This is a genomic window from Pseudomonas sp. Irchel s3a10, assembly GCF_900187525.1.
GTDB classification, from domain to species: Bacteria; Pseudomonadota; Gammaproteobacteria; order Pseudomonadales; family Pseudomonadaceae; genus Aquipseudomonas; species Aquipseudomonas koreensis_G.
Window position 1 is genome coordinate 927,507 of sequence record NZ_FYDR01000001.1, and the last position, 56,316, is coordinate 983,822.

General features: G+C 59.2%; 55 protein-coding genes (1 of these 55 cut by a window edge). 23 read left to right on the top strand and 32 right to left on the bottom strand.

Annotated features, from left to right (window positions below; all coding sequences use genetic code 11):
• Window positions 1-464 precede the first annotated feature (464 nt).
• On the top strand, window positions 465-1,718 hold the full coding sequence (gene drt3a, locus CKW11_RS04055; RefSeq protein WP_159974161.1) for an antiviral reverse transcriptase Drt3a: 1,254 nt from the start codon (window positions 465-467) through the stop codon (window positions 1,716-1,718).
• On the top strand, window positions 1,711-3,678 hold the full coding sequence (drt3b, locus tag CKW11_RS04060) for an antiviral reverse transcriptase Drt3b (RefSeq protein ID WP_095136502.1): 1,968 nt from the start codon (window positions 1,711-1,713) through the stop codon (window positions 3,676-3,678). Before drt3a ends, drt3b begins: the two co-directional genes overlap by 8 nt.
• A gap of 375 nt (window positions 3,679-4,053) precedes the next feature.
• On the opposite strand, the gene CKW11_RS04065 is transcribed toward drt3b, so the two are convergent.
• The 6 genes from CKW11_RS04065 to CKW11_RS04090 form a co-directional block, all read right to left on the bottom strand.
• A complete protein-coding gene (locus CKW11_RS04065; protein ID WP_095136503.1) occupies window positions 4,054-4,710 on the bottom strand; it encodes a DUF2931 family protein in 657 nt (218 codons plus the stop codon).
• Window positions 4,711-4,721: 11 nt separating this feature from the next.
• Entirely contained in the window at window positions 4,722-5,378 is a 657-nt protein-coding gene (locus CKW11_RS04070) for a DUF2931 family protein (protein ID WP_095136504.1), read from the bottom strand.
• A gap of 10 nt (window positions 5,379-5,388) precedes the next feature.
• Window positions 5,389-6,045: a DUF2931 family protein gene (locus CKW11_RS04075; RefSeq protein ID WP_095136505.1), complete on the bottom strand. Its 657-nt coding sequence runs from the start codon at window positions 6,043-6,045 to the stop codon at window positions 5,389-5,391.
• Between the two features lie 32 nt (window positions 6,046-6,077).
• The gene (locus tag CKW11_RS04080; protein ID WP_095136506.1) at window positions 6,078-6,734 is read right to left on the bottom strand and encodes a DUF2931 family protein; all 657 of its coding nucleotides are present in this window, start codon (window positions 6,732-6,734) and stop codon (window positions 6,078-6,080) included.
• Window positions 6,734-8,275 carry a DUF2235 domain-containing protein gene (locus CKW11_RS04085; protein ID WP_095136507.1) on the bottom strand — a complete coding sequence of 514 codons (1,542 nt, stop codon included), beginning with the start codon at window positions 8,273-8,275 and terminating at the stop codon, window positions 6,734-6,736. Before CKW11_RS04085 ends, CKW11_RS04080 begins: the two co-directional genes overlap by 1 nt.
• 140 nt (window positions 8,276-8,415) lie before the next feature.
• On the bottom strand, window positions 8,416-8,778 hold the full coding sequence (locus CKW11_RS04090) for a DUF6124 family protein (RefSeq protein ID WP_095136508.1): 363 nt from the start codon (window positions 8,776-8,778) through the stop codon (window positions 8,416-8,418).
• 503 nt (window positions 8,779-9,281) lie between these two features.
• Between CKW11_RS04090 and CKW11_RS04095 the strand changes: the two genes are divergently transcribed.
• Window positions 9,282-9,821 carry a thioesterase family protein gene (locus tag CKW11_RS04095; protein WP_095136509.1) on the top strand — a complete coding sequence of 180 codons (540 nt, stop codon included), beginning with the start codon at window positions 9,282-9,284 and terminating at the stop codon, window positions 9,819-9,821.
• 115 nt (window positions 9,822-9,936) lie between these two features.
• Here CKW11_RS04095 and CKW11_RS04100 read toward each other — a convergent pair whose 3' ends face one another.
• From CKW11_RS04100 to CKW11_RS04130, 6 genes are all read right to left on the bottom strand, one after another.
• On the bottom strand, window positions 9,937-10,458 hold the full coding sequence (locus CKW11_RS04100; RefSeq protein ID WP_095136769.1) for a GNAT family N-acetyltransferase: 522 nt from the start codon (window positions 10,456-10,458) through the stop codon (window positions 9,937-9,939).
• A gap of 51 nt (window positions 10,459-10,509) precedes the next feature.
• Window positions 10,510-11,109, bottom strand: a complete 600-nt coding sequence (locus CKW11_RS04105; protein ID WP_095136510.1) for a GIY-YIG nuclease family protein — start codon at window positions 11,107-11,109, stop codon at window positions 10,510-10,512.
• Window positions 11,110-11,285: 176 nt separating this feature from the next.
• Window positions 11,286-11,765, bottom strand: coding sequence for a GNAT family N-acetyltransferase (locus tag CKW11_RS04110; RefSeq protein ID WP_095136511.1), 480 nt, complete (start codon window positions 11,763-11,765; stop codon window positions 11,286-11,288).
• Between the two features lie 13 nt (window positions 11,766-11,778).
• Window positions 11,779-11,991 (bottom strand): DUF4287 domain-containing protein, encoded by a 213-nt coding sequence (locus CKW11_RS04115; RefSeq protein ID WP_095136512.1) that lies wholly within the window; start codon window positions 11,989-11,991, stop codon window positions 11,779-11,781.
• 127 nt (window positions 11,992-12,118) lie between these two features.
• Complete coding sequence (locus tag CKW11_RS04120) at window positions 12,119-13,012, bottom strand: tetratricopeptide repeat protein (RefSeq protein WP_095136513.1); 894 nt, start codon at window positions 13,010-13,012, stop codon at window positions 12,119-12,121.
• A gap of 203 nt (window positions 13,013-13,215) precedes the next feature.
• The gene (locus tag CKW11_RS04130) at window positions 13,216-13,764 is read right to left on the bottom strand and encodes a cytochrome b (protein ID WP_095136514.1); all 549 of its coding nucleotides are present in this window, start codon (window positions 13,762-13,764) and stop codon (window positions 13,216-13,218) included.
• A gap of 208 nt (window positions 13,765-13,972) precedes the next feature.
• Here CKW11_RS04130 and CKW11_RS04135 point away from each other — a divergent pair, with 208 nt between their 5' ends.
• Genes CKW11_RS04135 through CKW11_RS04165 form a run of 7 tightly spaced genes read left to right on the top strand, consistent with a single transcriptional unit; the run spans window position 13,973 to window position 20,294 of the window.
• On the top strand, window positions 13,973-14,650 hold the full coding sequence (locus tag CKW11_RS04135; RefSeq protein ID WP_095136515.1) for a thermostable hemolysin: 678 nt from the start codon (window positions 13,973-13,975) through the stop codon (window positions 14,648-14,650).
• Complete coding sequence (locus CKW11_RS04140) at window positions 14,640-16,121, top strand: AMP-binding protein (protein WP_095136516.1); 1,482 nt, start codon at window positions 14,640-14,642, stop codon at window positions 16,119-16,121. The genes CKW11_RS04135 and CKW11_RS04140 overlap by 11 nt, the downstream gene beginning before the upstream one ends.
• Complete coding sequence (locus tag CKW11_RS04145; protein WP_047597654.1) at window positions 16,118-16,792, top strand: TenA family transcriptional regulator; 675 nt, start codon at window positions 16,118-16,120, stop codon at window positions 16,790-16,792. Before CKW11_RS04140 ends, CKW11_RS04145 begins: the two co-directional genes overlap by 4 nt.
• Window positions 16,779-17,588, top strand: coding sequence for an SDR family oxidoreductase (locus CKW11_RS04150; protein ID WP_095136517.1), 810 nt, complete (start codon window positions 16,779-16,781; stop codon window positions 17,586-17,588). The genes CKW11_RS04145 and CKW11_RS04150 overlap by 14 nt, the downstream gene beginning before the upstream one ends.
• Window positions 17,585-18,229: a tetratricopeptide repeat protein gene (locus tag CKW11_RS04155; protein WP_095136518.1), complete on the top strand. Its 645-nt coding sequence runs from the start codon at window positions 17,585-17,587 to the stop codon at window positions 18,227-18,229. Before CKW11_RS04150 ends, CKW11_RS04155 begins: the two co-directional genes overlap by 4 nt.
• A gap of 11 nt (window positions 18,230-18,240) precedes the next feature.
• Window positions 18,241-18,903, top strand: a complete 663-nt coding sequence (locus tag CKW11_RS04160) for a response regulator (RefSeq protein ID WP_047295015.1) — start codon at window positions 18,241-18,243, stop codon at window positions 18,901-18,903.
• Window positions 18,900-20,294 (top strand): ATP-binding protein, encoded by a 1,395-nt coding sequence (locus CKW11_RS04165; protein WP_095136519.1) that lies wholly within the window; start codon window positions 18,900-18,902, stop codon window positions 20,292-20,294. Before CKW11_RS04160 ends, CKW11_RS04165 begins: the two co-directional genes overlap by 4 nt.
• Here the strand turns inward: CKW11_RS04165 and CKW11_RS04170 are convergent.
• The 6 genes from CKW11_RS04170 to CKW11_RS04195 all read right to left on the bottom strand — a co-directional run bounded on the left by CKW11_RS04170 (window position 20,265) and on the right by CKW11_RS04195 (window position 24,447).
• A complete protein-coding gene (locus tag CKW11_RS04170) occupies window positions 20,265-20,843 on the bottom strand; it encodes a LysE family translocator (protein WP_095136520.1) in 579 nt (192 codons plus the stop codon). The two genes, CKW11_RS04165 and CKW11_RS04170, sit on opposite strands and share 30 nt — an antisense overlap.
• 68 nt (window positions 20,844-20,911) lie before the next feature.
• A complete protein-coding gene (locus tag CKW11_RS04175; protein WP_095136521.1) occupies window positions 20,912-21,751 on the bottom strand; it encodes an AraC family transcriptional regulator in 840 nt (279 codons plus the stop codon).
• 72 nt (window positions 21,752-21,823) lie between these two features.
• A complete protein-coding gene (gene arsH, locus CKW11_RS04180; protein WP_095136522.1) occupies window positions 21,824-22,522 on the bottom strand; it encodes an arsenical resistance protein ArsH in 699 nt (232 codons plus the stop codon).
• 12 nt (window positions 22,523-22,534) lie between these two features.
• Window positions 22,535-23,005 carry an arsenate reductase ArsC gene (locus CKW11_RS04185; RefSeq protein WP_095136523.1) on the bottom strand — a complete coding sequence of 157 codons (471 nt, stop codon included), beginning with the start codon at window positions 23,003-23,005 and terminating at the stop codon, window positions 22,535-22,537.
• 25 nt (window positions 23,006-23,030) lie between these two features.
• A complete protein-coding gene (locus CKW11_RS04190; protein ID WP_095136524.1) occupies window positions 23,031-23,378 on the bottom strand; it encodes a metalloregulator ArsR/SmtB family transcription factor in 348 nt (115 codons plus the stop codon).
• A gap of 184 nt (window positions 23,379-23,562) precedes the next feature.
• Window positions 23,563-24,447, bottom strand: a complete 885-nt coding sequence (locus CKW11_RS04195) for a LysR family transcriptional regulator (protein WP_095136525.1) — start codon at window positions 24,445-24,447, stop codon at window positions 23,563-23,565.
• Window positions 24,448-24,580: 133 nt separating this feature from the next.
• Between CKW11_RS04195 and CKW11_RS04200 the strand changes: the two genes are divergently transcribed.
• Together CKW11_RS04200 and CKW11_RS04205 are read left to right on the top strand one after the other, a co-directional pair.
• On the top strand, window positions 24,581-26,227 hold the full coding sequence (locus CKW11_RS04200) for a GMC family oxidoreductase (RefSeq protein ID WP_095136526.1): 1,647 nt from the start codon (window positions 24,581-24,583) through the stop codon (window positions 26,225-26,227).
• Window positions 26,228-26,380: 153 nt separating this feature from the next.
• Window positions 26,381-28,003, top strand: coding sequence for an MFS transporter (locus CKW11_RS04205; protein ID WP_095136527.1), 1,623 nt, complete (start codon window positions 26,381-26,383; stop codon window positions 28,001-28,003).
• A gap of 157 nt (window positions 28,004-28,160) precedes the next feature.
• Here CKW11_RS04205 and CKW11_RS04210 read toward each other — a convergent pair whose 3' ends face one another.
• Window positions 28,161-28,529 carry a DUF427 domain-containing protein gene (locus tag CKW11_RS04210; protein ID WP_041073381.1) on the bottom strand — a complete coding sequence of 123 codons (369 nt, stop codon included), beginning with the start codon at window positions 28,527-28,529 and terminating at the stop codon, window positions 28,161-28,163.
• Between the two features lie 228 nt (window positions 28,530-28,757).
• Window positions 28,758-30,164, bottom strand: a complete 1,407-nt coding sequence (locus tag CKW11_RS04215) for a serralysin family metalloprotease (RefSeq protein ID WP_095136528.1) — start codon at window positions 30,162-30,164, stop codon at window positions 28,758-28,760.
• A 277-nt stretch (window positions 30,165-30,441) separates the two neighbouring features.
• Here CKW11_RS04215 and CKW11_RS04225 point away from each other — a divergent pair, with 277 nt between their 5' ends.
• The 3 genes from CKW11_RS04225 to CKW11_RS04235 all read left to right on the top strand — a co-directional run bounded on the left by CKW11_RS04225 (window position 30,442) and on the right by CKW11_RS04235 (window position 33,891).
• Window positions 30,442-32,373: a DNA topoisomerase III gene (locus CKW11_RS04225; protein ID WP_095136530.1), complete on the top strand. Its 1,932-nt coding sequence runs from the start codon at window positions 30,442-30,444 to the stop codon at window positions 32,371-32,373.
• A 173-nt stretch (window positions 32,374-32,546) separates the two neighbouring features.
• Window positions 32,547-33,050 (top strand): GNAT family N-acetyltransferase, encoded by a 504-nt coding sequence (locus tag CKW11_RS04230; protein ID WP_095136531.1) that lies wholly within the window; start codon window positions 32,547-32,549, stop codon window positions 33,048-33,050.
• 511 nt (window positions 33,051-33,561) lie between these two features.
• Complete coding sequence (locus tag CKW11_RS04235; protein ID WP_041073389.1) at window positions 33,562-33,891, top strand: hypothetical protein; 330 nt, start codon at window positions 33,562-33,564, stop codon at window positions 33,889-33,891.
• A 162-nt stretch (window positions 33,892-34,053) separates the two neighbouring features.
• Here CKW11_RS04235 and cynR read toward each other — a convergent pair whose 3' ends face one another.
• The gene (cynR, locus tag CKW11_RS04240; RefSeq protein WP_095136532.1) at window positions 34,054-34,953 is read right to left on the bottom strand and encodes a transcriptional regulator CynR; all 900 of its coding nucleotides are present in this window, start codon (window positions 34,951-34,953) and stop codon (window positions 34,054-34,056) included.
• A gap of 120 nt (window positions 34,954-35,073) precedes the next feature.
• Between cynR and cynS the strand changes: the two genes are divergently transcribed.
• The 3 genes from cynS to CKW11_RS04255 all read left to right on the top strand — a co-directional run bounded on the left by cynS (window position 35,074) and on the right by CKW11_RS04255 (window position 36,533).
• The gene (gene cynS, locus CKW11_RS04245; RefSeq protein ID WP_047597616.1) at window positions 35,074-35,541 is read left to right on the top strand and encodes a cyanase; all 468 of its coding nucleotides are present in this window, start codon (window positions 35,074-35,076) and stop codon (window positions 35,539-35,541) included.
• Between the two features lie 83 nt (window positions 35,542-35,624).
• Window positions 35,625-35,861, top strand: coding sequence for a DUF2790 domain-containing protein (locus CKW11_RS04250; protein WP_095136533.1), 237 nt, complete (start codon window positions 35,625-35,627; stop codon window positions 35,859-35,861).
• Between the two features lie 12 nt (window positions 35,862-35,873).
• Window positions 35,874-36,533, top strand: a complete 660-nt coding sequence (locus tag CKW11_RS04255) for a carbonic anhydrase (RefSeq protein ID WP_095136534.1) — start codon at window positions 35,874-35,876, stop codon at window positions 36,531-36,533.
• A 128-nt stretch (window positions 36,534-36,661) separates the two neighbouring features.
• On the opposite strand, the gene CKW11_RS04260 is transcribed toward CKW11_RS04255, so the two are convergent.
• From CKW11_RS04260 to CKW11_RS04275, 3 genes are all read right to left on the bottom strand, one after another.
• The gene (locus CKW11_RS04260; RefSeq protein WP_095136535.1) at window positions 36,662-38,164 is read right to left on the bottom strand and encodes an aldehyde dehydrogenase family protein; all 1,503 of its coding nucleotides are present in this window, start codon (window positions 38,162-38,164) and stop codon (window positions 36,662-36,664) included.
• 179 nt (window positions 38,165-38,343) lie between these two features.
• Window positions 38,344-39,252, bottom strand: coding sequence for a glutaminase B (gene glsB, locus CKW11_RS04265; RefSeq protein WP_003226050.1), 909 nt, complete (start codon window positions 39,250-39,252; stop codon window positions 38,344-38,346).
• Between the two features lie 920 nt (window positions 39,253-40,172).
• Window positions 40,173-41,789: a murein L,D-transpeptidase gene (locus tag CKW11_RS04275; protein WP_095136537.1), complete on the bottom strand. Its 1,617-nt coding sequence runs from the start codon at window positions 41,787-41,789 to the stop codon at window positions 40,173-40,175.
• 149 nt (window positions 41,790-41,938) lie between these two features.
• On the opposite strand from CKW11_RS04275, the gene CKW11_RS04280 reads away from it, so the two are divergent.
• Entirely contained in the window at window positions 41,939-42,652 is a 714-nt protein-coding gene (locus CKW11_RS04280) for a murein L,D-transpeptidase catalytic domain family protein (protein WP_095136538.1), read from the top strand.
• A 72-nt stretch (window positions 42,653-42,724) separates the two neighbouring features.
• On the opposite strand, the gene CKW11_RS04285 is transcribed toward CKW11_RS04280, so the two are convergent.
• Window positions 42,725-44,134: an MFS transporter gene (locus CKW11_RS04285; protein ID WP_095136539.1), complete on the bottom strand. Its 1,410-nt coding sequence runs from the start codon at window positions 44,132-44,134 to the stop codon at window positions 42,725-42,727.
• 103 nt (window positions 44,135-44,237) lie between these two features.
• On the opposite strand from CKW11_RS04285, the gene CKW11_RS04290 reads away from it, so the two are divergent.
• Window positions 44,238-45,125, top strand: coding sequence for a LysR family transcriptional regulator (locus CKW11_RS04290; protein WP_095136540.1), 888 nt, complete (start codon window positions 44,238-44,240; stop codon window positions 45,123-45,125).
• On the opposite strand, the gene CKW11_RS04295 is transcribed toward CKW11_RS04290, so the two are convergent.
• A complete protein-coding gene (locus CKW11_RS04295; protein WP_095136541.1) occupies window positions 45,122-45,742 on the bottom strand; it encodes a cell wall hydrolase in 621 nt (206 codons plus the stop codon). The genes CKW11_RS04290 and CKW11_RS04295 overlap by 4 nt on opposite strands.
• 199 nt (window positions 45,743-45,941) lie before the next feature.
• Here CKW11_RS04295 and CKW11_RS04300 point away from each other — a divergent pair, with 199 nt between their 5' ends.
• A complete protein-coding gene (locus CKW11_RS04300) occupies window positions 45,942-46,793 on the top strand; it encodes a CAP domain-containing protein (protein ID WP_095136542.1) in 852 nt (283 codons plus the stop codon).
• A 619-nt stretch (window positions 46,794-47,412) separates the two neighbouring features.
• Here the strand turns inward: CKW11_RS04300 and CKW11_RS04310 are convergent.
• The 5 genes from CKW11_RS04310 to CKW11_RS04330 all read right to left on the bottom strand — a co-directional run bounded on the left by CKW11_RS04310 (window position 47,413) and on the right by CKW11_RS04330 (window position 53,722).
• Window positions 47,413-47,871: a transposase gene (locus tag CKW11_RS04310; RefSeq protein WP_095136544.1), complete on the bottom strand. Its 459-nt coding sequence runs from the start codon at window positions 47,869-47,871 to the stop codon at window positions 47,413-47,415.
• Window positions 47,872-48,725: 854 nt separating this feature from the next.
• Complete coding sequence (locus tag CKW11_RS04315) at window positions 48,726-48,881, bottom strand: DUF2474 family protein (RefSeq protein WP_081730198.1); 156 nt, start codon at window positions 48,879-48,881, stop codon at window positions 48,726-48,728.
• Window positions 48,868-49,884, bottom strand: coding sequence for a cytochrome d ubiquinol oxidase subunit II (gene cydB, locus CKW11_RS04320; protein ID WP_095136545.1), 1,017 nt, complete (start codon window positions 49,882-49,884; stop codon window positions 48,868-48,870). The genes CKW11_RS04315 and cydB overlap by 14 nt, the downstream gene beginning before the upstream one ends.
• 3 nt (window positions 49,885-49,887) lie before the next feature.
• On the bottom strand, window positions 49,888-51,291 hold the full coding sequence (locus CKW11_RS04325) for a cytochrome ubiquinol oxidase subunit I (protein WP_095136770.1): 1,404 nt from the start codon (window positions 51,289-51,291) through the stop codon (window positions 49,888-49,890).
• 106 nt (window positions 51,292-51,397) lie between these two features.
• Window positions 51,398-53,722: an FdhF/YdeP family oxidoreductase gene (locus tag CKW11_RS04330; protein WP_095136546.1), complete on the bottom strand. Its 2,325-nt coding sequence runs from the start codon at window positions 53,720-53,722 to the stop codon at window positions 51,398-51,400.
• 357 nt (window positions 53,723-54,079) lie between these two features.
• Between CKW11_RS04330 and moaA the strand changes: the two genes are divergently transcribed.
• The gene (moaA, locus tag CKW11_RS04335) at window positions 54,080-55,078 is read left to right on the top strand and encodes a GTP 3',8-cyclase MoaA (RefSeq protein WP_095136547.1); all 999 of its coding nucleotides are present in this window, start codon (window positions 54,080-54,082) and stop codon (window positions 55,076-55,078) included.
• Window positions 55,079-55,113: 35 nt separating this feature from the next.
• Entirely contained in the window at window positions 55,114-56,013 is a 900-nt protein-coding gene (locus tag CKW11_RS04340) for a bestrophin family protein (protein WP_095136548.1), read from the top strand.
• A 168-nt stretch (window positions 56,014-56,181) separates the two neighbouring features.
• Here the strand turns inward: CKW11_RS04340 and glp are convergent, their stop codons facing one another.
• Window positions 56,182-56,316, bottom strand: the 3' portion of a protein-coding gene (glp, locus tag CKW11_RS04345; protein WP_095136549.1) for a gephyrin-like molybdotransferase Glp. It continues 1,071 nt past the right edge of the window; 135 of the gene's 1,206 nt are visible here — the last part of the coding sequence; the start codon falls outside the window, past its right edge; the stop codon is at window positions 56,182-56,184.

The following is a 56,316-nucleotide window of genomic DNA, read 5'->3' on the forward strand; positions in this document are numbered from 1 at the left end:
TGCTGGTCAATTTACCCATCGATTCAGGGAATGAGCCGCAATGTCGCTTTCAAACGAATACGAGACATACGATACCGATGCTTTTTTGTTGAGCATGGCTTTGGCCCAGGGGAGACGAACGCTCGCCATTTGCCTACCTAATCCACCAGTAGGCTGCACAATCGTGCAACGGCTTGCAGCCGTATCGAGTGGTTTCATTCGCCTCCTAGGAACGTACCACACCGAGACAATGGTCCTTCCGAAACTCGAACTGGGGCGGAGTGAATTGACAGCTTGTGTCATGCTGGAACCCTCCTAGGTCGTGGGAAACCTCCATTTGTGTGCCCACTCTTTTGTGAAGTCAGGTTTCCAGGAAGTGTTTGTAGAGATGGTCGACCTCAATTCAGGTTTTACTGGCTTACCGATTCGCTCCTTGGACTGCGATGCAGAACCTGCTAAAACATTTTTCTTGCAAAGGATGCCGTATGTACGACCAGTCATTTAATTTTATTTCAATCTCTAAAGTTCTTAGGAAAAATGATTTCTACCTTAAGCCGTGGCTGAGAAATCCATTATCAAAGGACGCTGAAATTGAAGCAGCGGTGGAGCGCTCAGACAGTGGGTTCGAATCTTATTCATTTCTAGATAGCTCGAGTGTTCGCGGAAAAAACGTTTATAGAGTCCTCGCATTCAGTCATGAGCTATTGTTACGAAAAATAGATAAAAATTTGAGGAAAGCGAAACCCATATTCACTCCTTCTCGAGATACAATAATTGCTAATCTCCGGGTTTTAATAGCGGAAAGCGCACAGTTTAAAATTTATCGACTAGATATAAAGAGTTTTTATGAGTCATTCACACCTTCTCTGGTTCTGAGCACTATCTACAATATCAAAGGGCTAAGTCCGCATACAAAGAACCACATAAAGGAAATTATTGAGCACTTCGCATCTGCCGGTGGGGTGGGAATTCCGAGAGGTATGGCGCTAAGTGCTACATTGTCGGAGATTGTAATGAGTTCCTTTGATTCCATTATAAAGTCAATGCAGGGGGTTTATTTTTACAGTCGATATGTCGATGACATTATCATTATAACTAGCGGCCAAGAACACTCAAAACAGTTCATTTCGAAAGTGAGCAAGCTTTTACCGTATGGGCTCCAGTTAAATCGGAAAAAGCAAGAGCTTTGTTCTGCTCCTGATTCTTCTGGGTACAAAAAAAGTCAGCAGCCTGAAATGCCACTACTATTCTCGTTTGAGTACTTGGGATATAGCTTCTCTGTTTACGAACCACCAGAAAAAAATGGCACTCGAGAAGTGATATTGGATATAGCTGACTCTAAAGTAAAAAAAATAAAAACGAGATTGACAAAAGCCTATCTCGATTACTGCAAGAATAGGGATTTTGGGCTTCTTGAAATACGCATGAAATTTCTCACTTCAAACTTTAGCGTTTTAGATATTAATAGGGGCGGTTATAGGCTTGCCGGAATCTATCACAACTATCATAGGATAGATAAAGATAGATCTGTAGCACTGGATGCTCTGGATGAGTACTTACGTCTGGCCACCATGAGTGGTTTTGGCAAAGTGTTCGATCGATTTTTTTGTAGCACTACTGTTGCGCAGCGGCGCAGGCTACTGACTTTCAGTTTTAAACGCGGCTTCCTGGAGCGTAGTTATTTTCACTTTAATCGTTCACAGCTCAAAGCTATCAGGGAGTGCTGGGAATATGCCTGACGATAAAAAAGCCGAGCGAATCGTAAAGAGCGATTTTTGCAGAGTTCTAGTAACCGAAACAGCTCCTTATGAAACCCCGCTTATATTTTCAAATGATGGATTTTACAATATTGCAAAAAACCTCACGGCCAATACAGGTTTCGCCCATGTAATTGCAAACTTGTTTATAGCAAGCAAAAATGGAAAGTGGAGCACTGTTCCTTACCAGTATAAAATAAGAAAAAGTACCACAGATTTTAGATGTCTTTCGATTCTGCATCCTCTATCACAGTGGCAAATTAAGTTATTTTACGAGCGTTATGAGCACCTTATCTGCCACTACTGCACTCTAGGCCACTACTCAATCCGCACTCCATTCAAAACTGCCAGCATCTTTTACTATAAGAGTTCTTGGGAAAATATCGGGCAATATAAGCGAGGTACGGTTGATGATGCGTCTTCAGAGACAAGACTTAAACACAGCTCATCCTTTTACTCGTATAAAGGTTACACAAGGCTTTACAAGATGTTTAATTCCAAAGCCTTTCTTGATCTTGAAAAAGACTTTACCATTCTAAAGACGCTGGATGTTTCTAAGTGCTTCGATAGTATTTATACCCATTCGATTGCTTGGGCAACTAAGGATAAAGGTTTTGTAAAAGATGGTAGATATTCCGCTTCGATTTTTGGGAATAATTTCGACGATGTTATTCGTATGGCGAATCACAACGAAACAAATGGCATTGTAATCGGTCCTGAAGTTAGTCGAATTTTTTCGGAGATTATATTTCAGGACGTGGATTGCAAAGTTGAAGCCAAGCTAGCCTCAGAGAAATTCAATTGGGTTTTGGGTGTTGACTACTCAATAAAGCGCTATGTTGATGATGTATTTATATTTGCAAGATCAACAGAGATGGCGAACAAGATTTATGAGATTTATGCCGACAGCCTATTGAGTTATAAGCTTCACGTGAACTCCTCTAAAAGCCAAATATATCAACGCCCGTTTTTTACGCCAAAATCAAAGGTTATAAGAGAGGTAAATCTTTACGTAAACGAATTTATCGAGAGATTTTTAGAGGAGGTCGATGAAGGAACGTCACTAAAGCCAAAAAAGATATTCAAAATAGATCGACTTGTCCGCAGCTTCATTGATGCTATCAAGTCAACTTGCTCTGCTGAACGTATGGAATACGACGAAGTATCCTCGTACATAATATCTGCCTTGTTCGAAAGAACAAAGTTGCTAATTAATGTCCCCAAGGGTTTCAGTCGGGAAACAGGAGTTAATGATTATAAAGACGCTTGTATCGTGTTTTTAGAGGTGATGCACTTCTTTTATTCAGTTGCTCCATCCGTTAGCTCATCATATAAATTTTGCGCATCGTTGATTCTGATTTGTCGTTTCGCTGACCAACATCTAGGGCATTATGGGCACACAATTAAGCAGCGTGCATTTGATCTATCTCTATCCTTGCTGGATAGCGATACTTTCCACAAACGAGCAGATGTAGATAATTTCATATCACTTGAGGTTTTAAATGTAATTCTTTCTTTAAGCGATTTTGGGGCCGCTTACCTACTTCCCCCACATGTCGTAGACAAGGTTTTTGGTGGGGATAGCTCATATTTTAATATTGTTTCATGTCTTTTTTACATCAAAGATCATAGTCTTTACTCCACAATAAAAGAGAAGACGCTAAAAAATCTAGATATCAAGCTTCAAGATATGTCAAAAATTCTTTCCAATACAGAGCAAGCATGCCTATTTTTAGATAGCCTAACTTGCCCTTATATCGACAGAAAAAGAAAAGTCAAATATATAAATAGACTATGCACAACGCTGCAAATTAGAAAGCCCAATCAACAAGACCTAAGTGATTTTATTTCTGGTTATGCTTCCGAGTATTGGTTCATTAACTGGAGAGAAGTCGATCTCTTGAATGCTCTAGAGCGCAAAGAACTGAGGCAGGTGTACTAGTTGGAGTTAGCAAGGACTTTTCTCTAATTTTCGTCTGTGCTAGCCTACAGATTGAAAGGTTAGTCAATATACCTCCACGTAGCCCCTCAAAGGCGCGTTCCATACCTACGTAGCGAATTTTTCATCACCTCATGGGTAGATGAGGCGCTAGCCGCGTAGGAGCGGTGCAAGCCGTACACACTAAGGTTGAGACTACCTTTCTCCCTTTTCTTGGTGCCTGTTAATTACTATCTCGTCCAAGGCATTGTTTTGTATCGAATATTCCCTTGATGTCATTGATAAAGATGACTAGCTGCTTTTGGCCGAAAGCGGTCCTTTGTAGGCTGCATTGACTCGACAAAAGAACAGGCAGAAGAGGTGCCTTCTTGCTGCCTCCTACCAACTTCCGTACGGAATGCCGTACTTGTCGATGTAGCGCTTGGCCTTCTCACTCACCGGATAGGCATAGCGCCCGCCATGCTTCCCCTGCTCCGGGCCTAGCGGTTCAAGTTCGCCCTGGGCATGAGCGACTCGGATCGGTCGGTGGCATGAATCTCTGACCCATGCTTGAAGTACTCCACCCGGGGCCAACCCCACGTAAAGCGAAGCCATGTATCGAGCGGTCCTTTCAGGAGTTTCCGGGCAACGCTGGTGCGTTGAATCCACCATCAATTGCCTCGCTGACTCTGGAATTTCAATGAAACCCTTGTAGGTTTTCTGCTCTGATATGGATTGCCAACGAACGAAGATGAGCTTTGGAAGATCGGCACCGGTTACCGGAATACCGGAACCACTGACCGTCCCCCAACCACGGGCTGACTCCGTGCCATCTTCTGGTTCACCTCCGGCGGCGGTGCTTCCGCCTGCCTTGAAAAAAGTCCTGTTATTGATGTCCAGGACTGAGCTGTCTTCTACCCAGACCTTCATGTAATCAGGTTCAGTGAAAGCCAGCCCCCACCAATCGGATCTCGGATCGTTCTCGGCTGAAAGTGGGTCCGTAGTCTGGCATCCAGCTACCAGTAGAACGCTCAAAATTAATATAAATTGCTTCATTCGTGGACGGGTTACCAACTCCCGTACGGTATGCCGAATTTCTCGATATACCGCTTGGACTTTTCGCTGACGGGATACGCATAGCGCCCTTGGTTCTTACCTTGACTAGGGCCTAGTGGCTCAACCTCTGCTTGTGCTCCGGCGACTTTGACAGGATGGTGGCATGAGTCTCGAACCCAGACTTGCACGACACCACCGGGCGCCAGGCCCAAGTAGAGAGACGCGTTATAGCGCCCCTTTTGTTCAGGTGTTTTAGCGCAGCGCTGATTGACGGACTCAAGCATGAGTTGTCTGGCTTCCTCTGGGATATCTACCCAGGCCTTGTACGTTTGCGGTTCAACAATGGACTGCCAACGGACATAGATCCTTTTGGGAAGATCAGCACCTACAACAGCTTTTCCGTTGCTTCCCACGCCGTGCCAACCTTGAGCAGATGCTGTTCCATCCTCTGGCTGCCCGCCTGAGGCCGATCCACCTCCGGTACGCAGGAATGCTTTGCCTTTAATGTCTTCGACCGAAGTGTCCTCAACCCAGACTTTCATGTAGTTGGGCTCGGTAAAGCCTAGTTCCCACCAAGGAGATTTGGGATCGTTTTTGGCTGATAGCGGATCACTTGAATCACAGCCGCTAATCAACAGGGCAAAAAGTATCGTTGAAAATCTTTTCATCGGACGACGGTTACCAACTCCCGTACGGAATGCCGTATTTATCGATATACCGCTTAGCCTTTTCACTCACAGGATAAGCATACTGCCCACCATTCTTGCCCAACTCTGGCCCCAGCGGCTCCAACTCAGCCTGAGCTCGGGCGACTTTAACGGGGCGCCGACAAAGGTCTCTTACCCACACCTGCACCACTCCACCCGGTGCGAGTCCCAAATAGACCGAGGCCATGAAACGTGCCGTTTTCTCGGGGGTCTCCGGGCAACGCTGGTGGGTAGACGTCACCATCACCTGTCTGGCCTTCTCAGGAATATCTACCCAAGCCCGGTAGGTTTTTTGTTCCGGTATCGATTGCCAGCGGACGAAGATGCGCTTGGGTAACCCTACCCCGATAACCGGTTTGCCTGTACCTCCGACACCAATCCAACCGCGTGCAGACTCCTTGTCATCATTCGGTTCTGCGCCGCTGGCGTTCCCTCCCCCGGCACGTAGAACGACTTTACCGTTGATGTCCTCCACGGAGCTGTCTTCAACCCAAACGTTCATGAAGTTGGGTTTGATAAATGCCAGCTCCCACCAGGGATACTTGGGATCGTTTTCACCAGAGTTGGTGCTTGTGACATGACAACCAGTGACGATCAAGCCGCCCAACAGGGTTACGAGCATTCTCATTGCCCAAGCACCCAACTATTCAATTGCCACCACTACCAACTCCCGTACGGAATGCCGTACTTCTCGATATACAGCTTCGCCTTTTCACTCACAGGATAGGCATAACGACCACCGTTTTTCCCTTGTTGTGCACCCAGCGGCTCAATCTCACCCTGGCCTCTAGCGACCTTGATGGGATTCCGGCATGAGTCTTTTACCCAAGCCTGTAGAACGCCATCTGGAGCAAGTCCTATGTAAAGAGACGCCATGAAACGAGCAGTTTTATCCGGTGTTTCCGGGCAACGTTGATGTGTGGATGTCACCATCAACCGCCGGGCTTCTTCAGGAATATCAATGAATCCGCGATAGGTTTTCTGCTCTGTGATTGACTGCCAGCGAACGGAAATGCGTTTTGGAAGGTCGGCCCCCGTGACAGGCATTCCCGAGCCAGTCACTGCTCCCCAGCCTCGAGCCGATTCGGTCGAGATGTCGGGTTCTCCTGAAGCGGCAGTGCGTTTGCCTGCTTTGAAAAATATTCTGTCATTGACGTCTTGAACGGAGCTGTCCTCCACCCAGACTTTCATGTAATTCGGTTCAACAAACACTAATTCCCACGACGAATACTTAGGGTCGTTTTCACCAGTTTCGGCACCTCCTGATTGGCATCCCGCCAACATTAGAGCCCCCAGCAGAGCAATCATCGCTTTCATTACCAAAAATTCCAGTCAGGTACATGAGGGTGTTGTACGCGGACCCCGTCATCCGTCGGGGCATTGATATATACCGCGTCTATGCCACTTCCATCTCTTCTTCCAAGAGGATGATTCCAGTTGGCAGAGGTATGAATGTACCTCAGCTTGAGAAGCTCCTCTTCCTCTGGAGTGGTTGTGTAATCGCCGGCAACGAATCGATTGCATAGCGATTGAAGTTCCTCCGGTACGGAATACTCACCATCGTCGGGCATGTCGATGAAGCGAACACCCTTTTCTTTTGCCAGTTGGTACATGACTCTCAGGTAAACCCTGGAAAGCTTGCCGCTAACTGGCCGCTTGAGCTGGAGGGCAGCAAACACGCGCTTCTGCTTGGGGGAGAGCCTGTCCTGATGATCACGCGGGAGTTCAAAAGAGGCGGGGGTGACAATTTCCAATAAATGCGCAGGCCATCCCTTGGCGACCCATTCACTTTTTGCACGTGCAGCATCATGGTAGATCGACGTACTTGTGACATCGGTAAAAGTAGATACCGTCAAGGACTGCATCGGGCTCACCAGCACACATTCCTCAACTTCGTCGAGATAGCTGCCACCGATATCAGAATGGACGCCAGGAAAACTGTACTCTGGGTGGGCGGGCTTCACCCGACTGAGCGCAAAGTTTGCGCGGCATTCATCACGAGCGACCAAGTGGACAACGTCCTTGAAGTACTTGCGATCCATATACAGCTTCACACCGGGAGCGATGGGACTTTTCACGCGCCCGAAATTCGTGAATCCGGCGATTGAAGGTACGGTGTCGAAGAGCCCGATGAACCCCATGTTGATACCGCTTCCGTACTGACTATCAAAGGTTCGACTGAAATCTCTGGCGTTACTGTTTAGTAAATTCCCTAACGGCCCTTGCTTCCCCCTGACAACCTCATTCGAAAAATGCCGTGCTGCAGCAGCTCCGCGACTAAAGCCAAACGTATCAAAAGTCAGAGAAGCAATTTCGCAGTTTGGGTTCTCCTTCAATGCTTCTTCAATAATGCTGTTGATTTGTTTGAAAGATGCCTGCACGCGGCCGGCCACACCTGTGTCGCCGCGCCCCATTCCGGAACCCACCACACTGTCTTTTTTATCGTTCTGTGTACCGATACCGTCGATGTATAGAGCACGCGAAACACGTCTCAAAGAACCTTCACCCTTGGCTTCTTTGATCTCTTCATACAGTGAAAATAATTTATTTACGTTGGTTGGCCCGGCGCCATAGCTGCTGTCCGGATCCCCCATATAGGGCTGACAGCTAGCAGGAATATCCTGCGGCGCAATGGGATGCTGCGCACCGCACAGCAACCCTGCTGCCGTGTTGTTCGCATTGTTACCAGTACCATCAAAGAAAACCCCAATCCTCAACGCAATGCCGATTTTCTCAGGCTCGCGCGCAGGCTCTTTCCCATGCTTCTCATACTCAGCCCAACGCTGGGCATGAATATCGACGGGTTTGGCTTCTTCGTAGCGGTAGTTTTTCGGGGGGTTGGGAACGTAGCCACTCAATCCTTGATTCCTTGTTCTGATCCTTGAAGAACGGGCCGAAGGGTGCCAGCCGAGGCTTGGGCGCGCAAGGCGTGGCCCTGTGCCAGCGCGGTTGAGACCGTGTGGTGCGACGAGGGTTCGGGCTCGTCGCACCGGGGTGGTTAGTGGGCGATTTCGACGTTGTCGAGGGCCTGGTTTACGGCGAGTTCGCCGAGCATGACGACCTGGGCGATGCCCAGTGCGGTTTTGCGGTGGGAGGTGTCGAGCATGGCGGCGAAGTTGTTGAGCATTTCGCTGGCGGAGCCGAGGGTTTCGCTGGCGTTGGCGAGCAGGGATTCGGTGTCGCACTTCGGGTTGGCGAGGTACATGGGTTCGGGTTTGTGCGGGCTGGCCATGATTTGGGTGGCCGGGGACAGGTAATGGTCGAGGGCGCGTTCGGCGGCTGCGTGGAGTTTTTTCGAATCGAGGGATTCGTAGGGCGATGCGAGGTCGGTTTCTGGCGGGTTGGGTGTTGGTTTGATCATGGTGAAACTCCTAGTTATTGAAGAGGAGCCTTCACCTTCGCTACCAAACGAAGGGTGGCGGCCACACGCGGGTTGGTAGACCGGTAACTAGGACCCGGCACACCCGAAGGTGTCCTGCGCATGGCCACCATTGAGCAACGACCTGATGAGGTCTGCGAACGGTGCGCGATGCGACTAGTTATGGCGGGCTACCAAACCCGATCACTGTTTTTCAGCGACCGACAGACGATAGAACCCGCGCCCTAGACGCACAAGCCGGCGGATTCTGGCGTACTCGTAGGCGATGGCGCAAGGCGTTGTAGGGCTTCGGTGGTAACGGCAGGCTTCATATAAACATCGCGATTATTTCCTGTTTATCCGCCGGTTGAACGGGCTACCGATCCAGCACCCAACCCGCAATGATCGGAATGCACTGTTCCGTCCAAAAAAGTCATTTACGCACCTACCTCGCCATCGCCCGGCTCGCTAGAGTGCAGCGCTCTTTTCAACTGGCTGACGTACTGATGAATCTGTGGTTTCGACTGCTCTGCATGCTTTTTCGCCGACCGTGGCGCAAACCGGTCAATGCGCTGGAATCCACCGTGATCCGCATGCGCGTGTGGCCGCTGGATCTCGATTTGAATCGGCACGTCACCAATGGTCGCTACTTCACCATGGCTGACGTCGGGCGCATGGATTTTGTGTTGCGCAGTGGCGCGTTTCGGGTGGCGCTGCGCGCTAAAGCGTTGCCGATCGTTGGCGACACCTGGGGCAAATTTCGGCGTGAACTGAAGCTGTTTGAAGCGTTTGAAATTCACAGCCGGATGCTTGGCTGGGACGACAAATGGAGCTTCATGGAGCATCGCTTCGTGAGCAAGGGCCGGGTGATCGGTGTTGTGGTCATGCGCGGGCTGTTTCGGTCGGCGAAAGGCACGATAGCGCCGGGTGAGTTCGTCAGGGAGTTGGGGTTGCCTGAACAGTCGCCCGAGATGCCGGAGTGGTTGACGTCGTGGTCGGCGAGTTGTGATCTGATGAGCCGTCAGCTTAGGGGTGAGGAGGTTTGAGTGATTGGGTGGTTGGTTGATGGCTTTTATGGATAGAGTGCGGTGTCGCTTGTGCGGGCGCCATCGCGAGCAGGCTCACTCCTACAGGGGACGCGTTTCGAATGACGTGCCTTGTTCAAATGTCGTCCCGCTGGATGCGGAATATCAGACTTGGTGCTTTGCCCGGTACGTCGTCTAACTCATCGATACGGCGCATGCCGATTTTCTCAAGAACGCGGATCGAGGCCACATGATCCGGCCTGACCAAGCCGAACACTTCAGGCAACCCGAGATGGTCGAAGGCGTGGGTTAGCGCGGTTTGTGCGGCCTCTGTTGCATAGCCGTGGCCCCATGCCTCGACAGCGAAACGATAGCCGAGATTGGTCACCGTTTTCCTCAGGTAGTCATGAGCGGCGACGCCGGCGAATCCGAGAATTTGCTCAGGCGCTTGTGCGCTGCTGATTGCCCACCATCCGTAGCCGTGGGTTTCCCAGTGTTGCAGCCAGCGATCGAGCAGTGCTTCGGCTTGAGCGATGTCGGTCATAGGGCCGGCGGGGTTGAACAGGTTGGTTTGTGGGTCGCTGAAAATAGCGAATACGGTGGGCAGGTCTGCCGGCTGTGGGGGTCGGTAGGTCAAGCGTGAGGTTGCTTCTGACATCATCAAACCCTTTGAAAAGTCCCAAAAGGGGCAAAAGCCCCTCATCGCAGATTACCGCTCCGAATCAATGTTGAACCAGGGCCGAAGATGCCCGACAAGTTTGTCTTCGGCAAAGAAACGCTCAGCGACCGCGTTATCCGGAAAGTCATCGCACCAGGAAAACCCGATGTTGTCATTTATCAATGTCAGGGGATCAGCTTCCTCGGGAAAAACATGTTCGATGCCAAACCGCAACTGGCAGGAGGTTGTTCGAGGCGTGGCCTTATTGTTTCGGGTTAACGGTGGGTGCGCGCGGCCAGGTGTACCAGGTAAACGGTGTTCCCTCAGCCGACGCTTTAAATCAGTCGCCTTACCGACATACAAACACGGGTACGGTGCGTCTTCCGGCCACCAGTCGTGGTAACGCACATCGACATCAGAGCCTCCCGGGCCCTTCAAAATAATATGCCGATTGGCGCTCATGAGCTGCTTTCGGCACCCCATCCACCAAAATGCATACACTCCTGCACTCGACGGTACGTTGACAGGGTGACTTCTGGAAACCAGATGCTCGATCCGGTGTACCGCTTGCGCGTTGAGCATCTGGTTGGTAAGCGACTGCCAGGCGGCCGCCACCTTAACTGCTCGCGGCTCTTCTTTCAGTGTGTCCATTCTTGTTCGCTTTGTTGTTGATTCATTTACGAGGCCCGGATTAGCACAGGCCTCAACAATTGATGCGTCGCCTGGAGTGCTAGCTCCCACAGGTTCGCGGTCAGGCTCGGGAGGGCGTTTGGCCGGGCGGACGCCATCGCGGGCAAGCCCGGCTCCCACAGGGATTGGGGGGATGGCTATTGTCGGTGGCGGGTCATATTGATCAGCGCCACACGCCTGCCGCCCGGTGCCGGGCGTTCTTCGATAGAGAACGGCACGAAGCCGAGTTTCGGGTAGAGCAGCAACCCTGCGGTGTTTTCGTTGAAGCAGGACAGCTGCACTTCCCTGGCCTGATACTTTTCGAAGCCGACCGCAGTCATGGTTTCGACGATGTAGCGAGCGACGCCCTGGCCACGGGCGTAAGGCGCGACGATGACGTTGCCGATGCAGCAGACGCCGTCGTGCTCGGCACGGTAGAAGTTGGCGAAGCCGACGAACTCGCCGTTGGCCAGAAATGCCGTGGAATCGAAGCGCTGGCTGATCGCGGTGTGCATTTGTTCTTCCGTCAGCGGGTACTGCGCTTTCGGGAACATGAAGTACAACTCTTGAACACCCTGGGGAAAGCTGCACAGGGTTTTGACGTCGTCGGCCGTCACTGGCCGGTGGGAGAAATTCATCGCTGCCCTGCCCTCACTTTTTAACCGTCAGATGATGCGCAACCAAGGCGTTGGCATGACCGTGGCCCATGCCGTGTTCCTCCTTGAGCCACGCCACCAGTTCCATGTGTTTCTTGTCGGTGATGCCGGCGAGCAGGTTCAGCCAGTGATCGATGGGCTGGCCGTATTTCTTTTCGATGGAGGGGAAGTACGACGCCGGGCCTTTTACCTTGTTGTCTTCGCTCATGCTGCCAGCTCCCTTGGGTCACGACGGAGGGTCGGCGGACGCTCCTTGTCGGCAGGTCATAGAGTGGACGCGGGACGCTGTTCCGGCAAGTGGCCCATATAGGCATGTTCGTGCTACGCCGCAGCACTTATTTTCTTGATAGCGCTCTGAGCCGTTCCCTCTCGGTCAGCCCGTCTGTTCTGACGCTGGCGATGGTCGCGTGATTCTTCTGCTCCGGCGGCAAGATCGGATCACCGGGGAATCGGTAATCGCTAAAGCCTTGCAAGACCATTTGGTCGATAGCGCTGTTGCCACAGCTTTGCTGCAGCGAGATCACTGGCACTAACGAACCGGGGGTGTACGTCAGCTCCAGCAGAACGGGTTTGCGCTCGGGGGTCGAAAGTTTTTCTTGCGCCAGACTTTCCTCGATCTCTCGCATCTTCTCTCTGACGCCGAACTGCACCTGACGGACGTAAATCTTGTTGTACTGCTGTTGTTGCTCGGTCGTCATTGCCACGCCTTTGGCGCGCAGGCGTTGGAGGTTGTCCCAGGCGTTGGCTTTGAAGTAGAGGTTCAGTGCACCTTGAAGATCCTGCGGGCCACCTCTGCCGTTTTCCAGGAAATCGGCCACTTTGAGTTCCATTTCGGTATTGCCGGGTTCGGCGATGGAACGCTGATAAAAATCCCTGGCTGCCACCATATCCACCGGCCCGCCGACCCCCGCTGCGGCCATATCGCCCAATCGGCTATAGACATTCGGCGCTCTTCGGGCCACTGACTCATAGATATCCTTGGCCTTGTCGATGTCCTGCGGCACACCACGGCCCTGTTCGTACATCTCGCCGAGAATCACTTTGCAGTTGGCGTTCTGAGTACTGAGATAGCGAATTTCAGCGACTTGCTGCTCGCTCATCGACGCTTTTTTGAAGTAGTTGGCACAACGGAAAGTGGGGAATTCCTGATCCGCAACCTGAAGACGGTTAAGCGATTTACAGCCTGCGACGAGCGCGGTAAGCGCCAGTAGAGCAACAACCTTGTTCATGAACGGCATCCGTTGAAATCGTGCAGATTTCATCGGCAGGCAGGTGCAAAACCTGAAGCCCGAGCACTCAAACACACCACAAAAACCTGTGGGAGCGAGCCTGCTCGCGAAGGGGCCGTGTCAGCCGACTTCATCAGTGGCTGACACTCCGCCTTCGCGAGCAGGCTCGCTCCCACAGGGTTTGTGGTTGAAGCAGATCAGCGTTATTCCGTGCGGCCCGGCAACATCCGCACCAGCGTGTTATCCCGCACCCAGTAGTGGTGAAACAACCCCGCTGCCGCGTGCAAGCCGATCAGCCAGTAGCCGGTGCTGCCCAGCGTTTCATGCCAGTACTTGAGCTGTTTGGCGAAGTCCGGGTCGATCGCCACCGGCGCCGGGACGTGGAAGCCGAAGTACGGGAACGGTTTGTCGGCGGCGGCGAGCATCAGCCAGGCGAGGATCGGCGTGGCGATCATCAGCACGTACAACGCCAGGTGCATCAGGTGCGAGATGCCGGTCTGCCAGGCTGGCGGCTTGGGGGTGATTGGCGGGCGTGGGCTCAGGCGGCCGAACAGGCGCACCCAGACCAGCACGAAAATGCTCGCGCCGAACAGGCCATGGAAGCCCATCAGCAGGCCGCGCGCTTCGCTGCCCTTGGGCATGAAGCCTTTGATTTCGACACAGGCATAGACGCCGACGAACAGCGCGAGCATCAGCCAGTGCAGCGTAATTGACAGTTTTCCATAACGGGTGACGGCGGTGTCGCGGGTCATAAGAAGCGCCTCGTGATTGTCGTGAGCGACGGTCGATTCGTTCGACAGTCTCGATCCGGTAGCAGCGCGAACCGACGGTGCCACCCTGCCCTTGCAGTCTTAAGACAATCTGAAGATTGCCCGTTTGATTAACCTTTTTTCACCTTCAGACTTCGTTAAGAAATGCCTCCGATACTGCGCTCAAACCATTGAGGGAGGCGTTCTGCCCATGCCCGAATTCGACTGGAACATCCCCCTTCCCCTGCGCTTCGGTCAAGCCGAAACGCAGCCGATGACCTTGACCGGTGCCCTGCCCGACGACGCGCAGCGCGAGACCTTCGAAGCCTTCATCCAGCAGCGTTTTCGCAAAGCCCATGGCGCCGATATTCGACACTTTATGCCCGAGCTGTTCGGCATGCACAACGGCGACGGTGAGCTGTGCGCGGTGGCCGGGGTGCGCCGAGCGCATCTTGAGCCGCTGTTTCTGGAGCGCTATCTGGATGACCCGATCGAACCGTTGATCAGCGCTGCGGCGGATCGTCCGGTGGATCGCACCGGCATCGTCGAAGTCGGCAATCTTGCCGCCAGCGACACCGGCAGCGCCCGCATGAGCATCATCGCCATCACTTACCTGCTGGCCATGGGCGGCCTGGAATGGGTGACGTTCACCGGCAACATCGGACTGGTCAACAGCTTCCACCGGCTCGGTCTGAAGCCAGTGACATTATGCGCCGCCGACCCGGAGCGCCTGGGTGACGAGCGTCAACACTGGGGCAGTTATTACGAAAGCAAGCCTTGGGTGCACGTCGGCAACATCCGCGCAGGCTTCATCCATTTGCGCAATATCGGCCTGTTCAATCGATTGGGACTGCCGACCTCGATTGAAGGAGCCTGCCATGTCGCTTGAACTGCAACGCTTCCAGGAAACCCTGCGCAACCATGCCCGGCGCAATGACAACAGCACCGCGCTGTGGGGCGATACGCTGAAACTCGATTACGCCACTGTTTACGCCGAGGTGCTGTATCGCCAGGAGCGCCTGCGCGATGAACAGGCGCAGGTGATCGCTCTGGCACTGGATAACGGCGTCGACGCGATGCTATGGGATCTGGCCGTGTTGTTCGAGGGCTTGACCTGCGTGACGCTGCCGCCGTTTTTCAGCCCCGCGCAACGGGCGCATTGTCTGGAACAGAGCCAGGCCGAACGGGTGATTGCCGAACCGGAGCTGGACGCCGAACTGCTCGCCGCCGGTTACGAGAAGCGCGGCGAGTTCTGGTGCCGCACGTTCGACGGCCCGAATCGCCTGCCAGCCGGCACCGCCAAACTAACCTTCACCTCCGGCACCACCGGCACACCGAAAGGTGTGTGCCTGAGCGCCGAGAGTCTGCTGCGTGTGGCGCGGGAGCTGGATCAAGCGAGTAAATCCACCGATCCGCAGCATCATCTGGCGTTGTTGCCGCTGGCGATTCTGCTGGAAAACCTCGGCTGCTACGCCGCGCTGTACGCCGGTGCGACGCTGAGTCTGCCGAGCCAGAAAACCCTGGGCATCCAGGGCGCCAGCGGCGTCGATGTACCACACCTGTTGGGCTATCTGGCTAGTCGTGCGCCGGAGAGTCTGATTCTGGTGCCGCAGCTGTTGCTGATGCTGGTCAGCGCCGCCGAACAGAAAGCCTTCGATCCACAAAGACTGCGTTTCGCCGCCGTCGGTGGTGCGCGGGTCTCGGAGGATTTGCTACACCGCGCGCAGCGTGTCGGTCTGCCGGTTTTCGAAGGTTATGGCTTGTCCGAATGCGCCTCGGTGGTGTGCCTCAATCGCCCCGGCGCACGGCGTCCGGGTAGCGTCGGCCAGCCGCTGCCGCACGTTGAAGTGCGCTTGGCCGAAGACGGCGAAGTACTGATCAAGGGCTCGGCGCTGCTCGGTTATCTGGGGGACGCGCCATACGCTGATGAGTGGTGGCCGAGCGGCGATCTGGGCGAGTTCGACCCCGAAGGTTTCCTGTACCTCAAGGGCCGCAAGAAGCACCAGTTCGTCACCAGTTTCGGGCGCAACGTAAACCCGGAATGGGTCGAATCCGAACTGACCCAGCGCCGCCATATTGCCCAGGCCTTCGTCTACGGCGAGGCCCTGCCGCACAACCACGTCTTGCTCTGGCCGCACCGCGCCGATTGCAGCGATGCGGAGCTGGCGGCAGCGGTCGCCGAGGCCAACAAAGCCTTGCCCGATTACGCCCAGGTGCACCGCTGGACGCGCCTGCCGCAACCCTTCACCGCCGCCAATGGCCTGCTGACCGCCAATGGTCGGCCACGCCGCGAGGCGATTGTCGCGCTGTACCACGCCCAATTGACTGAATCCGCTGTTTCCGAGGAGTCCGCATCATGAGTTTTTTCGACACCCTGCAAGAAGCCACGCAGCAGGAACGTCACGAGCTGTTCAACCTGCCGATCATCCTCGATGCCCTGCAAGGCAAGGTCAGCCTGCAAAGCTATCGGGCATTTCTCGCGCAAGCGTATTACCACGTGCGCCACACCGTGCCGTTGATGATGGCCTGCGGCGCGCGCCTGCCGACACGGCTGGAGTGGCTGCGCAAAGCCGTCTGCGAATACATCGAAGACGAATACGGCCATGAACAGTGGGTGCTCAATGATATTGCCGCGTGTGGCGGTGATCGCGATGCGGTGCGCGATGGTCAACCGTCGCTGCCGATCGAATTGATGGTCAGCTTCCTTTACGACCTGATCGCCCGAGGCAATCCGGTGGGCCTGTTCGGCATGGTCAACGTGCTCGAAGGCACCAGCATCGCCCTGGCCACTCATGCGGCGGGCAGCATTCGCGAGCGTCTGGCGCTGCCGGAAACCGCGTTCAGCTACCTGAGCTCCCACGGTTCGCTGGACATCGAGCACATGCAAACCTATCGCCGCTTGATGAATCAGCTGGAAGATCCAGAGGATCAGGCAGCGGTGATCCACGCCTCGAAGGTCGTCTATCGCTTGTACACCGACATGTTCCGTGGCCTGCCGCGTGACGCGGAGGCTCACCATGCAGCTGCGTGATGCGCGGGTGGTGTTGACCGGTGCCAGCGGCGGCATCGGCATGGCCATCACCGAGGCCTTGTGCGCCGCCGGCGCCCAGGTGTTGGCGGTGGCGCGGCATGAGCAGGCGCTGACGCCGTTGCTTGAGCGCTACCCGAATTCTCTGTGCTGGGTCGCCGCCGACCTGACCTTCCTCAGCGACCGGCGCAAGGTGCTGGCCGCTGCCGAAGCCATCGGCGGCATCAACCTGCTGATCAACGCGGCCGGGGTCAATCACTTCGCCATGCTTGAACAGCTGGATGACAGCGACATCAACGCGATGCTCGCGGTGAACATCAGCGCGCCGATGTGCCTGACCAAACTGCTGCTGCCCCTGCTCAAGCGGGCTGACAGTGCGATGGTGGTCAACGTCGGTTCGACCTACGGCTCGATCGGCTACCCCGGTTACGCCAGTTATTGCGCGACCAAGTTCGCCTTGCGCGGATTCTCCGAAGCGCTGCGCCGCGAGCTGGCCGACACTCGGGTCAACGTGCTGTACGTCGCGCCCCGGGCCACACGCACCTCGATGAACAGCGCCGCGGCGCAAGCCTTGAACGATGCGCTCAAGGCCAACGTCGATGACCCGCAAACTGTCGCCTCGGCGGTGATCCACGCGATCGCCGGCGACCGCCGCGACCTGTATCTGGGCTGGCCGGAGCGCTTCTTCGTACGCCTTAACAATCTGCTGCCACATCTGGTGGATCGAGGCCTGCGCAAGCAGTTGCCGCTGATTCGCCGCCTCAGTGAAAAACCTGACAACGAGCCGCCAAAATCATGAAAAGACTTTCCGTATGCCTGTTGCTCGCCGCCCTCAGCCAAAGCGTCTGGGCGCTGGAACCTGCCGATCAGCAACGCCTCAATGGCATCCAGCAGAGCTGGGCGCACATCCAATATGAAGTGGCAGAAAAACAGCGCGCCGCCGCGTTCGAGCAGCTGTCGTCCGAAACCACTGCCTTTACCACCCAGCGCCCGGTGGTGGCCGAAGCATGGATCTGGAAAGGCATCGTCACCAGCAGTTGGGCCGGCGCTCAGGGCGGACTCGGTGCCTTGGGCAAGGCCAAGGACGCCAAGGCCGATCTGGAAAAAGCCCTGACGCTCGACCCCAAAGCCCTGCAAGGCTCGGCCTACACCAGCCTCGCCGCGCTGTATGATCGCGTCCCGGGCTGGCCGATCGGTTTCGGCGACAGCGACAAGGCCGGGCAACTGCTCAAGCAAGCGCTGCAACTGAATCCGGAGGGCATCGACAGTCTGTACTTCTGGGGCGATCACCTCTACCGTCAGAAGCGCTACGCTGAAGCCAGGGTCGCGCTGCTCAAGGCCCAGCAGGCCGCGCCGCGTCCGGGCCGGGAAACCGCTGACGCCGGGCGCCGCAAAGAGATCGCCGCCCTGCTGGTGGACGTGAACAAGAAACTCGACTGACAGGAGTCCGCGTGCGTTTATTACTGATTGAGGATGACGTAGCCCTCGGTGAAGGCATTCATCAGGCATTGGGTCGCGAGGGCTACACCGTCGATTGGTTGAAGGATGGCAGCAGCGCGTTGCATGCGCTGCTCAGTGAAACCTTTGACGTTGCCGTACTCGATCTGGGCCTGCCGCGCATGGACGGCCTCGAAGTGCTGCGTCGTCTGCGCGACAGCGGTTCGAACCTGCCGGTGCTGATTCTCACCGCCCGCGATGCCACCGAAGACCGCATCGCCGGGCTGGATGCCGGTGCCGACGACTATCTGGTCAAACCGTTCGATCTCGCCGAACTCAAGGCACGCCTGCGCGCCTTGTTGCGTCGCAGTGCCGGCCGCGCCCAGGCGCTGATCGAACACGCCGGGATCAGCCTCAACCCCGGCACCCAGCAGGTCAGCTATCAGGGTCAACCCGTGGCGCTGACGCCCAAGGAATATCAGTTGCTGCATGAATTGCTTTCGCCGCCGGGCCGGGTAATGACCCGCGATCAACTGATCCAGTTGCTTTATGGCTGGAACGAAGAAGCCGAGAGCAACACCCTGGAAGTCCACATCCATCACCTGCGCAAAAAATTCTCCACCGACCTGATCCGCACCATTCGCGGTGTGGGTTATCTGGTGGAGGAGCGTCGATGACCTCGATTCGTCGCCGCACGCTGACGCTGATCATTGGGCTGTTGCTCGCTGGTCTTGCGGTGCTCAGCGTGTTCAACGTGCATGACAGCAACCACGAAATCGCTGAAGTCTACGACGCGCAACTGGCGCAAAACGCTCGACTGCTGCAAGGCGTGATGCGCATGCCGATGGCAAGCAAGGATCACTCGCAGTTGTACCAGGCGTTCAATCAGGCCCTCAGCGAAGCCAAGCCACGCGTCGACGGCCATCCTTACGAAAGCAAGATTGCCTTCCAGGTGTGGAACCCGAAAAACGAGGTGCTGGTGCACACCGCCAGTGCCCCGTCGTTCACCGCGCCGCCAACGAAGCCGGGCTTCAGCGATGTGGTCGACTTGAACAACCGTCACTGGCGCGCCTTCATGCTCGAAGACCCGCAGAACGGTCTGCGCATCTGGGTTGGCGAGCGCGACGACGTGCGCGCCGATCTGGTCGATCGCATCGTGCGTCACACGCTGTGGCCGAACGTGCTCGGCAGCCTGATACTCGCGGCGATGGTCTGGCTGGCCATCGGTTGGGGACTCCGGCCGCTGGCGAACATGGCAGAAACCCTGCGCGCCCGGCACAGCGGCTCGCTGGAGCCGTTGCAACTGACGCCGCTGCCCAGCGAACTGGAGCCGATGCAGGCGGCGCTCAACCGCATGCTCACGCAGATTCAGGAGGTACTCGGGCGCGAACGACGCTTTATCGCCGACGCCGCCCACGAGATGCGTACGCCGCTGGCGGTACTGCGGGTGCATGCACAAAACCTGCTGGAGGCCGGTACTGAACAGGAGCGCCGCGAGTCTTTGCAGTTTCTGATTTCCGGCGTCGATCGCACCAGCCGCCTGGTCAACCAGTTGCTGACCATGGCCCGCCTCGAACCCAAATCCAACCCGCCGCCGTTGCAGCGCATCGACCTCAGCGAAACCGTGCGCAACAGCCTCGTGCAACTGACGCCATGGCTGCTGAGCAAACGCCTGGAACTGACCTTCGATGACAGCGATAAAGCGCTGCACGTCATGGCCACCACCGCCGCCATCGACATCGCCCTGAGCAATCTGATCACCAACGCCGCCAACTTCTCCCCGGAGCACGGCGTGATCACCGTCAAGCTGAGTCAGGCCGACGGCTGGTGCCTGCTGAGCGTCGAGGATCAGGGCCCGGGGATTGACGAGGCGGATCGGGCGCGCCTGTTCGAACGCTTTTACAGCCGCGGCAACACGCAAGGTGCGGGCCTGGGGCTGACCATCGTCAACACCATCGCGTTGCGTCTGGGCGGACGGATTACCCTGGTCAACCGGCCGGAGGGTGGCTTGCGCGCCACCTTGTCGATGCCGCTCAGCTCAGGTGTGCAGCAACGCAGCGGCGGATGACACCACCAGCAGCACCGCCAGAATCCGGTTCAGCCACTGCAACTGCGCCGGATTACTCAGCCAGCGCGCAGCACCGCGACCGAGCAATGCCCACAGCGCCAGACACGGCAACGACACCAGAAAGAACGCCAGGCACAACGCGTTCAAGCCCTGCCCTTGCGCGGTAAATACGCTGATCACGGCGATCGCCATCATCCACGACTTGGGATTGACCCACTGCAACAGCGCGGCGCCAAGCAGGCCCAGCTCAGGTTTTTCCTCGCCGCAAGCGGGATCGATGGCAGTGGCCGGCGCGGTGAAAATCTGCCACGCCAGCCACAGCATCCAGCCCATCCCCAGCGCACTGATCACCGGGCGCACGCCGGGCAGCATCAGCGTACTGGCGCCAGCGCCGGCCACCCAGACCAACGAAGCGGCGCCCGCCCCCGCACCGAGAATGATCGGCAGGCACGGCCGCCAACCGCGTCGGGCGCTGGTGCTGAGCACGATGAGGTTGGTCGGCCCCGGAGTGATCGAGGCAACAAAGGCAAAGAGGATGAACGCAAGCATGGCACGGCCCTGTAGAAAGTCAGGGCCTACTCTGGCGGTTGCGAAGTGTGGCGGTCTTGAACGTTTGTTCAGCGTCGAAACGTACCAATGGCGCGTTGCTGATAGGCGCCCGGGGTGATGCCGTAAGCGCGCACGAACCAGCGCCCCAGATGGCTTTGGTCGGCGAAGCCGAGGCGGCTGGCGACTTCCACTGGCTGCATGCCGGCGGCGAGCATTTGCCGGCCACGGCTGAGGCGCAGCTGGATCAGCCACGCGTGCGGCGCGAGTCCATAAGCAGCCTTGAACGCGCGGGTCAGGCGAAAGCGGTCGGTGCCGCAGACGTCGGCCAGGGTTTGCAGGCTGATGTCTTGCTCGTGGTAGGCCACCAGGTAATCGCGTGCCTGCCGGGCGATCAATGGCGCACGGTTGGCAGCGGTCGGTTGCGGTCGCCGGTACAGGTGAATCGCCAGTCGCTCCAGCAACGCATCCAGTGCCACATCGCGCACCATGCGCACGTCCTGTTTATGCAGCGCATTGAAGGCAAACAAAGTGGCCCGGGCCAGTTCGGGATCATCATTGAGCACACTGCCGATTCCCGGCAAGCCGCTGCCGTAACTGCCCAGATGCAAACCGTCCAGCGCTTGCTCCAGCCATGCCGGTTGCAGATAGAGCATGCGATAGGTGAAACCGTCCGGGCTCGGCGCATCGCCGTCATGGATGTCGCCGGGCTCAAGCATGAAGACCTTGCCCGGCGTGCTGTCATGCCGCGCGCGACGGCTGTTGAAGCGCTGCACGCCTTGCTCGGTGAAGCCGATCAGGTAGGTTTCGTGCCAGTGCGGATCGTAGGCGTGCGCGTGCCCGGCGAAATGCGCGTGCAGGGTTTCGATGCCGGTTTCCCGGTCGCGGGCAAGGTCGATCCAGTTGCTCATGGCGTGCGTACAGTGGTGGGCTGGAGCCAGTAATCCACAATTGGCGCATTGAGGCTAGAACGTTTGTGCATTTCAGATCGAGCGCTGATTGACCCGCGCCCTCAACTGCTCGGCGCTTTCCTTGCGCTCGGAATAGCGATCCACCAGAAAATCCTGACGCTCGCGCAGCAGCACGGTGAACTTCACCAGCTCTTCCATCACATCGACCACGCGATCATAGAACGGCGAAGGTTTCATCCGCCCCGCCTCGTCAAATTCCGTGAACGCCTTGGGCACCGAAGACTGATTGGGGATAGTGAACATGCGCATCCAGCGCCCCAGCACGCGCAGTTGATTGACCACGTTGAACGACTGCGAACCGCCGCAGACCTGCATCACCGCGAGGGTTTTGCCCTGGGTCGGACGCACCGCGCCGAGCTCCAGCGGAATCCAGTCGATCTGCGCCTTGAACACCGCCGACATCGCGCCGTGACGTTCCGGCGAACACCAGACCTGACCTTCCGACCACAGCACCAGCTCGCGCAGTTCCTGGACTTTGGGATGGTCGACCGGGGCGTCATCCGGCAACGGCAAACCGGACGGATTGAAGATGCGCGTCTCGGCACCGAAGTGCTCCAGCAAGCGTGCGGCCTCCTCCACCAGCAGACGGCTGAAGGAGCGTTCGCGGGTCGAGCCGTAGAGCAGCAGGATGCGTGGTTTGTGTTCGTGCGAAGGTGATGTGTTTCGGCCTTCGAACAGCGTGTGATCAAGATTGGGCAAGTGCTCTGACATATGTCCTCCGGCTCAGAGGGAGCCGATGCGATCCAGTTCGCGCTGAAGCTCAACGCGGCTGAGTGATTTGAAAGGAAGACCGAGGAAGGTTGCGCAGCGGCGCTCGATGATCGCCAGCGTGGCACGGAACGCGGCATCCACTGCGGCCTCGTCGCCGCTCACATCAGAGGGATCTTCCAGCCCCCAATGACATTTGATCGCCGGGCCGAAGTACACCGGGCAGGTTTCGCCCGCTGCCTTGTCGCAGACAGTGATGACGATGTCCGGCGGGTTGCTTTCGAAAGCGTCGTTGCCTTTGCTGTACAAACCGTCGATCGCGATACCGGCCTGTTGCAGCGTCGTCAGGCTGCGCGGCAACACCTGGCCCTTGGGGAAACTGCCGGCGCTCACCGCCTCGAAACCCTCGCGCGCCAGATGATTGAACATGGCTTCGGAAAGAATGCTGCGGCAACTGTTGGCCGTGCACATGAACAGGACACGCATGGATAGCTCCGGGGGTATTTGAAATTCAGCAGCACGCGGTTTCGCGGGCAGGACGGCCGTCCATGTTGTGCAGGCGACAGGCATTGTCCTTGAGCCAATCGGCGTTGGCTGTCGCGGTGACCTTGAGGATCTGGTGAACCCAATCCGGCAGATCCGGGTTGAGCCGGTAATAGACCCACTGGCCCTGACGGCGATCGAGCAACAACCCATTGCTGCGCAGTTGCGCGAGGTGGCGGCTGATTTTCGGCTGGCTGTCGTCGAGGGCGCACATCAGCTCGCAAACACACAGCTCACCCTGCTCGGCAATCAGCAAAGTGGCGCGGACACGTGTTTCGTCGGCCAGGCTTTTGAACAGTTCGGTGGGGGTAAGCATGGGGGGCGGGCTCGAACATACGGAAAACCGAATATACGGATATCCATATATTATTCAACCCCAGATGCGATCCCTTGTAGGAGTGAGCCTGCTCGCGATAGCGGTATGCCTGTGAAGCAGAAGTCGCCTGATACACCGCTATCGCGAGCAGGCTCACTCCTACAAGGGATTTTTGTCGGCAGGACTATCCGCGTAACAGGTCTTGCTCCGCCTCGCAAAGGCCGACGACATAATCCCAGACCACCCGCAGCCGTACCGACTTGTGCAGCTCGCGCCGGGTGCTGATCCAGTAACTGCGCTCGCTGCTGTCATCCGGCAATAACGCCACCAGATCCGGATCCGACGCGGCCATGTAGCAAGGCAGCACGGCAATGCCCAATCCCGAGCGCGCCGCTTCCTGCTGGGCGATGACGCTGGTGCTATGGAACACCACGCGCGGGCTGCGGCAGAAGCTGTTGAGGAACATCAGTTCCTGACTGAACAGCAAATCATCGACATAACCGATCCACGCATGCCGCGCGAGGTCTTCGCGGCTGCGCAACGGCGGCGCGTTGTCGAGATAGCGTTGGCTGGCATAGAGCGCCAACCGATAGTCGGTGAGCTTGCGCGTGACCAGCATGTCGGCCGCCGGGCGCTCCAGATGAATGCTGATTTCCGCCTCGCGGTTGAGGATGCTGACGAAGCGCGGCACGGCGACCAGTTCCACTTCCAGCCCCGGATAGCGTTCGAACAGGCCGATCATCCGACTGGCGAGAAACTTGATGCCCAGCCCTTCGGTGACGCCGACGCGGATCTTGCCCAGCGGTGCGGTGGACTGGGTGATTTCTTCCTGGGCCAGCAGCGCGACGTTCTCCATCGCTTCGGCGTGCTTGAGCAGCGCCTCCCCCGCCGGGGTCATTTCATAGCCTTGGGCGTGCTGGACGAACAGCGCGGTGCCGAGGCTTTTTTCGATGGCCTCGATGTGCCGGGCGACCGTGGCGTGAGTAGTGTTCAAGCGCCGGGCAGCGGTGAGCAGGCGGCCGCTGCGTTGCAACTCCAGAAAGAACCGCAGGTCATTCCAGTCGAACATGGGGTGTCCTTGTCAGCTATGGTCAATCCGGGCTGTTTGAAAACGCACAGCGGCTGCGCAAAAACTAACATTCTTTTAACGAAAGCTAACAACTAGAGTGTCCGACAATAAAAACAAAAAGCGAGGTCAGGGAATGCAGACTTCCCTTGAAGAATACGACTACATCGTGGTCGGTGCGGGCCCTGCCGGGTGCCTGCTGGCCAATCGACTGTCGGCTGATAAACAGCAGCGGGTGTTGCTGCTCGAAGCCGGTGGACGCGACAACTACGCATGGATTCACATCCCCGTGGGTTACCTGTTCTGCATCGGCAACCCGCGCACCGACTGGTGCTTCAAGACCGAAGCGCAGCCCGGCCTGCAAGGCCGCAGCCTGAGCTACCCACGCGGCAAAGTGCTCGGTGGCTGCTCCTCGATCAACGGCATGATCTACATGCGCGGTCAGGCCGGCGACTATGACGGCTGGGCGGCCGAGGGCAATCCGGGCTGGGCCTGGAACGACGTGCTGCCGCTGTTCAAACAAAGCGAAAACCATTTTGCCGGCGCCGCTGAATTTCACGGTGCCCAGGGTGAATGGCGGGTCGAGCAACAGCGGCTGTCATGGCCGATTCTCGACGCGTTTCGCAGTGCCGCCGAACAGAGCGGCATCGCCAGCATCGACGACTTCAATGAGGGCGACAACGAGGGTTGCGGCTACTTCCAGGTCAACCAGAAGGCCGGGGTGCGCTGGAACGCGGCCAAGGCCTTTCTCAAACCGATTCGCGAGCGGACCAATCTGACGGTGCTGACCGGGGTTGAAGTGGATCGCGTGCTGCTGGAAAACGGCCGTGCTTCAAAAGTCAGCGCGCGTCACGAAGGCCAAGTGAAAAGCTTCAAGGCGCGCAAGGAAATCATCCTCTGCGCCGGTGCCGTCGGCTCGCCGAGCATTCTGCAACGCTCCGGGATCGGCCCGCGTCCGTTGCTGGAACGTCTTGGCATCGGCGTGATTCATGAGCTGCCGGGGGTCGGCGGCAATCTGCAGGATCACCTGCAACTGCGCCTGATCTACAAACTGCAGAACGCCCGCACCCTGAATCAGATCGCCGGCAGCGTGTGGGGCAAGATGGGCATGGGCCTGCGCTATCTGTATGACCGCAGCGGGCCGTTGTCGATGGCGCCGAGTCAGCTCGGAGCGTTTGCCCGATCCGGGCCGGAGCAGACCTCGGCGAACCTTGAATACCACGTGCAACCGCTGTCGCTGGAGCGCTTTGGCGAGCCGTTGCACAGCTTTCCGGCGTTCACCGCGTCGGTGTGTGATCTGCGTCCGCAGAGCCGTGGCCGCATCGACATCCGTTCGGCAGACCCGCAAGAAGCGCCGCTGATTCAACCGAATTACCTCAGCCATCCCGAAGATTTACGCGTCGCCGCCGACGCCATTCGCCTGACCCGCCGTATCGTCAGCGCCCCGGCCCTACAAGCGTTCAAACCGGTGGAGTATCTGCCCGGCGACAGCCTGCAAAGCGAAGAACAACTGCACGAAGCCGCGGCGCGGATCGGCACGACGATTTTCCACCCGGTCGGCACCTGCCGCATGGGCAATGACGCTGACGCGGTGGTCGATGCGCAACTGCGCGTGCATGGCGTAACCGGCCTGCGCATCGCCGACGCCTCGATCATGCCGCGCATCACCTCGGGCAACACCTGTTCGCCTACGCTGATGATTGCCGAGAAGGCGGCGCAGCTGATCCTCAACCCACCGATCAGGACCTGCACAGCAACCCCTGAACTGGCCCAAACCCTGTAGGAGCTGCCGCAGGCTGCGATCTTTTGCCTTTGGCTTTTACAAGATCAAAAGATCGCAGCCTTCGGCAGCTCCTACAGGGCATCGTGTAATTCGTTCAAGGCAGCGCGCAACACCAGTGGAACAACAAAAACAATCACTGTGAGGGATACCGATATGTCAGAACACGTTCAGCCGCTGGACGCCGTGCGCAGCGCGGAGACCAGCCCGGATACACGCAAAGTCATCTTCGCCTCGTCCCTGGGGACGGTGTTCGAGTGGTATGACTTCTTCCTCTACGGCGCACTCGCGGCGGTGATCAGTAAGCAGTTTTTCGCCGGGGTCAACGACACCACGGCGTTCATCTTCGCGCTGATGGCCTTCGCCGCCGGGTTTATCGTGCGGCCGTTCGGGGCGCTGGTGTTCGGTCGGTTGGGGGACATGATCGGACGCAAATACACCTTCCTCGCCACTATCATCCTGATGGGCGTCGCCACGTTCTGTGTCGGCCTGTTACCGACCTACGCCAGCATCGGCATCGCCGCGCCGATCATTCTGGTGGTGCTGCGCATGCTTCAGGGCCTGGCGCTGGGCGGCGAATACGGCGGCGCCGCGACCTATGTGGCGGAACACGCGCCAATCGGCAAACGCGGTTTCCACACCAGCTGGATTCAGTCCACCGCCACCCTCGGTTTGCTGCTGTCGTTGCTGGTGGTGCTCGGTTGCCGCTACTTCACTGGCGATCAGTTTGAAGTCTGGGGCTGGCGCATTCCGTTCCTGCTGTCGATCGTGCTGCTGGGCATTTCCACCTGGATCCGCCTGAGCCTGCACGAGTCGCCGGCGTACCTGAAAATGAAAGAGGAAGGCAAAACCTCGAAAGCGCCGATCCGCGAATCCTTCGGCAAATGGGAGAACCTCAAGGTCGTGCTGATCGCGCTGTTCAGCATCAACGCCGGGCAAGCGGTGACCTTCTACGCCGCGCAATTTTACGTGCTGTTCTTCCTCACCCAGTTCCTGAAAATGGACCCGGCGGTGGCCAACAGCCTGCTGATCATCAGCGTGGTGATCGGCGCGCCGTTTTTCATCATTTTCGGCTGGCTGTCGGACAAGGTCGGACGCAAACCGGTGCTGATGCTCGGGCTGCTGCTGGCGACCGCGCTGTACTTCCCGATCTTCAAATCCCTGGCGCATTACGCCAACCCGGCAATCGATCAGGCCAGCCGCCAGGCGCCGATCACCGTATTGGCCGATCCGGCGACCTGCACCTTCCAGTTCGACCCGGTGGGCAAGGCCAAATTCGACAGCCCGTGCGACAAGGTCAAGACCTTCCTGGTCAAGCAAGGCCTGCCCTACTCCAGTGTTGCCGCCCCGGCCGGCAGCGGCGTGCAGGTGAGCATCGGCGACGTGAAAATCGACGGCTATGACGAATCGGCCCTGCGCGGCGCGGTGACCCTCGCCGGCTACCCGCAACAGGCCGACCTGCAGCAGATCAACAAGCCGATGATCGTGGCGCTGATCGTCGCACTGATCATCATCTCGGCCATGTGCTACGGCCCGCTGGCGGCGCTGATGGTCGAACTGTTCCCGACGCGCATCCGCTACACCTCGATGTCCCTGCCGTATCACATCGGCAACGGCTGGTTCGGCGGTTTCCTGCCAACGGTGTCGTTCGCGCTGGTGGTGTACACCGGGGATATTTTTTATGGGCTGTGGTACCCGGTGCTGATTACCGGGGTCAGCCTGGTGGTGGGGATGATCTGTCTGCGAGAGACGAAGAATATCGATCTGGACAAGAACTGAACCTGAACCTGCACACATGACACTTTGGTGAAAAAAACCTGTGGCGAGGGGATTTATCCCCGATGGGGTGCGTAGCGCCCCCCGTGAAAAAGGGGACTACTACGTAGTCCATCGGGGATGAATCCCCTCGCCACAATTGAATCTCCTCAGCCAAGAATCAGGCATCCGCCTTGATCACCTCAAACTTCACCTGATCCGGATAAAACGCCACGTAGTCACGAATCGGCGCGACCGAGACTTTCGGATTTTCGTAAGTCCACACCGCATTCGCCGCCTCATGCCCCGGTATTTGCAGGCTGAAGTAATTCGCATCGCCCTTGTACGGGCAATAACTGGTGTGGTCGGTGCGGGCGAAGTATTTCTCGTCGATGTCCTCGCGGGGCACGTAGTACACCGGCGGGTAGTTGGCCTCATGGAGCACCAGCACATGCGAGGACGCCGCGACCTGGATGCCGTGGAATTTCACCAGCAGGCAACCGGGGAGTTCTTCGAGGGTGATGACGGGGTTGAGGCCGGTGGTGCTCATGGGGGTTTCTCCAGGGACAAATGAACTGTGGCGAGGGAGCTTGTCGAATCGTCGCACCGTCCCGCTGGGCTGCGTAGCAGCCCTAAATCCAGGAATCGCGTGTGTCAGGTATAACGCGATTTCCGAGTTTGCGACGGCTTCGCCGCCGAGCGGGACGGTGCGACGATTCGACAAGCTCCCTCGCCACAGGACGATAGTTGCCCTGAATCGGTGTCAGTCAGGATCAGCTCAAACCACGATATCAGTCGCCAGCGCCTGCCCCACCACACCGACGGCAAAGTCCACCTCACCCTGCCCCGTCAGATCAATCAGCAGCCCGGTCTGACCACTCTGCGCGTAATACGTCAGGATTGCATCGCCCGCATGGCCGGTGAAACTGCTGACGAAGTTCAGCGTGGCCGCACCCGTGGCGAAACCGGCGATGCCCGAGAGGTCGATCTTGTCCAGGCCGCTTTTGAAATCCATGATCCAGTCCGGCTGGTTGTCGGTCGAATCGCTGGCTGCGCCGAACACGAAGGTGTCTGCGCCCTCGCCGCCCCACAGCACATCCGCGCCGCCACCGCCGTAGAGGATGTCGTTGCCGGCACCGCCGAACAGATGGTTAACCGCCGAGTTGCCGATCAGCAGGTCATTGCCCGAACCGCCAACCGCATTCTCCACGGTCACGCCATAGGCAATCGATACGTTGCCGACCAGCCCGCCGACGTCAGAGAACGAACCCTCATTGAGGTTGATCTTCTGGTTCTGGGTGAAACCGGAGAAGTTCAGCGTATCGTTACCGCCACCGTCCCACACTGAGAACACCACTTTCGACGCCGCCGATGTAGCGCTGTAGAAATCGCGGCCGGCGTTGGAGCCGAAACCGTAGGTGGTGTCATCGGCGCGGGTTGCATAGTTGGCACCGTAGAGTTTCTGCACCGCGACGATATCGTCGAGCAACGGTGCCGAGGCGTAAGCGCCGCTGCCGTCCTTGCTGAAGTTCTGGTCGGTGTTGGCTTCGCTCCAGTAGCTCATCAGGCTGTAACCACGGGTGTCTTCGGCGTACTTGGCGTCGTTGTAGGTCGGACTGCCGTTGCCGGCGTTGTAGGCGCCCGGGTGAGACAGGCCGAGGGTGTGGCCGATTTCGTGAGTCAGGGTCTGACGCCCGTAGTTGTTGGTGTCCGGAGTCTTGTTGACCTGATATTGATTGTTGATCAGGTACCACGACTGACCGTCATAGCTGCCGCCGCTCGGCAGGTAGGCGAACGCCGCGCCGCCGGTGCTGACGTCGTAGTTGCCGAAGGTCATGTGGCCGTCGCCGCCATTGCCCTCGGTGAAGGTCACCTTGGCCACGTCGGCCCAGGATTGCATGGCCAGCACGGCTTGAGCCTTTTGCTGAGCGCTGAACTGGCTGAAGTTGCCGAGGTTGGGGTTGTAGTTCGCCGGTTTCTCGGTGAGGAAGGTGTAGGTCAGGGAGATTTTGCCGTCACCGTTCTTGTCGTGCCACGACAGGTTTTTGCGCAGGATTTCGTCGGCTGCCTGATCGGCGGTGAACGACGGTTTGCCGTTCACCAGGCCGACGCCGCGGTCGTACAGATGGCTGAAGGCGTTCACTTCATCAAAGGCGCTGCTGGTTTTCGTTTTGGCTTGAGCCATGGTGGGACTTCCTTGTTTCAGAGTTGGCAGTACGCGTCGAGCACGGCAATCCACGGCGAGATCGTCCGCTCACTCGCGTTTCTAAGAAGCCCGGTGAACCTGACACGGGCGTCAACTGCCCTGCCAATCGATTTCTCGATAGCCGCTCGCGACGTCCCGGTAATACCGGTCATTCCCGGCAACGTTTTGATCTGTATATCCATACAGATAAAAGTTGCTCCGGGCGCCAACTGCGGCCATTCTGTGCACCTCCAGGAACTGAACGACGACGGTGGTTATGCGGCTGTACCTCTGTGAAAAACCTTCCCAGGCCAAAGACATCGCGGCCGTGCTGGGCGCCAGGCGTCGGGGCGACGGCTGCTGGCTGGGAACGGACGTCACAGTGACCTGGTGCATCGGCCATCTGCTGGAAACCGCGCCGCCGGATGCCTACGATGCGCGCTACAAGCGCTGGGTGCTGGCGGATCTGCCGATCATTCCCGACAAGTGGAAAATGACCGTCAAGCCGCGCACCGCCAGCCAGTACAAGGCGGTCAAGCGCCTGCTGGGCGAGGCCAGCGAACTGATCATCGCCACCGACGCCGACCGTGAGGGCGAAATGATCGCCCGGGAACTGGTCGAGCACTGCCGCTATCGCGGGCCGATCCGTCGCTTGTGGCTGTCGGCGCTGGACGAAGCGTCGATTCGCAAAGCTCTGGCCGCGCTGAAGCCGGGGGCGGAAACCTTCAGCCTGTATCACTCGGCCCTGGGGCGCTCGCGGGCTGACTGGCTGATCGGCATGAACATGAGTCGCCTGTTTACGCTATTGGGCCGGCAGTCCGGTTATCAGGGCGTCCTGCCGGTTGGCCGAGTGCAGACGCCGACACTGCGGCTGGTGGTGGATCGCGACCGCAGCATCGCCGATTTCGTGCCGGTGCCGTACTGGGCGATCGATGTGCAACTGCTGCACGACGGCACGCCGTTCACCGCGCAATGGCGTGCACCCTCCGACGTTTGCGACGATCAGGATCGCTGCCTGAATCAGGCGCTGGCCCAGCACGCAGCCGCCGCTCTGAACAGCGCTGCCAGTGCACGGGTGGTGAAGCTGCGCACCGAACGCATGCGCGAAGTGGCGCCGCTGCCATTCGATCTGGGCACCCTGCAGGAGGTCTGCTCGAAGAAACTCGGTCTCGGCGCCCAGGAAACCCTCGACATCGCCCAGGCCCTCTACGAAACCTACAAGGTCATCACCTACCCGCGCAGCGATTGCGGTTTCCTGCCGCTGAGCCAGCACAGCGAAGCCCCGGGAATACTCGCGGCACTGCGTCAGGCCGACCCCAGCCTCGACGCGCTGAACGGTCACCTCGACCCGCAGCGCCGCTCACGGGCGTGGAACGACGCCAAGGTCGGCGCCCACCACGGCATCATCCCCACGGCGGCAGCAAAAAATCTCGAGCGTCTGAGCGGCAAGCACCGGGCGGTCTACACCCTGATTCGCGCGCGTTATCTGGCGCAGTTTCTGCCCAACCACGAATACGATCGCACCCAGGCCGATTTCGATTGCGCCGGCGAAGCGTTGCGCGCGGTCGGCAAACAGATCATCGAACCGGGCTGGAAACGCGCCTTGCCCGAAGCTCTGGCCCCGGCCAAGGGCCGCGAAGCGCCAGCTCCGCAAACCTTGCCGGCACTGAGTCAGGGTATCGATTGCGCCGTGGCCGGCGTGAACCTCAAGGATCTGTGGACCCAGCCGCCGAAGCCCTACACCGAGGGCGATCTGATCAAGGCGATGAAGAACGTCGCCAAACTGGTGGAAGATCCGCTGCTCAAACAGAAGCTCAAGGACACCACCGGCATCGGCACCGAAGCGACGCGCGCCTCGATCATTCAGGGCCTGCTGGATCGTGGTTATCTGGTGAAGAACGGCAAGGCGCTGGCCGCGACTCCGGCGGCCTTCAGCCTGATCGACGCCGTACCCCGGGCGATTGCCGACCCCGGCACCACCGCCATCTGGGAACAGGCGCTGGACATGGTGCAGAGCGGCGAGATGAGCCTGGAGGAGTTCGTCACCAAACAGGCAGCCTGGATGAGCAAGCAGGTCACCCGCTGTTCTGCGCTGAGCCTGACCATCAGCGGCCCCCCACCTGCCGGCAAGGCTGCTGCGCCGTGGAAGAAGAAACGCAAATCGACCCGAAGCAAAACTTCTGGCACCACACAACGCAAAACAAAATAGGCTTTTGTGGCGAGGGAGCTTGCTCCCGCTCGGCTGCGCAGCAGTCGCAAAACCTGCAACTATGGTCTATCTGAAACATCGCGATTGCAGGTTTTAGGGCCGCTTCGCGCCCCAGCGGGAGCAAGCTCCCTCGCCACAGGGTTCTTAAGTCTCCCTTTTGGAGTTCATTGACCATGCCCACCATCGAACTGCACCCCGCCCACCGCGACGAACTGCAAACCATCGAAAACCTCATGCAGTTCTACATGTACGACTTCAGCCAATGGCTACCACTGAAACTCGGCGAACATGGCTTCTTCAGCATTCAGCAGAAAGACGATTACTGGCACAATCCCGCTACCCAACCGTTCCTGATCCGCGTCGACGGTGAACTGGCCGGCTTCGTGACCGTGGATGACGACACCCACACTGAAGGCGCGCAACACAACATCGGCTACTTCTTCCTCACTCGGCGCTTTCGTGGCCAAGGCGTCGCGCAGTTTGTCGTCTCTGCCCTCTTGAGCCGTCTGCCCGGTCAATGGCAGATTTTCCACATCGACGCCAACCTGCCTGCGCAGCGCTTCTGGGCCAGGTTGATCCCCGAATTGGCTGGCGGCGCCTTCACCCGCCAGCAGCGCGCCGTGGACGGTTATCCCTGCACCATCTATGTCCTGCACGCCCCCACATCCGTTGCCTGAACTGAACTTTTCTCATTCCAAAACAGCTTTGTCCGACAATATGTAGTGAACAAAAATAATCACTACAAAACCGTTGACGGCACCGTTTTGCTTTTGCATGATGAAGACGTTCCCCGATCGGGAACATCGGTAACACGCTTGAGCAAACTCGTCTGACCGCCGAGTTGTTTTTTCCGGATACACGCTGCCCACAAGGCAGATTGAAGAAGCTGACCTGGCCTGAACGTCCAGTACAAGGACGAGAAGCGCTGGCGAAAATTCTCAAGACGCTTGTGGTCGACACTGAAAATGTCGTCAAGGAGCCTCCCGGTTTTCGCTGCTTCTCCTCGTTGTGACGCTATTGCGTAGCAGTTATTCAACACGACTACATGCAACAGACGCATGACCCCGTACTTCACACGGGCGACCGCTGACGTCCTGGTTTCGGTGCCAGGGATCAACTAACCGATGGGCTACCTGTATTAGCGAATCAACTTTGAAAGATCACCAGACTGGTCAAGGGGCAAACATCATGAATCTGAACAATCAACCTACTATCGAAGAACTGGCTCGTATGTTCGCTGCGCAAAAAGACAGCCACGACAGCCACATTCTCTGGATCAGCAAGTCGGGTCAGGTGCATATCGACTGCCTGTCGCCCCACGCTGGTGAAGAAGAATTCGACCGCAGCAATCAGAACCTGCTGGCCCGCCTGAAGATGTACCGCCGCGGCCACGGTTATGTCGGCAAGAAAGCTGCGGCCGATAAAGACTTCATCGGCAATGTGCTGCAGACGCTGAAACAGGCGTGGGATTCGATGCAGAACAAGAATGAAGTTCGGGTGATTGACCGGTTCTGCTGATTTACAACTTCAACAAATAAAAGGGCCTGCTTCCAACAGAAGCAGGCCCTTTTTATTTATCAGACATACAACAACCTCTGTAGGAGTGAGCCTGCTCGCGATAGCGGTAGATCAGACACTTCAGTATTGAATGGACTACCGTTATCGCGAGCAGGCTCACTCCTACAGGGGACTGTGTCGTTGGTTAGATTTTGATTGCAAAACCAACGCCACAAATGCCACCGCCGCCGCACTGTGGTAATTATTCTGCCGCCGCAACAACGCCGCCCCACGCTGCGGGGCTTCGTTCTCGACCCGCAGTCGGCGCAACGCCCGGTCTTCGCTGGCAATCGCCTCGGGCAACATCGTCGCCATCGGCGAATGGCGCACCACTTCCAGCAGCGTACTCACCGAGTTCACCTCGATCCGCACCTGCGGCGTGATCCCCTGCTGACGGAAATACTCATCGATCGATAACCGCGTGATGAAGTCCGGCGCCAGCAAGGCGAAATCCAGTTGCGCAAGGTCACTCGACGTCAGCACCGCGCTGCTGTCGTACAGCGGATGCTCGCGCCCGACCATGATCCCCAGGGTTTCGGTAAACGCCGGGATGCACTCGATGTCCGGGTGGCGCACCGGAGTAAAGGCAATCGCGATATCCAGCGAATCGTCCGCCAGCCCCGCCTCGATGTCGTCCATCGACAGCTCGAAAATCTGCAGATGGATACCCGGGTAGCGCGCCGCGAAATCACGCACCAACGGCCCGACCAGATAGGCCATGAAGGTCGGCGTCATGGCCAGCCGCAGGCTGCCACGGGACAGATCCTTCACGTCGTGCAACGCCCGCTTGCCCGCCTCCAGTTCAACCAGCACGCGCCGTGCGCATTCGATGTAGGCCTCGCCGGCATCGGTGGGTTTAACAGTGCGCGAGGTGCGGTCGAACAGGTTCACCCCAAGGGATTCTTCCAGTTGGCGGATCTGTTGCGACAGGGTCGGCTGTGACACGTGCAACGCCTCCGCCGCCCGGGTGAAGCCGCCGTGATCGGCCACGGCCAGCAGATATCGCAAATGTCGCAGCAGCATGGGGATCACCATCTATAGGCAGGACTTATGCGAAGCATTGTATATCGGTCTTGGACGCTATGGATCAATCGGCAGAAGATGACTTCCACACAGCAAGCCAACCTTGAAAGGAGTGACACCATGCAACAGTCCCACGCCTACAACGATGCCAGTCTGGCCCTGACCACGCGCATTCTCGACATCAAGGCCCGCAAGAATCTGTCATGGCAGGATCTTGCCGATGGCACCGGCCTGAGCCTGGCCTACGTCACCGCTGCCCTCCTCGGCCAGCACCCACTGCCACAAAACGCCGCGCAAGTGGTTGGCGACAAACTCGAACTGGACGCCGACGCCGTTGCCGCCCTGCAGATCATCCCGCTGCGCGGCAGTCTCAGCGGCGTGCCGACCGACCCGACCATCTACCGCTTCCACGAGATGATCCAGATCTACGGCACCACCCTCAAAGCCCTGGTTCACGAGCAGTTCGGCGACGGCATCATCAGCGCCATCAACTTCAAGCTCGACATCAAGAAAGTCGAAGACCCGGAAGGCGGCTCCCGCGCCGTGGTCACCCTCGACGGCAAGTTCCTGCCGCTGCGTCCGTTCTGATCCACCCCGGCCCGCACCCCGCGTGCGGGCCCATCCAAACCTGAATTGCCAAGTCGTCACCACATCTGCCTGGAGGCTGCCCCATGCACAAAATTCTGTTGACCCTGGCCCTGCTCGCCGGCCTTGCCGCCCAGGCCCAGGCCGATGAAGAGGCCATTGCCTACCGCTACGGCATGACTCTGGATATTGCTGAAGTCGTGAGCATCACCCCGGTCGCCGACGTCTGCGGCGTTGTACCGGTCGAGATGACCTACCTCGACAGCCACGGCGCAAAACACATTCTTCAATACAGCGAATTCGGCACCGGCTGTTCGAACTGAGAGGACAACACCATGAAAAACCTGATCGAAGGCTTCCTGAAGTTCCAGAACGAGGCGTTTCCGCAACGCACCGAGCTGTTCAAGCACTTGGCGACCACTCAAACCCCGGGCACCTTGTTCATCACCTGTTCCGACAGCCGCGTCGTCCCGGAACTGCTGACCCAGCAAGAACCCGGTGAGCTGTTCGTGATCCGCAACGCAGGCAATATCGTGCCGTCCTACAGCCCGCATCCGGGCGGGGTGTCGGCGACGGTGGAATACGCGGTGGCGGTACTGGGTGTGACTGACATCGTGATCTGCGGCCACTCGGATTGCGGCGCGATGACCGCGATTGCCCAGTGCAAATGCATGGATCACCTGCCCGCCGTCAGCGGCTGGCTGCAACATGCCGAGTCGGCAAAAGTGGTTAACGAAGCGCGGCCGCATGCCAATGACGCGGCGAAGCTGAGTTCGATGGTGCGGGAAAATGTGATCGCGCAATTGGCGAATATTCAGACCCACCCGAGCGTGCGCCTGGCCCAGGAGAAAGGTCTGCTGAACCTGCATGGCTGGGTGTATGACATCGAGACCGGCTCGATCGATGCGCTGGCGGTGGATCGGCGCACGTTTGTGCCGTTGGCTGAGCAGCCGGCGACGTGCGCCATTCAGGCAAACGCCAGTGCAGCCGCCTGAAGGAGAACAGTGCAACCCTGTGGCGAGGGAGCTTGCTCCCGCTGGGGCGCGCAGCGGCCCTCGCTTATTTGGGTCTGCTGCGCAGACCAGCGGGAGCAAGCTCCCTCGCCACAGGTTTAGTGTTCAGATCAGCGCTTTACGCTGAGGTCGATCTGGGTCATGCGACTACGAACCGTGAACACGCCATCCCCCGAAAGAATCGCACTGCGCGCAAACAAGCGCCCGCTTTCCCAGTTCGAAAGCCCCAGTTCCGGCTTGTTCAGCGCGTACTGACCATCGACCCAACGGGTAATCCCGTTACCCACAAACGGCGCGTTCACCGCGTTGTAAAAACGCTCTTGCGCAGCAGCATCCTCGCTGATCAGCGACACCGTGAACTGCGGGCTGTAGCGGTTGAACAGCGCGATCGCCTGATCCAGACCATCGACGATCATCAGGCTGACTTCCGGGGTTTCTTCCCATTCCCACTCGCGGCCCAGCTCGGATTCCGCCAGCGTTTCGGCCAGGGCTTCGGTCTGATAACCCTCGGCGCGATAGACCTCGACCGTCGCGTTCTGCCACTCGGCCGGCAGGTAACGTTCGCTGCCTGCGACGATGTGCAATTTGCAGCCCTGACCGCGTACGGTACCGGCCTGCTGCAGCGCATCGAGGAACAGCGGGATCAGCTCGGCGGCACGCTCGCGTTGAATCAGGCAGACGTTCAGCGTGTTGCAGACTTTGCGATCCAGCGAGTTGCGCACCACGGCGGCGAAGCGCGTGGCGTCGGCGTCACGATCCGCAATCAGCCACGCGCCGCCAGTGCCATGCAGGCTGACCGCCGTGCCCGCCTGCTGGGCGATGCTGCCCAACTGGCTGACCGCACGCCCCGAACCCCGGGCCACCGCCAGCGACAAACGCCGGTCGGCGAACATTGCCCACCCGGCGGCGTGATTGACGCTTTCCACCAGCGACACCGCACCCGCCGGCAGACCGGCCTCGGCCAGCGCCGGGTTAAGGGCGTGAGTGACGATTGCTTGCGCGGTGCCCAACGCGTCGCTGCCGATACGCAGCACTGCGGTGTTACCGGTGCGCAGTACGCCGGCGGCATCGGCGAACACGTTCGGCCGTCCTTCAAACACGAACGCCACAATGCCCAGCGGCGATACCACTTGCTCGACCTTCCAGCCATCGTGTTCGACGCTGCTGATGACCTTGCCACGCGTGGCTGGCGCATCCCGCCAGGCGCGCAGACCGGCGATCATGTCGCGGCGCATGCGTTCGTCGGCGAGCAGTCGAGTGGTCGAGCGACCACGGGCCTTGGCGCGTTCGATGTCGGCCAGGTTCGCGGCTTCGATCAGAGTCCAGCATTCCGCGGTTTCGAGACGTTGCGCGAACAGATCGAAGAAGCGGCTGATGGCCTCGTCGCTCACCGCAGACAATGCGCTGAACGCGGTTTCTGCCCGTTCGATCGCCACCGCAGCCGCTTGTTGATCGGCCACCGGAATCAGCAACAGCTCGCCACTCACCTGCTCGACCAGCAGGTGGTCACCGGGCTGAAACCGCGCCGCCAGTTCGGGGCTGACCACGGTCACGCGGTTACCAGCGAAAGGGATCGGCGTGCCAGCGACTAGACGTTCGAGCGCAAGAGACATGAAGCGGATTCACCATATGAGGGGCGGCCGGAAAATGTATAGGAACAGCGCTCTCCCAGGCAACACAAAACCCTTGTAGGAGTGAGCCTGCTCGCGATAGCGGAGTGTCAGACGCAGTCATATTGAATGACACACCGCTATCGCGAGCAGGCTCACTCCTACAGTTACTGCGGTGCTTTTTAGAACACCGACCAGCCAATCCGCGAACTGAGCATCTCCAGCGCCGCCATCCCCGCCAGCGAGTTGCCGGCAGCGTTGAGTTCCGGCGACCACACGCACACCGTGAACTGCCCCGGCACCACCGCGACAATCCCGCCGCCAACCCCGCTCTTGCCCGGCAGACCGACACGATAGGCGAAGTTGCCGGCCTCGTCGTACAGACCGCTGGTGGCCATGATCGAGTTGACCTGCTGGGTCTGGCGCCGGGTCAGGATCTGTTCGCCGCTGTGTTTGCAGAAACCATCGTTAGCAAGAAAGCAGAACGCGCGGGCCAGATCGATGCAGTTCATGCGCAACGCGCAGTGGCTGAAGTAGCTGCGCAGCACCGCTTCGACGTCGTTGTGGAAGTTGCCGAACGATTGCATCAGGTACGCCATAGCCGCGTTGCGGGCGCGATGCTGGTATTCGGACTCGGCGACCTTGCCGTCGACGATCACCTGTGGATTGCCCGACAGGCGCCGCACGAAGTCGCGCATCGAAAGGGCCGGCGCGGCGAAACGCGACTGGTTGATGTCGCAGATCACCAGCGCCCCGGCATTGATGAACGGATTGCGCGGACGCCCGCGTTCGAACTCCAGTTGCACCAGCGAGTTGAACGGCTGGCCGGACGGCTCGTGACCCAGGCGCTCCCAGATCGCCTCGCCGGAATGCTCGATGGCCTGCACCAGGCTGAACACCTTGGAAATACTCTGCACCGAGAACGGCGTCTCGGCGTCGCCGGCGCAATACATTTCGCCGTCGTTGCCATACACCGCGATGCCCAACTGATTGGCCGGCACAGTGCCGAGGGCGGGAATGTAATCAGCCACTTTGCCCTGCCCGATCAGGGGCCGGACAGCATCAAGAATCTCGTTCAACAGCGCTTGCATGCCGGGTTCCGAAGTCTCGCCCCATGGGATTGCGGGGACACTGGGGCTAGACGCCGCGCAACTGCCACGAATCACACTGGCTATCACAGGGGACTGTGGTAGATGAAAGACTCAGGGCTGGCCACGATCAAGGGTGGGAGTGAGCTTGCTCACGAAGGGGTCGGCACAGTCAGCATTGATGTTGGCTGACCTGACGCTTTCGCGAGCAAGCTCGCTCCCACAGGGGGGACTGTGGTGGATGAAGGATTGGGGGCCTGCCGCGATCAGGGGTGGGAGTGGGCTTGCTCACGAAGGGGTCGGCACAGTCAGCATTGATGTTGGCTGACCTGACGCTTTCGCGAGCAAGCCCGCTCCCACTGGGGGCTGTGGTGGATGAAGGATTCAGGGCTGGCCACGATCAAGGGTGGGAGTGGGCTTGCTCACGAAGGGGTCGGCACAGTCAGCATTGATGTTGGCTGACCTGACGCTTTCGCGAGCAAGCTCGCTCCCACTGGGGCTGTGGTGGATGAAGGATTCAGGGCTGGCCACGATCAAGGGTGGGAGTGGGCTTGCTCACGAAGGGGTCGGCACAGTCAGCATTGATGTTGGCTGACCTGACGCTTTCGCGAGCAAGCCCGCTCCCACTGGGGGGACTGTGGTGCATGAAGGATTGGGGGCCTGCCGCGATCAGGGGTGGGAGTGGGCTTGCTCACGAAGGGGCCGGTACAGTCAGCATTGATGTTGGCTGACCTGACGCTTTCGCGAGCAAGCCCGCTCCCACAGGGGGGGGCTGTGGTGGATGAAGGATTGGGGGCCTGCCGCGATCAGGGGTGGGAGTGGGCTTGCTCACGAAGGGGGCGGCACAGTCAGCATTGATGTTGGCTGACCTGACGCTTTCGCGAGCAGGCTCACTCCTACAGGGTTGTATGTATGACTGGGATTCAGTGTGCCCCGTCGAGGCCGGCGAGCAGCGCGCTGTCGCGGCTGTAGATATCCGGCGCATAGCGCACCTGCCCATCCTTGCCGACCTGCGCTGTCCAGTAGGTCATCAGGATCGGCACCGGTGCCGACAGGCGGAATTCGTGGGTGCTGCCGGTGGCGAGCAAGGTGTCGGTGCGGGTGCGTTCCGCCGGGGTCAGCAACAGGTCGCGCAGTTGCATCGGGTGTTCGACCCGCACACAACCGGAGCTGAAGGCGCGCGGGCCTTTGTCGAACAGGGCCTTGCTCGGCGTATCGTGCAGGTACACGGCGAACGGGTTGGGGAAGCGGATCACCAGTTGCCCCAGCGGGTTACGCGGCCCCGCTTCCTGGCGCAGCATGATGTTGCCGGGGTTGTCCCAGTCGATGTCCGCCGCGGCCAATGGCTGGCCATGGGCGTCGAGCACTTGCAGGTTCTGCCGGCTGAGGAAGGTCTGATCCTTGCGGATCGCCGGCAGCTTGTCTTCTTTCCAGATGGTCGGCGGCACGGTCCAGGTCGGGTTCAGGGTCAGACGCGTAACCCGGGATTTCAGCAGCGGAGTCTGCCGCTCGGCGCGACCAACCTGAGTGCGGGTCTGCCAGACCGGCACACCGCCCTGGTACAGGGTCAGTTCGGCGGCGGCGACGTTGACCAGCAAACCGTCGGGTTCCATGTCCTGGGCCAGCCAGCGGAAGCGCTCAAGGTTGACCCGCAACTGCTCGCGGCGGGTCAGCGGGCTGATGTTGAGCTCGGCAATCGTCCCCGGCCCGACCACCCCGTCGGCCTGCAACGAATGGTTGGTCTGAAAGCTTTTCACCGCGTCCACCAGCACCCCCTCATAGGCATTGCCGGGCGTGCCGATGGCGTCAGTCAGATAGCCTTCGTTGTACAGGCGCTGGGCCAGTTCCGGCACGCGCTTGTCTTCCATCGCCGGGCGCAGCAACGGGCCGTTGCCCACCGATTGCCAGTGCGGCAAGGCTTGCAGCCGCTGGCTGGCGTAGAGGTGGCGCAGGCTTTGGTATTGCGCCAGACGCGGCCGCGCCAGATCGAACGCGGTTTTGATGTCGTGCAGCCCAGGCACAGCGATCGCCAGCAATTCCGCCTGACGATCACGCGGGGTGACATCGGAATGCCACAGCGGCTCGAAATGCGACTGCAACAGGCGCCCGTAATGCAAGTCCTGCAGGGCTTGCAGGTAGTAGCGACTGATATCGATATCGGCGCACAGTTCGCCGTCCTGCGGCGGATTGACCGCTACCGGGTAGCGCTTGGGATTGAGGCCATCGTCGGCCAACAGCTGCAATTGCCCTTGCAATGCTGGCAATCGCCCGGACTCACTGGCCCACACTGGCAGCCAGTCCTGCTGCTGATAAAACGCTTGCAGTTGCGCCAGCGCCGGGCCACTCAAGTGCCCAGCAATCGCCGGACACGCCTGAGGCAAACCGATCAATACCGCCTGCAGCGGACTTTGCGGCTCGACCGGCATTTGCGCCGGAGGCGTCGGCAGGGTCTGCAACGGCGGCAATGGTTCATCGGCGCAAGCGACAAACGGCGCAGCGAGCAAACAAATGCTCAAGTAGCATGCGTACTTTTTGAACAACTGCTTTACTCCAATCCATGGCCGTCTGAATGACGGTCAACCTTACAACAGGTGCGCTGAACAGTCAGGCCCGAATCTGGGGTCTGAGGGTATGACTGGAAGTCAGGAGCCAAAGTGCCAAATAAGTAGCAAGTGAGGACACTTTATAAATGTTGACGTTTTTGCGCCGACTTCTGCTGACCACCGCGACCCTCGTCGTCGTGAGCAGCCCAGCTTTCGCCGCCGGCAAACCATCGCCGGTGCTCTTCACCAGCCTCGCGCACGCCGCGCCGGAACTCAATCCCCAGGCGCTGAAAGGTGCCCTGAGCGCCATGCAATGTGCGGTCAACAATGGCGCCAAACCGTCCCGGCACCTGGCGATCATCGATTATTCGCAACCCTCCACCGCCCGCCGGCTGTGGATCTTCGACTTGAGCAGACAGAAACTGGTGCTGCGCGACCTGGTCGCCCACGGCTCCAATTCCGGGGAAAATTTCGCCACGCAGTTCTCCAATCGCGAAGGCAGTTACCAGTCCAGCCTCGGTCTGTTCCGCACCCAGGAAAGTTACAAGGGCACTCACGGATATTCGCTGCGCATGGACGGTCTGGAGCCGGGCTTCAATGACCTGGCCCGCGACCGGGCGATCGTGATCCACGCCGCCGATTACGTGAATCCGTTGTGGAGCAAGCGTCAGGGCCGCATCGGGCGCAGCCAGGGTTGCCCGGCGGTGCGCCCGCAAGTGGCCAAGCAGGTGATCGACAAGCTAAAGGACGGCCAGTTCATGTTCTCCTGGTACCCGGACCAGCGCTGGCTGAAATCCTCGCCGTACCTCAACTGTCAGCCACAGCAAGTGGCGAGCATCTTGAATACTCACGCCAGCTAGGATCCTGTAGGAGCTGCGGCACGCTGCGATCTTTTGATGTTGCCTTTAAAAGATCGCAGCGTGCCGCAGCTCCTACAGGGATTTGTTTCCGTCAGCAGCGCTTTGGCTGGGCTGGCCGCTTCCACGGGTGATCCGGGTTCGGCTGATGATCAGGGCAACGACCATCAACGCCGCGGCCACCCCGAACGTGCTGTGCAAGCCGCTGCCGATGACCTCGGCCGGGGCTTGCGTCGGGTCGCCCGTCGCGAAGGCGAACACCGCGCCCATGACCGCCGCGCCTGTGATCAAGCCCAGATTGCGCGACAGCCCGAGCAGGGCCGACACCACACCGCGCTGATCCTGGCTGACCGTGGCCATCAACCCGCTATTGTTGGCCGCCTGAAACAACGCGTAACTGCAGGCAACCACAGCCATCGGCAGCAGATACGCCACCAGACCGAAACTCATCGGCAGCAGCGCCAACAAACTGCATCCACCAGCCATCCCGAGCAACGCCCCCGGCACCACCCGCCGCGCACCGAAGCGATCCACCAGACGCCCGGCCGGCACCCCGCCGCACGCGGCCAGCAGCGGCCCGACCGACAACGCCAGGCCAACCACGCTGCTGCCCAGTCCCAGGCCCCGACTCAGGTAAAACGGCCCGACCACCAGTGTGGTCATCATCACCGTCGTCACCAGCAACGTCAGCGCCAGGCTGCTGCTCAGACGCGCGTCGGCAAACAATGACAGGCGAATCAGCGGCGCCGTGGCTTTCATCTCGACCGCGACAAACACGCCTGCGCCGCACAGGCTGACCAGCAGCAATATCGGTGTGTAGCCATCGAGCGTCATCGCCAGCGCATAAGCGGCCAGCGTCAACACCAGCACCACGGTGCCGAGGTAATCAAACGCGACTGCCGATTTCGCCGGGCGATCGGCCGGCAGATAACGATAAACCAGCCACGCATTGAGCAGGCCCAATGGCACGTTGAGGACAAAGATCGACGGCCAGCCGACATGCGCAATCAGCAGACCACCCAGCGATGGCCCGAGGCTGGTGCCGGTGGCCGACATCGTCGCCAGCAAGCCCATCGCACTGCCCGCCCGCGCCTTGGGCACCGCATCGGCCACCAGCGCCACCGTCAAGGCAAACATGATCGCCGCGCCAAGACCTTGCACGGCCCGCGCGCCGATCAACCAGCCAAGCCCCGGAGCCAGTGCGCAACACAACGAAGCGCTGGTAAAAATGCCGATCCCGATCAGCAGCAATCGCCGCCGCCCGAACACATCACCCAGGCGCCCGACACTGACAATCAACGTGGTGACCGCCAGCAGGTACGCCAGCACGATCCACTGCACCTGTTGAAACGTCGCCTCGAATGCCGCGGCCAGCGTCGGCAACCCGGCGTTGGCGATGCTGGTGTCCAGCGACGGCATCAACATCGACAGCGCCAGACTGGTCAGCGCCCAGCGGGCTTGAGGGGGCAAGGGGGATCCGGGCATCGGGCGCTCCTGGTGCAAAGGTCAGACGGCATAGCCTGAGTCTCGACACGGCAAGGCGCAAGACGCATGCTTTGCACTTGATACCTGCATGGAACGCCATGTCATGAGCACACCGGATCTGAACCTGCTGATAACCCTCGACGTGTTGTTGCGCGAAGGCAGCGTCGCCCGCGCCGCACAAATTCTGCGCCTGAGCCCGTCGGCCATGAGCCGTGCCCTGGCCCGGCTGCGCGAAACCACTGGCGATCCGTTGCTGGTGCGCGCCGGCCGGGGCCTGGTGCCGACCCCGCGTGCGCTGGAGTTGCGCGAGCGGGTGAGTGGTCTGGTGCAGGCAGCCGAGGCCGCCTTGCGTCCCGCCGAGATCCTCGACCCCGGTCAGTTGCAGCGCACCTTCACCCTGCGCAACACCGACGGCTTTGTTGAAACCTTCGCCGCCGCACTGCTCGCGCGCATCGCAGAAGAAGCGCCCGGCGTGCGCCTGCGTTTTGTGCAGAAAGCCGACAAGGACAGCACCCTGCTACGCGAAGGCCGGGTAGATCTGGAGACCGGTGTGGTCGATGACAGCACCGACCCGACGCTGCACAGCCGCATCCTGTTTCAGGATCACTGGATCGGTGTGGTTCGTGAGGGCCATCCGTTGAGCTCGGGCAAGATCAGCAGCAAACGCTTTGCCGGAGGCCAGCACATTCTCATCTCACGCCGTGGGCGCAGCAGCGGCCCGGTCGATGAAGCGCTGCTCGCCGCAGGGCTGACGCGGGATATCGTCACGTCATTCGGCGGCTTTTCCGCAGCGCTGACACTGGTCCGCGAATCTGACCTGATCGCCACGGTTCCGGAGCGTCACACCAGCAAGCTGCGCATGGGCCTGCACAGCTTCGCCCTGCCCTTCAGGATGCCGCCGATCAGCGTATCGATGCTCTGGCACCCGCGCATGGACGCCGACCCGGCACACCGCTGGTTGCGCAATTGTGTACGGGAAGTCTGCGTCTAACGCGCATCGCCACCGGCCGGTTTGTAGAACCGGAATTTGCCGACCGCAGCGGTCTTTCGGTATTCCCTGGCCCAGCTCGGATGCACGTTGCGATCATGAAAATACAGCGCGCCATCGGTGCGATCCGGCAACTGGCGGTTGAGCGCCTTGCCGGCGATGTCCTTGGCCAGAGTGTATTCGGCGTCTTCCTTGACCTGATCGGCCTTGCCGTCGCACCACCAGGAAAACTGGCAGCTCTTGGTTTCCGACCCTTGCTTGACCACTGCGCACACGGTGTCGGGGAAGCCGTCATGGCCGAGGCGGTTCATCACCACGTTGGCCACCGCCTCCATTTCCAGCGTATCGCGGCCCTTGGCTTCCCAATAGATACTGCGCGCCAGACAGGTGATCGGATCGTCCAGCGGCGCGGTGCCGGCGGGGTCAACCGCCTGCACTTCGGTGGGGGTGATCGCTTCGGATTTGGGTGCCGGTGCCGCGCTGACTTTGTCGGCGGCCTTCTCTTCCAGCACTTGAGCTTTCTCTTCGGCCTTGGCCTTGATCGGCGCCTGTTCGGTGGCGCTCACAACGCCGGCCATAAGGGTTAATGCGAAACAGCCAGCCAACCATTTCAATCCCATGTCTGTTCTTCCGGCAGCGCCCGTTCCGGGCAAGGTGTTTCGTGGGGGAGACGCCCGGTTCCCGGGGCCTTCGGAGAGTGTAGACGGCAAATTTCGGCGCATTGTTCCGCAGAAAAATCCGCACGATGAAGAAAAAGACATTGCACTGACCGGGGGCCTTTCGCGCATCATGAGCGCACTCAGCTCAAGGGAGATTTCCATGCGCTTCATGCCATCCGTTTTGCGTTTCGCCGCGCTGGCCGTGGGGCTGGCCGTGGCCGCCTCGGCCATGGCTGCCGACGAGTCGCAACTGATCGAGTCGATCAATGCCTACCGCAGCCAACCGCAGCGTTGCGGCAGCCAGGCGTCCAGTGAACTGCCACCGCTGTCGGCCGACCCACGGCTGAGACTGCCGGCTGCCGGTGCGGTCGATCTGCAACAGGCCATGGCCAGCGCCAGTTACCCGATGGTCAACGTGCAGGCGATCACCCTCAACGGCCCACGGGATGCGGCGTCGGCGATGCAGGCGATTCAGGAGAGCTTCTGTCAGGTGGTGCTGGATCCGCAGTTCGTCGATGTCGGTGTCAGCCGCGCCGATCGTGACTGGCGAATTGTGCTGGCGCGACCGTTGCTCTCGGCGAAGCTTGGCGATGCGCAGAGCGAAGGCCAGAAGTTGCTCGAACAACTCAACGCGGCCCGCGCCCAGCCACGTCAATGCGGCGGCCAGCCCTTCGCCGCCGCCGGACCTCTGACCTGGAACGCCACATTGGGCAGCATTTCCCAGGATCACAGCCGCGACATGGCCAACAACAACTACTTAGACCACAAGGACCGCGACGGCCGCACACCCGGTGACCGCGCCGAACTGGCCGGCTACAGCGGACAACTGGTCGGCGAAAACATCGCCGCCGGCCAAGACACCGTGGGCAAGGTCGTCGACGGCTGGCTCGCCAGCCCCGGCCACTGCGCCAACCTGATGAACCCGCAATACAAAGAACTCGGCGCCGCCTACGCGACCGATCCAAAGAGCAGCGCCGGGATTTACTGGACCGCGATGTTTGGGGCGCAGTAATTCCCCTTCAGAAACCACCGCAGATCCAATGTGGGAATTGCTGCTGGATGAAGGATTCGGGCTGTCCGCAATCAAGGGTGGGAGTGGGCTTGCTTACGAAGGGGCCGGCACATTCAATATCGATGGCGACTGAGCGGACGCCTTCGCGAGCAAGCCCGCTCCCACTGGGGATAGGTGCTGGGTGAAGGATTCGGGGCTGGCCGCGATCAAAGGGTGGGAGTGGGCTTGCTCACGAAGAGGTCGGCACATTCAACATCTATGTCGACTGAGCGGACGCCTTCGCGAGCAAGCCCGCTCCCACTGGGGATAGGTGCTGGGTGACGGATTCGGGGCTGGCCGCGATCAAGGGTGGGAGTGGGCTTGCTCACGAAGAGGTCGGCACATTCAACGTCGATGTCGACTGGCCTGACGCCTTCGCGAGCAAGCCCGCTCCCACTGGGGATTGCTTGTGGATGAAGAATTCAGGGCTGACCGCGATCAAGGGTGGGAGTGGGCTTGCTCACGAAGGGGCCGGCACATTCAATATCGATGGCGACTGAGCGGACGCCTTCGCGAGCAAGCCCGCTCCCACAGGAATCGCATTTATTCTGATGTAACGCGGTGAATGCGAATCCTGAGTTCAAACCCAGACCGCGTCCCATAGTGGGTAGTCACCGAGTTTTTCCACCAGTCCGGCCCGCAGTGGATTAGCCACTACATAGCGGGCCAGTTTCACCAGATCCTCCTCTCGACGTAACGCATGGTCATGAAAACCTTGCTGCCAAAGGCCTCCGGATCTACCGCTCGCTGTGTTGACTGAACGAGTACTCAGGGATTTGACCTGGCACATCAATTGGCCAAGTGTTCCTTTTTGCAATTGGATCAGCCAATGAAAATGATCGGGCATAACCACCCATGCCAATGTGTCGGCAAACCCCTCTTCCTGCGCCTGCCTGAACTGATGCACAACCAATCGACCGAGCCTGTAATCCTTGAACACTGGTTCTCGCCCCAAGGTATTGGCGGTTAGCAGGTAGATCTGATTTTCTTCGCAATGACGGCCGGTTCGCAGGCGATGTGATGAATAACGTTTGGGCATTCCTTTGCCTTGTCCATGGTTAAATTCAGAAAAAGGCTAGATCAGCCATCACAGTGCGCCGAACATGTTTGTTGGCAGGATGTGTCTGTGCACCAGATCGAGGGTGGGATTGGTGGTGGATGAAGGATTTGCGGCTGGCCGCAATCCAGGGTGGGAGTGGGCTTGCTCACGAAGAGGCCGGCACATTCAGCATCAATGTCGACTGAGCTGACGCTTTCGCGAGCAAGCCCGCTCCCACAGGGGATTGCTGCTGGATGAAGAATTTGCGGCTAGTCGAAATCCAGGGTGGGATTGGTGGTGGATGAAGGATTGGGGGCTGGCCGCGATCGAGGGTGGGAGTGGGCTTGCTCACGAAGAGGCCGGCACATTCAGCATCGATGTCGACTGAGCGGACGCCTTCGCGAGCAAGCCCGCTCCCACAGGGGATTGATGCTGGATGAAGGATTTGCGGCTAGCCGAAATCCAGGGTGGGATTGGTGGTGGATGAAGGATTTGCGGCTGGCCGAAATCCAGGGTGGGAGTGGGCTTGCTCACGAAGAGGCCGGCACATTCAGCATCGATGTCGACTGAGCTGACGCTTTCGCGAGCAAGCCCGCTCCCACAGGGGATTGATGCTGGATGAAGAATTTGCGGCTAGCCGAAATCCAGGGTGGGATTGGTGGTGGATGAAGGATTGGGGGCTGGCCGCGATCAAGGGTGGGAGTGGGCTTGCTCACGAAGGGGCCGGCACATTCAGCATCAATGTCGACTGAGCGGACGCTTTCGCGAGCAAGCCCGCTCCCACAGGGAACATCAGTGATGTTCAGAATTGCGGGCACAAAAAAACCGGAGTCATGGCTCCGGTTTTTCTGTTGTCAGTGGGTCCTCATCCCCGCTGCATACATCGCCAGTTTCAGCACACTCGCCACCACGGCGAGTGACACGACACTGCCGAACCAGATCAGCAGCAACCAGCCCAGGCGCTTGTACCAGCGGCTGGTTTTGACCTCGCGCGAATCAATGGTAGCCATCGCCAATCCTCACTTTGCCGCGGAATACGTAGTAGCTCCAGAAGGTATACATCAGGATCACCGGCAGGATGAACAGTGCGCCGATCAGGGCGAACAACTGGCTCGAGGGCGGTGATGCCGCTGCCCACAGGCTCACCGAGGGCGGGATGATGTTCGGCCAGATGCTCAGCGCCAGGCCGATGTAACCGAGCAGCATCAGCACCAGAGTGAACACAAATGGCCAGTGGGTATGACGCTGACGCAAGGTGCGCAGCAGCCCGAACAACGCCAGCAGCGCCAACACCATCAACCCGGCGAATACCATCAGGTGTCCGCTGGTCGACCAGCGAGTGGCCAGCTCCGGGTGCAACTTCAGTGTCCACGCACCAATCACCACCACCATCGCCGTCAGCAACCAGGCCAGCGGACGGGTGAACAGACGCATCCGCGACTCAAGCATGCCTTCGGTCTTGACCAGCAACCAGGTGCTGCCCAGCAGCGCATAAGCCACCACCAGACCGATGCCGCACACCAGCGGGAACGGCGCCAGCCAGTCCAGGCCGCCACCGGCAAACTGCCGATCCACCACGGGAATGCCCGACACGTACGCGCCGATCACCACACCCTGGGAGAACGTCGCCAGCAGCGAACCGCCGATAAACGCCTTGTCCCACCAGTGGCGCTTTTGCGCTGACGACTTGAAGCGAAACTCGAACGCCACGCCACGGAAAATCAGCCCGCAGAGCATCAGGATCAGCGGCAGGTACAGCGCCTCCAGAATCACCCCGTAGGCCAGTGGAAACGCGCCATACAACGCCGCACCACCGAGCACCAGCCAGGTTTCATTGCCGTCCCAGACCGGGGCGACGGTGTTCATCATCACGTCGCGCTCCTGCTCATCCGGGATCAGCGGGAACAGGATCCCCAGGCCCAGATCGAAGCCGTCCATGATCACGTACATCATCACCCCAAAGACGATGATCACACCCCAGATCAACGAGAGATCGATACCTTGAATCCCCATGACTCAATGCTCCTTCATCGGCGCGGTAGCCGCCGAAATAGGCCGGCGCGGGGTCTGCAACTGATCGCCCTCCGGCGGATGTTCGTGATGGGGCTGCGGGCCCTTGCGCACCAGTTTCATCATGTAGCCGATGCCCACGGTGAACACCGAGCAGTAGATCACCACGAACAGCAACAGCGAGGTGCTCATCTGCGCCACCGAGTGGTGCGACGCGGCGTCATGGGTGCGCATCAGGCCGTAGACCACCCACGGCTGACGCCCGACTTCGGTGGTGATCCAGCCGGCCAGCAACGCGATCAACCCGCTCGGCCCCATCAGCAACACCAGACGCTGGAAGCCGCGATGCTGATAGAGCTTGCCGCCACGGCGCAGGGCCAGACCGAGTACACCGACGAGGATCATCAACATGCCCAGCCCGGCCATCACGCGAAAGCTCCAGAAGATGATGGTCGAGTTCGGCCGATCCTCTTTCGGGAAGCTCTTGAGCGCCGGGATCTGCTTGTCGAGGCTGTGGGTCAGGATCAGGCTGCCGAGGTACGGGATTTCCAGCGCGTACTTGGTCTTCTCCGCCTGCATATCGGGGATGCCAAACAGCACCAGCGGCGTCGGGCCGTTGTCGGCGTTTTCCCAGTGGCCTTCGATGGCGGCGATTTTTGCCGGTTGATGCTCCAGGGTGTTCAAACCATGGGCGTCACCGACCACTGCCTGGATTGGTGCCACGATCAGCGCCATCCACAACGCCATGGAAAACATCCTGCGCACCGGCGCGGTATTGTTGCCGCGCAGCAAATGCCATGCCGCCGACGAGCCCACGAAGAAGGCTGTGGCGACGAACGCGGCGATCGCCATGTGCGCCAGACGGAACGGAAACGACGGGTTGAACACAATCGCCAGCCAGTCCAGCGGCATCACCCGACCGTCGACGATTTCGAAGCCCTGTGGGGTCTGCATCCAGCTGTTGGACGCGAGAATCCAGAACGTTGAAATCAGCGTGCCGATGGCAACCATCACCGTGGCAAAGAAGTGCAAGCCACGGCCGACGCGGTTCCAGCCGAACAGCATGACCCCGAGGAAACCCGCCTCAAGGAAGAACGCCGTCAGCACCTCATAGGTCAGCAACGGCCCGGTGATGCTCCCGGCAAAGTCGGAAAACCCGCTCCAGTTGGTGCCGAACTGGTACGCCATGACCAGCCCCGAGACCACGCCCATGCCGAAGTTGACGGCGAAGATCTTCGACCAGAAGTGGTAGAGATCGCGGTAGGTGTCGTCACGGGTTTTCAGCCACAGGCCTTCGAGTACCGCGAGGAAACTCGCCAGGCCGATGGTGATCGCCGGGAAGATAATGTGGAACGAAACCGTGAACGCGAATTGAATTCGCGCCAGGTCCAGTGCCTCCATGTTAAGCATGATGATGTCCTCATCCAGGCTGAAAAGCGGCAGCACGTTGCCGGGCCACCGCCAGGCGCGAACGCCTGCAGCCAGTGAAATTGCCAGTGTTTTTATAAGTTGCGGGTCAGGCCAGCGATGACGGGATCAGGTTGCTGACCTTGGCCGCTTCGAGGCGGATCGCGACGAATTTCGAGGTCGGCGTGTAGGTCCGGTCGCCGTAGCTTTCCAGCGGAACCAGCGGATTGGTTTCCGGGTAGTACGCCGCAGCCTGACCGGGCGGAATGTCGTAGGCGATCAGGGTGAAACCGCTGACCCGCCGTTCACGGTCGTCATCCCACAGCGCCACCAGATCGACCTTCTGCCCCGGTTCAAAACCGAGGCGCTGGATGTCCTGCTCGTTGGCGAAGATCACGTCGCGCATGCCGTAGACCCCGCGATAACGGTCGTCGAGGCCGTACAGCGTGGTGTTGTACTGATCGTGGGAACGCATGGTCTGCAGGATCAGATCCGGTTTGACCGGCAGGTTGCGCACGCCTTCGCTGATCAGGTGTTCCGGCAGCACGCACGGGGTGAACTGGGCTTTGCCCGACTCAGTGTTCCAGACCCGATCCGAGGCGTCGTTGCCAAGGTGGAAGCCACCCGGGGTCAGCAGTTTTTCGTTGAAGTTCTCGAAACCCGGAATCACGTCGCCGATCAGGTTGCGGATGCGCCCGTAGTCGCCCACGACCCACTCCCAGTCGATTGGATGCTTGCCCAACGTGGCCGCAGCAATCCCGGCAATGATCGCCGGCTCGCTTTTCAAGTGCGCCGACTTCGGCTTCAGTTGACCGAACGACAAGTGCACCATGCTGAAGGTGTCTTCCACGGTCACGCCTTGCGGGCCTTCGGCCTGGATGTCGATGTCGGTGCGACCGAGGCACGGCAGGATCAACGCGTCGCGTCCGGTGACCAGATGGCTGCGGTTGAGCTTGGTCGAGATGTGCACGGTCAGGTCGAGTTTGCGCATCGCTTCGTGGGTTCGCGGGGTGTCCGGCGTGGCTTGGGCGAAATTGCCACCCAGACCGATAAACACCTTGGCCTCGCCCCGCTCCATCGCACCGATCGCCATCACCGTGTTGTGGCCGTGCATGCGCGGCACTTTGAAGTTGAAGCGTTTTTCCAGGGCGTCCATCAGCTCCTTCGGCGCCAGTTCATTGATGCCCATGGTGCGGTCGCCCTGCACGTTGCTGTGACCGCGCACCGGCGACAGGCCGGCGCCGGGACGGCCAACGTTGCCGCGCAGCAGTTGCAGATTGATGACTTCCTGCAGGGTCGGCACCGAGTGCACGTGTTGGGTCAGGCCCATGGCCCAGCACATGATCACGCTTTTGGCGCGGCCATACATGCGCGCGGCCAGCTCGATGTCGTGCAGCGGCACGCCGGACTGTTCGAGGATGTGCTCCCAACTCGTGGCGTCGACCTCCGCCAGATAGCTGTCCAGACCCGAAGTGTGCTCGGCAATGAACGCGTGATCGAACACCGGTTCACCACCGCTGGCCTGGGCTTCACGCTCCCACTGCAGAAGGAATTTGACCATGCCGCGAATCATCGCCATGTCGCCACCCAGCGCCGGGCGGAAGTACGCGGTGTTGGTCGCTTCCCAGCCGTTGCTGAGCATCTCGATCGGGTTCTGCGGGTTCTGGAAACGTTCCAGGCCACGCTCTTTCAGCGGGTTGATGCACACCACTTGCGCGCCGCGTTTCACCGCTTCACGCAGTGGTTCGAGCATGCGTGGGTGGTTGGTACCGGGGTTCTGGCCGATGACGAAAATCGCGTCGGCGTGGTGCAGATCCTCGTAGACCACGGTGCCCTTGCCCACGCCCAGCGTCTCGCCCATGCTCACCGCACTGGCTTCGTGGCACATGTTCGAGCAGTCGGGAAAGTTGTTGGTGCCGAAGGCGCGGACGAACAACTGATAGAGAAACGCCGCTTCGTTGCTGGCCCGGCCCGAGGTATAGAACTCGGCCTCGTGCGGCGATTTCAGACCCTTGAGGTGTTCGGCGATCAGCGCGAACGCGTCTTCCCAGGTGGTTTCCACATAGCGGTCGACCCGCGCGTCGTAACGCATCGGGTGGGTCAGACGACCCTGATATTCCAGCCAGTAGTCGCTCTGCTCGGCCAGGCTCGATACCGTGTACTTGTTGAAGAACGCCGGGTCGACCAAACGCCCGGTAGCCTCCCAGTTCACCGCTTTGGCGCCGTTCTCGCAGAATTTGAGCATGCTCGCACCGGGCGCTTCACCCCACGCACAGCCCGGGCAGTCGAAGCCGCCGTTCTGGTTGGTCTTGAGCATGGCGCGGATGTTTTTCAGGGCGTTTTCACTGCCCAGCCAGCTTTTGGTCAGGCTGATCACAGCCCCCCATCCGGCAGCGGCACCCTTGTAAGGTTTGTAACGGTCGACTTGTGACATGGGACATCTCCATGACGATGCACACAGGCATGAACCTGATCTTGGTTAAACAGCGACGGCCGACTTTGCACAGCAATAAAGCGGTCGTTTCAGTTGCCGGAGCAAGGATATGAACCGTTACAAAACATTGTCTAATCGCTATTTATGACCACACTATCGAAAGCCTCTATCACGAGAAAAAACCCTTTATTTACGGGGCGTTGCGAAACTAAAGCGGCAACTTTCGAGCAAAAATAATTGATCATCGACGCGCTCAATCAAGCGTTCATAAACAGTGATTGGACGCGGTCTGAAGTTGCCCATAATCTGCGCTAACCAGTTCCGTCAATGCGGACTTCCCACTTCTGCGAGGCTGTCATGTCAGAGCGTGTCTTGATCGATGGTTACAACCGCCGCGTCGACTATCTGCGCATGTCGGTCACCGACCGCTGCGACTTCCGCTGCGTGTATTGCATGGCCGAGGACATGCAGTTTCTGCCGCGCCAACAGGTGCTGACGCTGGAAGAGATCTATCAACTGGCGCAGAGCTTCGTGGCGCTGGGCACGCGCAAGATTCGCCTGACCGGCGGTGAGCCGCTGATCCGCCCGGGCGTGGTCAAGCTGTGCGAGCAGATCGCCGCCCTGCCCGGCCTGCGTGAGCTGTGCATGACCACCAACGGTTCGCAACTGGGCAAACTCGCCGCGCCGCTGTTCGACGCCGGGGTCAAGCGCCTGAACATCAGCCTCGACAGCCTCGACCCGGATCGTTTCAAGCAAATGACCCGTACCGGTGATCTGGCACAAGTGATCAACGGCATCGATGCCGCGCGCAAGGCCGGTTTCACCCGAACCAAACTCAACGTGGTGGTGATGCAGGGGCGCAACGATCAGGAGATCAACGATCTGGTGAGCTTCGCCATCGACCGCCAGCTCGACGTTTCCTTCATCGAGGAAATGCCGCTGGGGATCATCAGCGAACACAGCCGTGCCGAGTCGTTTTTCTCCAGCGCCCAGGTGCGCGAAAAGATCGCCGAGCGCTACACCCTGATCGATTCCGCCGAATCGACCCAGGGCCCGTCGCGCTACTGGCGGCTGGCCGAGGCGCCGGATATTCGCCTGGGCTTTATCTCGCCGCACAGCCACAATTTCTGTGGCACTTGCAACCGTGTGCGACTGACCGTCGAAGGGCGCCTGCTACTGTGTCTGGGTAACGAGCATTCGATGGATCTCAAAGCCGTGCTGCGCGCTCATCCGGGGCAACCAGAGCGGCTGGAGAAGGCCATTATCGAGGCGATGAAACTCAAGCCGTATCGGCACAATTTCGAAGTGAACGACGACGTGCAGGTCGTGCGCTTCATGAACATGACCGGCGGTTGAGCCGCCCTCACCCTGCGTAACCGGGATCGCCCAGCATGATCATCAGACCCAAGGTCAACCAATTCGCCATCCTCTTCACCCTCAAGGGTTCGATTGCCAAACGTATCGCCCTGCGCACCTTGATGGTCACCCTGCTGGCCTCGGCCATCGTGCTGATTGAAATGCTTCATCCGAGCAACTTCACCAAGGTCAACGCCACGCCGTTCACCCTGCTCGGGCTGTCGCTGTCGATCTTCATGAATTTTCGCAACAACGCCTGCTACGACCGCTGGTATGAGGCGCGCAAGGCTTGGGGCGATGTGCTGGTACACATTCGTTCGGTGATTCGCGAAACCCATGTCATCCGTGAATCGGCGCAGCGCAAGCCGTTGCTGCTCAACCTCTGCGGGTTCGCCCATGCGCTGAATGCGCGGTTGCGCCGGGAAAGCGAAGCAGCGGCCAGCAGCAAGTGGATCACCCCGCAACACGATGCGCAGGTGCCGGACTACAGCGGACGGATTCTGCAGCAGGTCGGCCAGCAGTGTTCCGACCTGCACCAGAATGGCGAACTGAGCGAGTGGCGCTACATGCTGCTGGCCAATCACCTGACCAGCCTGACCCAGGCGCAAGCGGTGTGCGAGCGGATCAAAAACACCCCGCTGCCCTTCCCCTACACCTTGCTGCTGCACCGCACGATCTACCTGTTCTGCATTCTGCTGCCGTTCGCCATGGCCGAACCGCTGGGCTGGCTGACGCCGTTGTTCACGGCGATTGTCAGCTACACGTTTTTTGGCCTGGATGCGATTGCCGATGAGCTTGAAGACCCGTTCGGCCGCGATGAAAACGATTTGGCGACCGACTCGCTGGTGCGCACCATCGAGCGTGACATTCTCAGCGAACTGGGCGTGACCGACCTGCCACCGATGTTGTTGCCGGTGGACTATGTGCTGAGCTGAACCCGCTCTCCTCGCCACACAAATACCCTCTGTAGGAGTGAGCCTGCTCGCGATAGCGGTTTTCCAGTCAATGAAGATGTTGACTGTGCCGCCGTCATCGCGAGCAGGCTCACTCCTACAGGTTTGAAGTACACCTGCAGAATGGATGAACATCACGGGTTTGATTTGTCAGAAGAGTTCGCTGAAGGGAATAAAGCGCAGCTCATCCCCGATGTTGTGAGTGCTGTTTTCCGGCACTTCCACCAGCCCATCGGCCCAGGTCGCACCGAGCAAAACACCGGAACTCTGGTTCGGATACAACAC

Excerpts from the sequence above, each read along its gene's own strand:
- CKW11_RS04205 (WP_095136527.1), top strand. The coding sequence starts at position 26,381 with ATGTCAGAACACGTTCAGCCGCTGGACGCCGTGCGCAGCGCGGAGACC.
- CKW11_RS04150 (WP_095136517.1), top strand. The coding sequence starts at position 16,779 with ATGCAGCTGCGTGATGCGCGGGTGGTGTTGACCGGTGCCAGCGGCGGC.
- CKW11_RS04235 (WP_041073389.1), top strand. The coding sequence starts at position 33,562 with ATGAATCTGAACAATCAACCTACTATCGAAGAACTGGCTCGTATGTTC.
- CKW11_RS04095 (WP_095136509.1), top strand. The coding sequence starts at position 9,282 with ATGAATCTGTGGTTTCGACTGCTCTGCATGCTTTTTCGCCGACCGTGG.
- CKW11_RS04170 (WP_095136520.1), bottom strand. The coding sequence starts at position 20,843 with ATGCTTGCGTTCATCCTCTTTGCCTTTGTTGCCTCGATCACTCCGGGG.
- drt3a (WP_159974161.1), top strand. The coding sequence starts at position 465 with ATGTACGACCAGTCATTTAATTTTATTTCAATCTCTAAAGTTCTTAGG.
- CKW11_RS04110 (WP_095136511.1), bottom strand. The coding sequence starts at position 11,765 with ATGAATTTCTCCCACCGGCCAGTGACGGCCGACGACGTCAAAACCCTG.
- arsH (WP_095136522.1), bottom strand. The coding sequence starts at position 22,522 with ATGTCAGAGCACTTGCCCAATCTTGATCACACGCTGTTCGAAGGCCGA.
- glsB (WP_003226050.1), bottom strand. The coding sequence starts at position 39,252 with ATGCAAGCGCTGTTGAACGAGATTCTTGATGCTGTCCGGCCCCTGATC.
- CKW11_RS04090 (WP_095136508.1), bottom strand. The coding sequence starts at position 8,778 with ATGATCAAACCAACACCCAACCCGCCAGAAACCGACCTCGCATCGCCC.
- CKW11_RS04250 (WP_095136533.1), top strand. The coding sequence starts at position 35,625 with ATGCACAAAATTCTGTTGACCCTGGCCCTGCTCGCCGGCCTTGCCGCC.
- CKW11_RS04285 (WP_095136539.1), bottom strand. The coding sequence starts at position 44,134 with ATGCCCGGATCCCCCTTGCCCCCTCAAGCCCGCTGGGCGCTGACCAGT.
- CKW11_RS04215 (WP_095136528.1), bottom strand. The coding sequence starts at position 30,164 with ATGGCTCAAGCCAAAACGAAAACCAGCAGCGCCTTTGATGAAGTGAAC.
- CKW11_RS04075 (WP_095136505.1), bottom strand. The coding sequence starts at position 6,045 with ATGAGAATGCTCGTAACCCTGTTGGGCGGCTTGATCGTCACTGGTTGT.
- CKW11_RS04315 (WP_081730198.1), bottom strand. The coding sequence starts at position 48,881 with ATGGCTACCATTGATTCGCGCGAGGTCAAAACCAGCCGCTGGTACAAG.
- CKW11_RS04165 (WP_095136519.1), top strand. The coding sequence starts at position 18,900 with ATGACCTCGATTCGTCGCCGCACGCTGACGCTGATCATTGGGCTGTTG.
- CKW11_RS04195 (WP_095136525.1), bottom strand. The coding sequence starts at position 24,447 with ATGTTCGACTGGAATGACCTGCGGTTCTTTCTGGAGTTGCAACGCAGC.
- CKW11_RS04135 (WP_095136515.1), top strand. The coding sequence starts at position 13,973 with ATGCCCGAATTCGACTGGAACATCCCCCTTCCCCTGCGCTTCGGTCAA.
- CKW11_RS04130 (WP_095136514.1), bottom strand. The coding sequence starts at position 13,764 with ATGACCCGCGACACCGCCGTCACCCGTTATGGAAAACTGTCAATTACG.
- CKW11_RS04310 (WP_095136544.1), bottom strand. The coding sequence starts at position 47,871 with ATGCCCAAACGTTATTCATCACATCGCCTGCGAACCGGCCGTCATTGC.
- CKW11_RS04065 (WP_095136503.1), bottom strand. The coding sequence starts at position 4,710 with ATGAAGCAATTTATATTAATTTTGAGCGTTCTACTGGTAGCTGGATGC.
- CKW11_RS04290 (WP_095136540.1), top strand. The coding sequence starts at position 44,238 with ATGAGCACACCGGATCTGAACCTGCTGATAACCCTCGACGTGTTGTTG.
- CKW11_RS04255 (WP_095136534.1), top strand. The coding sequence starts at position 35,874 with ATGAAAAACCTGATCGAAGGCTTCCTGAAGTTCCAGAACGAGGCGTTT.
- CKW11_RS04105 (WP_095136510.1), bottom strand. The coding sequence starts at position 11,109 with ATGGACACACTGAAAGAAGAGCCGCGAGCAGTTAAGGTGGCGGCCGCC.
- CKW11_RS04120 (WP_095136513.1), bottom strand. The coding sequence starts at position 13,012 with ATGAACAAGGTTGTTGCTCTACTGGCGCTTACCGCGCTCGTCGCAGGC.
- CKW11_RS04155 (WP_095136518.1), top strand. The coding sequence starts at position 17,585 with ATGAAAAGACTTTCCGTATGCCTGTTGCTCGCCGCCCTCAGCCAAAGC.
- CKW11_RS04260 (WP_095136535.1), bottom strand. The coding sequence starts at position 38,164 with ATGTCTCTTGCGCTCGAACGTCTAGTCGCTGGCACGCCGATCCCTTTC.
- CKW11_RS04145 (WP_047597654.1), top strand. The coding sequence starts at position 16,118 with ATGAGTTTTTTCGACACCCTGCAAGAAGCCACGCAGCAGGAACGTCAC.
- CKW11_RS04280 (WP_095136538.1), top strand. The coding sequence starts at position 41,939 with ATGTTGACGTTTTTGCGCCGACTTCTGCTGACCACCGCGACCCTCGTC.
- CKW11_RS04200 (WP_095136526.1), top strand. The coding sequence starts at position 24,581 with ATGCAGACTTCCCTTGAAGAATACGACTACATCGTGGTCGGTGCGGGC.
- CKW11_RS04210 (WP_041073381.1), bottom strand. The coding sequence starts at position 28,529 with ATGAGCACCACCGGCCTCAACCCCGTCATCACCCTCGAAGAACTCCCC.
- CKW11_RS04340 (WP_095136548.1), top strand. The coding sequence starts at position 55,114 with ATGATCATCAGACCCAAGGTCAACCAATTCGCCATCCTCTTCACCCTC.
- CKW11_RS04100 (WP_095136769.1), bottom strand. The coding sequence starts at position 10,458 with ATGTCAGAAGCAACCTCACGCTTGACCTACCGACCCCCACAGCCGGCA.
- CKW11_RS04140 (WP_095136516.1), top strand. The coding sequence starts at position 14,640 with ATGTCGCTTGAACTGCAACGCTTCCAGGAAACCCTGCGCAACCATGCC.
- CKW11_RS04225 (WP_095136530.1), top strand. The coding sequence starts at position 30,442 with ATGCGGCTGTACCTCTGTGAAAAACCTTCCCAGGCCAAAGACATCGCG.
- CKW11_RS04185 (WP_095136523.1), bottom strand. The coding sequence starts at position 23,005 with ATGCGTGTCCTGTTCATGTGCACGGCCAACAGTTGCCGCAGCATTCTT.
- drt3b (WP_095136502.1), top strand. The coding sequence starts at position 1,711 with ATGCCTGACGATAAAAAAGCCGAGCGAATCGTAAAGAGCGATTTTTGC.
- CKW11_RS04300 (WP_095136542.1), top strand. The coding sequence starts at position 45,942 with ATGCGCTTCATGCCATCCGTTTTGCGTTTCGCCGCGCTGGCCGTGGGG.
- CKW11_RS04325 (WP_095136770.1), bottom strand. The coding sequence starts at position 51,291 with ATGCTTAACATGGAGGCACTGGACCTGGCGCGAATTCAATTCGCGTTC.
- CKW11_RS04115 (WP_095136512.1), bottom strand. The coding sequence starts at position 11,991 with ATGAGCGAAGACAACAAGGTAAAAGGCCCGGCGTCGTACTTCCCCTCC.
- CKW11_RS04175 (WP_095136521.1), bottom strand. The coding sequence starts at position 21,751 with ATGAGCAACTGGATCGACCTTGCCCGCGACCGGGAAACCGGCATCGAA.
- moaA (WP_095136547.1), top strand. The coding sequence starts at position 54,080 with ATGTCAGAGCGTGTCTTGATCGATGGTTACAACCGCCGCGTCGACTAT.
- CKW11_RS04330 (WP_095136546.1), bottom strand. The coding sequence starts at position 53,722 with ATGTCACAAGTCGACCGTTACAAACCTTACAAGGGTGCCGCTGCCGGA.
- cynR (WP_095136532.1), bottom strand. The coding sequence starts at position 34,953 with ATGCTGCTGCGACATTTGCGATATCTGCTGGCCGTGGCCGATCACGGC.
- CKW11_RS04080 (WP_095136506.1), bottom strand. The coding sequence starts at position 6,734 with ATGAAAGCGATGATTGCTCTGCTGGGGGCTCTAATGTTGGCGGGATGC.
- CKW11_RS04295 (WP_095136541.1), bottom strand. The coding sequence starts at position 45,742 with ATGGGATTGAAATGGTTGGCTGGCTGTTTCGCATTAACCCTTATGGCC.
- CKW11_RS04190 (WP_095136524.1), bottom strand. The coding sequence starts at position 23,378 with ATGCTTACCCCCACCGAACTGTTCAAAAGCCTGGCCGACGAAACACGT.
- cynS (WP_047597616.1), top strand. The coding sequence starts at position 35,074 with ATGCAACAGTCCCACGCCTACAACGATGCCAGTCTGGCCCTGACCACG.
- CKW11_RS04070 (WP_095136504.1), bottom strand. The coding sequence starts at position 5,378 with ATGAAAAGATTTTCAACGATACTTTTTGCCCTGTTGATTAGCGGCTGT.
- CKW11_RS04230 (WP_095136531.1), top strand. The coding sequence starts at position 32,547 with ATGCCCACCATCGAACTGCACCCCGCCCACCGCGACGAACTGCAAACC.
- cydB (WP_095136545.1), bottom strand. The coding sequence starts at position 49,884 with ATGGGGATTCAAGGTATCGATCTCTCGTTGATCTGGGGTGTGATCATC.